Origin of the sequence: Paraburkholderia fungorum, from assembly GCF_046026025.1 — a bacterium.
Lineage (GTDB): Bacteria > Pseudomonadota > Gammaproteobacteria > Burkholderiales > Burkholderiaceae > Paraburkholderia > Paraburkholderia fungorum_E.
Map to the genome: position 1 here is coordinate 56,255 of NZ_JAQQFL010000035.1, position 44,891 is coordinate 101,145.

Annotated in this window: 34 protein-coding genes and 3 pseudogenes (1 of these 37 cut by a window edge); 23 read left to right on the top strand and 14 right to left on the bottom strand. The window is 61.2% G+C overall.

Annotated elements, in window-relative coordinates:
* The 4 genes in view from nirD to PQR67_RS30385 are tightly spaced (at most 16 nt apart) and all read left to right on the top strand, a layout consistent with a single transcriptional unit that may run on beyond the window.
* A protein-coding gene (nirD, locus tag PQR67_RS30370; RefSeq protein ID WP_408466487.1) for a nitrite reductase small subunit NirD crosses the window boundary here: on the top strand, nucleotides 1–167 show its final stretch. 181 nt of this gene lie to the left of the window's left edge; only the last 167 of its 348 coding nucleotides appear in the window; its start codon lies off the left edge, out of view; it ends in the stop codon at nucleotides 165–167.
* A complete protein-coding gene (locus PQR67_RS30375; RefSeq protein ID WP_408466488.1) occupies nucleotides 164–1,435 on the top strand; it encodes an NAD(P)/FAD-dependent oxidoreductase in 1,272 nt (423 codons plus the stop codon). Before nirD ends, PQR67_RS30375 begins: the two co-directional genes overlap by 4 nt.
* Nucleotides 1,436–1,448: 13 nt before the next feature.
* Nucleotides 1,449–4,271, top strand: coding sequence for a molybdopterin-dependent oxidoreductase (locus PQR67_RS30380; protein WP_408466489.1), 2,823 nt, complete (start codon nucleotides 1,449–1,451; stop codon nucleotides 4,269–4,271).
* 16 nt (nucleotides 4,272–4,287) lie between these two features.
* The gene (locus PQR67_RS30385; protein WP_408466490.1) at nucleotides 4,288–4,542 is read left to right on the top strand and encodes a hypothetical protein; all 255 of its coding nucleotides are present in this window, start codon (nucleotides 4,288–4,290) and stop codon (nucleotides 4,540–4,542) included.
* A gap of 42 nt (nucleotides 4,543–4,584) precedes the next feature.
* Here the strand turns inward: PQR67_RS30385 and PQR67_RS30390 are convergent, their stop codons facing one another.
* On the bottom strand, nucleotides 4,585–5,436 hold the full coding sequence (locus PQR67_RS30390) for a LysR substrate-binding domain-containing protein (protein ID WP_408466491.1): 852 nt from the start codon (nucleotides 5,434–5,436) through the stop codon (nucleotides 4,585–4,587).
* 89 nt (nucleotides 5,437–5,525) lie between these two features.
* Between PQR67_RS30390 and PQR67_RS30395 the strand changes: the two genes are divergently transcribed.
* The 6 genes from PQR67_RS30395 (at nucleotide 5,526) to PQR67_RS30420 (ending at nucleotide 13,544) form a co-directional block, all read left to right on the top strand.
* On the top strand, nucleotides 5,526–6,380 hold the full coding sequence (locus PQR67_RS30395) for an alpha/beta fold hydrolase (RefSeq protein ID WP_408466492.1): 855 nt from the start codon (nucleotides 5,526–5,528) through the stop codon (nucleotides 6,378–6,380).
* 54 nt (nucleotides 6,381–6,434) lie between these two features.
* Nucleotides 6,435–7,754, top strand: coding sequence for a DUF3422 family protein (locus PQR67_RS30400; RefSeq protein ID WP_408466493.1), 1,320 nt, complete (start codon nucleotides 6,435–6,437; stop codon nucleotides 7,752–7,754).
* Nucleotides 7,755–8,035: 281 nt separating this feature from the next.
* The gene (locus tag PQR67_RS30405; RefSeq protein WP_408466494.1) at nucleotides 8,036–8,443 is read left to right on the top strand and encodes a DUF3579 domain-containing protein; all 408 of its coding nucleotides are present in this window, start codon (nucleotides 8,036–8,038) and stop codon (nucleotides 8,441–8,443) included.
* Nucleotides 8,444–8,841: 398 nt separating this feature from the next.
* Nucleotides 8,842–10,197, top strand: a complete 1,356-nt coding sequence (locus PQR67_RS30410) for a 2-hydroxycarboxylate transporter family protein (RefSeq protein ID WP_408466495.1) — start codon at nucleotides 8,842–8,844, stop codon at nucleotides 10,195–10,197.
* A 118-nt stretch (nucleotides 10,198–10,315) separates the two neighbouring features.
* On the top strand, nucleotides 10,316–12,199 hold the full coding sequence (locus PQR67_RS30415; protein WP_408466496.1) for a sensor histidine kinase: 1,884 nt from the start codon (nucleotides 10,316–10,318) through the stop codon (nucleotides 12,197–12,199).
* Nucleotides 12,189–13,544 carry a sigma-54-dependent transcriptional regulator gene (locus PQR67_RS30420; RefSeq protein ID WP_408466497.1) on the top strand — a complete coding sequence of 452 codons (1,356 nt, stop codon included), beginning with the start codon at nucleotides 12,189–12,191 and terminating at the stop codon, nucleotides 13,542–13,544. Before PQR67_RS30415 ends, PQR67_RS30420 begins: the two co-directional genes overlap by 11 nt.
* A gap of 239 nt (nucleotides 13,545–13,783) precedes the next feature.
* Here the strand turns inward: PQR67_RS30420 and PQR67_RS30425 are convergent.
* The 3 genes and pseudogenes from PQR67_RS30425 to PQR67_RS30435 form a co-directional block, all read right to left on the bottom strand.
* Nucleotides 13,784–14,052, bottom strand: a pseudogene (locus tag PQR67_RS30425) (DUF1488 family protein).
* A gap of 294 nt (nucleotides 14,053–14,346) precedes the next feature.
* Nucleotides 14,347–14,979, bottom strand: a complete 633-nt coding sequence (locus PQR67_RS30430; protein WP_408466498.1) for a response regulator — start codon at nucleotides 14,977–14,979, stop codon at nucleotides 14,347–14,349.
* A 493-nt stretch (nucleotides 14,980–15,472) separates the two neighbouring features.
* Nucleotides 15,473–15,754, bottom strand: a pseudogene (locus tag PQR67_RS30435) (DUF3579 domain-containing protein); the annotation flags it as partial.
* Nucleotides 15,755–16,197: 443 nt separating this feature from the next.
* Between PQR67_RS30435 and PQR67_RS30440 the strand changes: the two are divergent.
* From PQR67_RS30440 to PQR67_RS30480, 9 genes are all read left to right on the top strand, one after another.
* Nucleotides 16,198–17,211, top strand: coding sequence for an ABC transporter substrate-binding protein (locus PQR67_RS30440; protein WP_408466499.1), 1,014 nt, complete (start codon nucleotides 16,198–16,200; stop codon nucleotides 17,209–17,211).
* Nucleotides 17,212–17,311: 100 nt separating this feature from the next.
* Complete coding sequence (locus PQR67_RS30445) at nucleotides 17,312–18,109, top strand: ABC transporter ATP-binding protein (protein WP_408466500.1); 798 nt, start codon at nucleotides 17,312–17,314, stop codon at nucleotides 18,107–18,109.
* Nucleotides 18,110–18,153: 44 nt separating this feature from the next.
* Nucleotides 18,154–18,996, top strand: coding sequence for an ABC transporter permease (locus PQR67_RS30450; RefSeq protein WP_408466524.1), 843 nt, complete (start codon nucleotides 18,154–18,156; stop codon nucleotides 18,994–18,996).
* A gap of 107 nt (nucleotides 18,997–19,103) precedes the next feature.
* Nucleotides 19,104–20,474, top strand: coding sequence for a sensor histidine kinase N-terminal domain-containing protein (locus PQR67_RS30455; RefSeq protein WP_408466501.1), 1,371 nt, complete (start codon nucleotides 19,104–19,106; stop codon nucleotides 20,472–20,474).
* 10 nt (nucleotides 20,475–20,484) lie between these two features.
* Complete coding sequence (locus tag PQR67_RS30460) at nucleotides 20,485–21,159, top strand: response regulator (RefSeq protein WP_408466502.1); 675 nt, start codon at nucleotides 20,485–20,487, stop codon at nucleotides 21,157–21,159.
* A 193-nt stretch (nucleotides 21,160–21,352) separates the two neighbouring features.
* Nucleotides 21,353–22,480, top strand: coding sequence for a porin (locus PQR67_RS30465; protein WP_494471410.1), 1,128 nt, complete (start codon nucleotides 21,353–21,355; stop codon nucleotides 22,478–22,480).
* 115 nt (nucleotides 22,481–22,595) lie between these two features.
* Entirely contained in the window at nucleotides 22,596–24,221 is a 1,626-nt protein-coding gene (locus PQR67_RS30470) for a methyl-accepting chemotaxis protein (RefSeq protein ID WP_408466504.1), read from the top strand.
* A gap of 253 nt (nucleotides 24,222–24,474) precedes the next feature.
* Complete coding sequence (locus PQR67_RS30475; protein WP_408466505.1) at nucleotides 24,475–24,771, top strand: hypothetical protein; 297 nt, start codon at nucleotides 24,475–24,477, stop codon at nucleotides 24,769–24,771.
* 1,076 nt (nucleotides 24,772–25,847) lie between these two features.
* Complete coding sequence (locus PQR67_RS30480; RefSeq protein ID WP_408466506.1) at nucleotides 25,848–27,434, top strand: methyl-accepting chemotaxis protein; 1,587 nt, start codon at nucleotides 25,848–25,850, stop codon at nucleotides 27,432–27,434.
* A 110-nt stretch (nucleotides 27,435–27,544) separates the two neighbouring features.
* Here the strand turns inward: PQR67_RS30480 and PQR67_RS38265 are convergent.
* Both PQR67_RS38265 and PQR67_RS30490 read right to left on the bottom strand, forming a co-directional pair.
* Nucleotides 27,545–27,682 (bottom strand): annotated as a pseudogene (locus tag PQR67_RS38265) (IS6 family transposase); the annotation flags it as partial.
* A 611-nt stretch (nucleotides 27,683–28,293) separates the two neighbouring features.
* Nucleotides 28,294–28,527, bottom strand: a complete 234-nt coding sequence (locus PQR67_RS30490; RefSeq protein WP_408466508.1) for a hypothetical protein — start codon at nucleotides 28,525–28,527, stop codon at nucleotides 28,294–28,296.
* Between PQR67_RS30490 and PQR67_RS30495 the strand changes: the two genes are divergently transcribed.
* The 3 genes from PQR67_RS30495 (at nucleotide 28,519) to PQR67_RS30505 (ending at nucleotide 30,387) form a co-directional block, all read left to right on the top strand.
* Complete coding sequence (locus PQR67_RS30495) at nucleotides 28,519–28,890, top strand: hypothetical protein (protein ID WP_408466509.1); 372 nt, start codon at nucleotides 28,519–28,521, stop codon at nucleotides 28,888–28,890. The genes PQR67_RS30490 and PQR67_RS30495 overlap by 9 nt on opposite strands.
* 348 nt (nucleotides 28,891–29,238) lie before the next feature.
* Nucleotides 29,239–29,541 carry a hypothetical protein gene (locus PQR67_RS30500; protein ID WP_408466510.1) on the top strand — a complete coding sequence of 101 codons (303 nt, stop codon included), beginning with the start codon at nucleotides 29,239–29,241 and terminating at the stop codon, nucleotides 29,539–29,541.
* 399 nt (nucleotides 29,542–29,940) lie between these two features.
* On the top strand, nucleotides 29,941–30,387 hold the full coding sequence (locus PQR67_RS30505) for an ISAs1 family transposase (protein ID WP_408466525.1): 447 nt from the start codon (nucleotides 29,941–29,943) through the stop codon (nucleotides 30,385–30,387).
* An 87-nt stretch (nucleotides 30,388–30,474) separates the two neighbouring features.
* Here the strand turns inward: PQR67_RS30505 and PQR67_RS30510 are convergent, their stop codons facing one another.
* Both PQR67_RS30510 and PQR67_RS30515 read right to left on the bottom strand, forming a co-directional pair.
* Nucleotides 30,475–30,885: a hypothetical protein gene (locus PQR67_RS30510; protein ID WP_408466511.1), complete on the bottom strand. Its 411-nt coding sequence runs from the start codon at nucleotides 30,883–30,885 to the stop codon at nucleotides 30,475–30,477.
* A gap of 509 nt (nucleotides 30,886–31,394) precedes the next feature.
* Nucleotides 31,395–32,834: a mannose-1-phosphate guanylyltransferase/mannose-6-phosphate isomerase gene (locus tag PQR67_RS30515; protein WP_408466526.1), complete on the bottom strand. Its 1,440-nt coding sequence runs from the start codon at nucleotides 32,832–32,834 to the stop codon at nucleotides 31,395–31,397.
* Nucleotides 32,835–32,996: 162 nt separating this feature from the next.
* Between PQR67_RS30515 and PQR67_RS30520 the strand changes: the two genes are divergently transcribed.
* The gene (locus PQR67_RS30520) at nucleotides 32,997–34,025 is read left to right on the top strand and encodes a glycoside hydrolase family 113 (protein ID WP_408466512.1); all 1,029 of its coding nucleotides are present in this window, start codon (nucleotides 32,997–32,999) and stop codon (nucleotides 34,023–34,025) included.
* Here the strand turns inward: PQR67_RS30520 and PQR67_RS30525 are convergent.
* The 6 genes from PQR67_RS30525 to PQR67_RS30550 all read right to left on the bottom strand — a co-directional run bounded on the left by PQR67_RS30525 (nucleotide 34,008) and on the right by PQR67_RS30550 (nucleotide 44,817).
* Nucleotides 34,008–34,856, bottom strand: a complete 849-nt coding sequence (locus PQR67_RS30525; RefSeq protein ID WP_408466513.1) for a hypothetical protein — start codon at nucleotides 34,854–34,856, stop codon at nucleotides 34,008–34,010. The two genes, PQR67_RS30520 and PQR67_RS30525, sit on opposite strands and share 18 nt — an antisense overlap.
* Nucleotides 34,825–36,342 carry a hypothetical protein gene (locus PQR67_RS30530; RefSeq protein ID WP_408466514.1) on the bottom strand — a complete coding sequence of 506 codons (1,518 nt, stop codon included), beginning with the start codon at nucleotides 36,340–36,342 and terminating at the stop codon, nucleotides 34,825–34,827. Before PQR67_RS30530 ends, PQR67_RS30525 begins: the two co-directional genes overlap by 32 nt.
* Complete coding sequence (locus PQR67_RS30535) at nucleotides 36,339–38,249, bottom strand: glycosyltransferase family 2 protein (protein WP_408466515.1); 1,911 nt, start codon at nucleotides 38,247–38,249, stop codon at nucleotides 36,339–36,341. The genes PQR67_RS30530 and PQR67_RS30535 overlap by 4 nt, the downstream gene beginning before the upstream one ends.
* A gap of 2 nt (nucleotides 38,250–38,251) precedes the next feature.
* The gene (locus PQR67_RS30540) at nucleotides 38,252–40,036 is read right to left on the bottom strand and encodes a hypothetical protein (protein WP_408466516.1); all 1,785 of its coding nucleotides are present in this window, start codon (nucleotides 40,034–40,036) and stop codon (nucleotides 38,252–38,254) included.
* A 1,221-nt stretch (nucleotides 40,037–41,257) separates the two neighbouring features.
* The gene (locus tag PQR67_RS30545) at nucleotides 41,258–42,700 is read right to left on the bottom strand and encodes a sensor domain-containing diguanylate cyclase (protein ID WP_408466527.1); all 1,443 of its coding nucleotides are present in this window, start codon (nucleotides 42,698–42,700) and stop codon (nucleotides 41,258–41,260) included.
* A complete protein-coding gene (locus PQR67_RS30550; protein WP_408466528.1) occupies nucleotides 42,649–44,817 on the bottom strand; it encodes an EAL domain-containing protein in 2,169 nt (722 codons plus the stop codon). Before PQR67_RS30550 ends, PQR67_RS30545 begins: the two co-directional genes overlap by 52 nt.
* Nucleotides 44,818–44,891: the final 74 nt, after the last annotated feature.

Genomic DNA, 44,891 nt, shown 5'->3' on the forward strand with positions numbered 1-44,891 from the left:
TCTCTCGCGGCCTGATCGGCAACCTCGGTGAGCGCATCGTGGTGGCCTCGCCGATCTACAAGCATCATTTCGATCTGCGCACCGGCGAGTGCCTCGAGGCGCCCGAAAATTCCGTCAACGCGTACCCGGTACGCGTCGAGAGCGGTCAGGTGTGGGTCGCGGCATGAGACACGAATACGCAGCGCAGCGCTCAGGAGGCGCATCGCTCACCGCGCCTTCCCGCCCGCGTCTCGTTGTCATCGGCAACGGCATGGCCGGCATGCGGACGGTTGAGGAACTGCTGAAGCTCGCGCCGGACCTCTACGACATCACCGTATTCGGCGCCGAGCCGTACGGCAACTACAACCGCATCCTGCTGTCGCCGGTGCTCGCGGGCGAGAAGCGTGTCGACGAGATCATCCTCAATACGCGTGACTGGTATGTAGACAATGGTATCCGGCTGCATGCGGGCGACCCGGTGGTGGCAATTGACCGCAAACGCCGCATCGTGCGCTCGCAAAGCGGCATCGAGGTGAGCTACGACCGGCTGCTGATCGCAACCGGCTCCAAGCCATTCCTGATTCCGGTGCCGGGTCACCAACTGCCAGGGGTGATCGCGTTTCGCGACATCCAGGACGTCGAGACGATGCTCGCCGCAGCGCGCAGTCACCGTCACGCCGTGATCATCGGCGGCGGTCTCCTCGGACTGGAGGCGGCGAACGGTCTCATGCGCCAGGGCATGTCGGTGACTGTTGTGCACGACACCGAAAGCCTGATGGACCGCCAGCTCGACAGGAGCGCGTCGGCCCTGCTGTTGCAGACGCTGGAGAAGAGGGGTTTGCGTTTCCTGATGAAGGCACGCACCGCCGAAATCGTCGGGCCCGAGCGTGTCACCGCGGTACGGTTTGACGACGGCATGGAGATTCCCGCCGATCTGGTTGTCATGACGGCCGGGGTGCGCCCGAATATCGAACTCGCGAAGCAGGCGGGCTTGCATTGCGAGCGGGCGATCGTCGTCGATGACACCTTGCAGACCTACGATCCGCGCGTCTACGCCGTCGGCGAATGCGTGCAGCACCGCACGGCGACCTTCGGTCTCGTCGCGCCGATCTGGGATCAGGCGCGTGTCTGCGGCGCACATCTGGCCGGTGCGGGTCACCGCCGTTACGTGCAGCGCGCGACGGCGACCAAGCTGAAAGTCACCGGCGTCGACCTTTATTCAGCTGGCGATTTCGCCGGCGGCCCGGATAGTGAAGACCTCGTGTTGCGCGATCCGCGACGCGGCATCTACAAGCGCCTCGTGATCGAGGGGAGCCGGGTGATCGGCGCGGTCCTCTACGGCGACGTCAGGGACGGCGCCTGGTACTTCGAACTGATCCAGAACCGGACCGACATCGCGCCGTTGCGCAGCCGGTTGTTGTTCGGCAAAGCCCTGTGCGAGGCGCAGCCCGCGTGAACCGGAATCGAACGTGAGTTTTCCCATTGTCATTTCCAGCCCGCCCGACGCCAGTCGTGATGCGGTCCGAACCACCTGTCCGTATTGCGGCGTCGGCTGCGGCATACGCGCGACGCCACGTCCGGACGGCCAGCCTGATATCGCCGGCGACGAACATCATCCGGCAAACGCCGGCCGCCTGTGCGTGAAGGGCTCGGCGCTCGGCGAAACGGTCGGACTCGATGGACGCCTGCTGCATCCGAAGCTGCGCGGGCCGGGCAGCGGTGAGTGGCGCGACGCGTCGTGGAGCGATGCGCTCGACACGGTCGCTAACGGCTTTCGCCGGATCATCGATCAGCACGGCCCGGAGGCAGTCGCGCTCTACGTCTCGGGACAACTGCTGACGGAGGACTACTACGTCGCCAATAAGCTGATGAAGGGCTATGTCGGCAGCGCGAACATCGACACCAATTCGCGCCTGTGCATGTCGTCATCGGTCGCAGGGCACAAGCGTGCGTTCGGCGAAGACCTGGTGCCGGTGTGCTACGAAGACCTCGAACTGGCAGATCTGGTTGTGCTGGTCGGGTCGAACACCGCATGGTGTCATCCGATCCTGTTCCAGCGGATTGTCAGGATCAAGGAAGCGCGACCCGATATGAAGGTCGTCGTGATCGACCCGCGCTACACCGCGACCTGCGAGATGGCCGATCTGCATCTGCCGCTGAAGTCGGGCACCGACGTCCGGCTGTTCAACGGGCTGCTCAGTTTTCTCGCAGAACACGACACGACGGATGCACGTTTCGTCGATGCGCACACGACCGGTTACGCGCAGGCGCTCGCTGCCGCATCAACCGACGTGGCGAACGGTTTTGACCTCGCGCAGTGTGCGAAGGCCTGCAAGGTCGACCCACACGATCTGCTCGAGTTCTATCGGCTCTTCGCACGGACCGAGCGGGTCGTCACGGTCTATTCCCAGGGCGTGAACCAGTCGACCTCCGGCACCGACAAGGTCAACAGCATCATCAATTGCCATCTGCTGACAGGCCGCATCGGCAAGCCCGGGATGGGGCCGTTCTCGTTCACCGGACAGCCGAACGCGATGGGCGGGCGTGAAGTGGGCGGCCTCGCGAACACGCTGGCGGCACATCTGGAACTCGACAATCCGCGCCATCGCGAACTCGTGCAGACTTTCTGGGGTTCGCCCGCCATCGCGGAACGGCCGGGACTCAAGGCAGTCGAGTTGTTCGAGGCGATCGAGTCAGGCCGGATCAAGGCCGTCTGGATCATGGGCACGAACCCGGTTGTGAGCCTGCCGGACGGCGATCAGGCGAAGCGCGCGCTCGCGCGCTGCGAGCTCGTCGTCAGCTCCGACATTGTCGAAAACACAGACACGAACGCGTTTGCCCACGTGCTGCTGCCGGCGCTCGGCTGGGGCGAGAAAGACGGCACCGTTACCAACTCGGAGCGCAGGATCTCGCGCCAGCGAGCGTTTCTGCCGGCACCGGGCGAAGCGCGCGCTGACTGGCGGATTATCTGCGACGTTGCTCAGCGCATGGGGTACGCCGGCTTCGATTTTTCGGCTCCGCATGAGATCTTCGACGAACATGCGCGGCTGAGTGCTTATCGTAACGACGCTGGCAACGGTGGCGAGATCACTGGCAGCCAAGGGGAAATGAATAACGGACACATCGAAGGCAATGTGCCGCGTGTGTTCAATCTGGGTGGGCTCGTCGCGCTCGGCCGCGAGCGTTACGACGCGCTGCAGCCAATCCAGTGGCCGGTACTGGCGGCGAATGGCGCGGAGCAGCGCGGTACCGCGCGACTCTTCGGCGATCGCCGCTATGCGCACGCGGACGGCAAGGCGCGGTTCGTCGCGACCCCGCCGCGCGCGCCGGTCCACGCGCCCGACGACGAGTATCCGCTCACGCTGAATACCGGCCGGGTGCGCGACCAATGGCACACGATGACCCGCACGGGCAAGTCGGAGAAGCTCGCCGGCCACGTGACAGAAGCATTCGTCGATCTGCATCCGCAGGACGCGCTGTCGTGCGGGGTGCGTGAAGGTGAACTCGCGCGCGTGTCGAGCCGTTGGGGCACGATGGTCGCCCGTGTGCAGCATGGCGGTGGCATGTCGCGAGGCAGCGTGTTCGTGCCGATTCACTGGAACGATCAGGTGGCGTCCGACGCGCGTGTCGGCGCGGTGGTGAATCCCGAGGTCGACCCGGTCTCTGGGGAGCCCGAGTTCAAACACACGCCGGTCCGCATCGACCGGTTCGACGTCGCCTGGCACGGTTTCTCGTTGAGCCGTCACGCTCCGGTGCTGGACGGCATGACCTATTGGACGCGCGTCCATGGCACGCAGTTCGTGCGCTACGAACTTGCGGGGCGCAAGCCGCTCACCGATCACGGCAACTGGGCGCAAGCGCTGTTCGGCATCGACGATCCGCACGCCGACTGGCTGGAATACGAGGACAGGACGGCGGGAATCTATCGCGCCGTGCATCTGGTCGACGAGCGTATCGAGTGTTGCATCTTCGTATCGGCGCGCTCCGAGTTGCCGTTGCCGTCGCGTACGTGGCTCGCGGGCCTGTTCGGGAAGGACCGGCTCGACGACGAGGACCGTGCCGGCCTGCTGGTCGGACAGCCGATTGGCAAGGGTGTCGATACGGGGCCCACGGTCTGCTCGTGTTTCGGTGTGGGACGCAATACGATCTGCACGGCGATCCGTGAGCAAGGGCTCAAGACTGCGGCAGAGATCACCGCGTGCCTGAAGGCCGGTGGCAACTGCGGGTCCTGCGTGCCGGAACTGAAGAAGCTGCTGGTCGACACCGAACTGGAAAGGCTGAGCACAGCTTGAAGGAGACTGACGTTACATGATGAAGAGACTCAAAATCATGCTGGCCGTGATCAAACCGGGCGATACGGTCCTTGCTCGTCATGACGACGGCAACGTTACGCCGCCAGGTTCAGAAGGTGTCGGAGAAGGGCATCTGCGACATACGGCGAGTCCTCGCGCCTCACATCAGGGCGAACGAGGGCGGCATGACCGTGCACGGCGCCGCACCCGCAAGTCGGGCGCAGCCGCTGGGCCGGCGCACCCCGGCACGCCACGTTCGCATCGCCATTGATTGCGTTTGAAGCGAGCGGTATCGACGCGCCGCTCTGTGCGATTAACGTCGCAGTTCCGACATGATCTTTTCGGCGAGAAAGTCGCACGGCGGCCGCTTCGATTTGGTGCTCCGCGCAAGTACGACTTCCAACGCGGCGATCTCGGGCAAGCCCTGTGCATGGCCGAGCAAGGTCAGGTGAGCAGGAACCGCACATTGCGCGAGCGGCGCGACCGCGAGTCCCGCTTCAACCATGCTGAGAAGGCCCATCAGGCTCGGGCTTTCGTACGAGGTCCGGTAGGTGATCTTCGCCTGTTCAAGACTGCGGATCGCGTTTTCCCGGGCGACGCTGCCCGGCAGGAACACGGCAATGGGCAGCGGCCGCTCGCGCCAGATGTCGTGCGCGCTGGGCGCCGCGGCCCAGACCATCGGTTCGAGCCGGATGAACTCGCCCGAGAGGCCCTTGACGCGTGTTCCGCAGACCAGGTCGACCGAGCCGTCTTTCACCATGGGCGCGAGCGCCACGCTCGGCAGTCCGACGACCTGAATCTCGACCTTCGGGTAGGTCGCGGAAAATTTCTTGAGGATCGACGGCAGCAGTGACGACGCGTAATCGTCGGGCACACCGATGACGACCCGGCCGGTTACGTCGGGCCGGACCACCGCCGCCCAGGCTTCATCGCGCAGGGAGAGCATGCGCCGCGCGAACGTCAACAGGACTTCGCCATCCTGCGTCGGGATCACGCTTCTCGGCTTGCGCACGAATAGCGGCTTGCCGAGTGCGGTTTCGAGGGTCTTGATCTGCATGCTCACCGCCGATTGCGAGCGATGGACGATTTCCGCCGCGCGACTGATGTTCCCCGTGTCGGCCACGGCCACGATCATCGTCAGAACGTCCAGATCAAGTGCTTTCATTGGTATCAGATAAATAGATAGATACCATCAATATTACGCGATTTTCTTAGATCGCCGCGTCATGCATAGTGCTGGAAAGGAGCCTCTGCATGAACGCGCGAACCGACCCTTCAATACTTTCAGTCCCGGAGTTGTGCTTTGCGACCGTGCCCTCCGGCATCTGCGTGCCCTATGTGATCAGCGGTTCGGGAGAGCCACTGGTCTTCGTGCACGGATCGCTTTGCGATTACCGCTACTGGAGCAGTCAAACCGAATTTCTGTCGAAGCATTTCCTTTGTATTTCGGTCAGCCTCAGCCACTACTGGCCGGTTGAAGATGCCTGCATTCAAGGGGAATTCGGCTGGAAGACGCATGTCGCGGAACTCGCCGAGTTCATTGCGGCAATGAACCTCGGGCCGGTTCATCTGGTGGGGCACTCGCGCGGCGGTTGCGTCGCATTCCACGTGGCGCGGGAGTATCCACGCCTGGTTAAAACGCTGACGCTTGCTGATCCGGGCGGCCCGCTGCAGATCGACGGGATGCCCGAAGCCTCGCTGCCGCCTGCGACCAATGTCCTTCGCGCCAAAGTCGCGGATTTAATTGAAGGCGGTGCGATTGACACCGGACTGGAACTCTTCGTGGACTCGGTGAGCATGCCCGGCTTCTGGCGCAAGAGTCCCGCGGGTTTCCGCACCATGGCGATCGACAATGCCGCCACGCTGCCGAAGCAGTTTCGCGATCCGTTGCCGGCGTACTCACGTGACGCAGCGCGTGACGTGCAGTGCCGGACGTTGCTGATCGAGGGAGAAAAGAGCCCTCGCATGTTTCGCAACAACGTCGACAAGCTGGCGGATTGGGTCGATCACGCGGAAAAACAAACCATTGCCGGCGCATCGCATGGGATGAACGTCGCGAAGCCCGGGGCATTCAATCGGCTTGTCCACGCCTTCGCGAGTTCCTGGTAACACTGATTTCCGGGCAACGCGCGCAACCATCAGAAATCCGAAAGAAGATCAACTATGGATCATTTCCTGCGCGCCAGCCTCGCGGGCGAATTGCACGCCCGGCCGTTTCTCCGGATTGGCGGATCGGTGGCGCTTGCGCACTTTGCCATCTATGCCGACGGCGATCCTTCCGTCCACGAAGCGCTGCTTCGATCGCTGTGCAGGCTGACAGGCCTCGCGATTCCCGCCGACGGAACGACGCATTACTCGGCGCGGTGGAATGAGGAGAAGCAGTTGAAGTGGGAGCGGCACACGGAATTCTCCACCTTCACATTTGTCGCGCAACGACATGACGCGGACTACTTCTCCGATCTGCCGTCGGCACATATCCCATCCGAATGGTTTCGCGGTTTTGAAGGCAAGCGGTTCGTCGCGATCCGGATGGAACTCGTGTCGGGCGACTTAACCGGCGCGGCACGCCAGAGCGTGCGGCAGTGGATTGATGGTCCCGTTCTTGTGGGCAGCAAGGTGCTGGGAGGCGGGCAGGTTTACTGCGACTGGAGCGTCCGGCCCGACGGCTTCTCGCGGTTTCTCGTGATCGACGACGACTTTCGGGAGGAGCAGGGCGGACGTCTCCTGCAGCGCCTCTACGAGATCGAGACATACCGGATGATGGCTTTGCTGGCGCTGCCGGTTGCCCGCGAACTGGGCAGAAGTCTCGACGAACTGCAGTCGGCGCTTCAGCCGTTGATGCACAGCATGGACACGAGCCAGGGGCGCCGCAACGATGCCGAACTGTTGGTGCGCCTCACACATCTTGCTGTGCGCATCGAGTCGCTGGCGGGCTCGAGCGGGCGCTTCAGCGCCTCGCGCGCTTATGAAAAACTCGTCCTTGCCCGCATTCAGGAGCTGCGCGAAGAACGCATCGAAGGCGTGCCGACCATCGCCGAATTCATGGAGCGGCGCTTCGCCCCCGCGATGGAGACGTGCAAGACCGTCTGGGCGCGCCACGAACAATTCGCTGGACGGGTGGCGAGAGCGGTCGATCTGCTGCGCACGCGCGTCAATCTCGCGCAGGAAGAAGACACGACCCGCTTACTGGAAGGCATGAATCAGACCGCGCAAAGCCAGTTGCGATTGCAACATGCGGTCGAAGGCCTGTCGGTCGCCGCCATCTCGTACTACGTGCTTTCCTTGGCGTCGGCCGGATTCAAGGCCCTTCATACCCTGCATTTTCCTCTCGATCCGGAACTGGCCGAAGGACTCCTGATCATCCCGATCGTCTTGCTGGTCATGCTCACCATCCGGCGTAGCAAAGGAAAACACGCGGTGCGCCAACCGGAATGGCTGATATCCCGGACATCCGGAAGGCCGAATTCCGAAGTTTGCGACTGAGCCCCTTCTTCGTCGGATGATGTCGAAAAAAGCGTCGAAAAATCAGAAGAGTAGAGACGTGCATGAGCGCGTTCACCTGGCATGGCCCTTGCAAGATCGCTGCATGCCGACGGCCTTCGATCGAGACTGGGGGGCCGTACCTGGAATGACATCGACGCGACCACGACGTCGCACTCACGGAGACTATGCAATGACCTCACCTGGCATTTTAGCCGGTCAGCCTGCGCGATTGCGCGTCATGGAACACGAGCCCCGTCGTCCGGGCAACCGGCTGTAGAAGTATGACGGCACATTTCGGTACCCAACACTTTCTGATCAGGGGCATCACGCTCAGCGGCAAGACATTCCGGCCCGGCGACTGGGCTGAACGGCTGACCGGCGTCATCACGCTGTTCGTTGGCGAACGCCGGCCTGGCATTCATATCTTCTGCACACGGTTAGCCATGCCAATCGTCCAGGCTGACGTCAAGTGTCTGCTGGTTTCCAGTGATCTTCAGCTGATTTGCCCGGCCGCATTTGAATTCGTCGCGAGGTTCGCAGAGGACAACGATTTGCCGATGGATTTTCGCCGCACGCCACCGTTTGAAACACAGGACGAGCACGGTATCGACGAGGTGGCAGGGGTCGCCATGACGAGCACATCGACGCCAATGGGCTCGCTACAGCGGCGACCCCGCGCATCAGATTGAAAGGGCCGGTGCATGCCGCATCCGCGATGCCCATGCGAATCAAGGTGTCGGTGATCCGATGATCCGGTTCACGCTGCGCTTTGCGGTGGCTGAGATTTCAGCCTACCTTGGCCGCCGAATTCTGAATTTTGAGCCGGGCGTCAATCGTCGTGCGCCATACGGCAAAAAAACGTAGCGATAACAGGCACATAGCGGCGTGAAGAAATAGATGCCGGCTGGCCCGACTCTTGCGTTTATCAGCCGACAAACGCCTCCGATCGGGACTGCCTGGTCATCGTTCGGAAGCGACCTTAAAGCGGACAAGCGATCCGCTGCATGGTCGCGCGTATTAAGCAGCTCAAAAGCAGCAACGCGTTATCGCGCTGCGTTAAGAGCCCTTGAACAGTCAGGAGACAAACGTGCACAGCACATCCCCCACGTCGCAGCCCGAACCGGCACCTGTCATCGAAGCCCAAACCCGCTTCTGGCCGGAAGGCTGGTGGAAATTGATGGAAATCCGGATCGGCGTCATCCCGTTGCCAATCTATGTCGTGCTGTTCGCGTTGATCTCCGGCTTTGTGATCTCCGGCAAGGTGCCTGGCGAGATCTCGATGGCGATTGCAGTGCTCGCATTCTTCGGCTTCACGTGTGCGGAAATCGGCAAGCGCTTGCCGCTGTTCCGTAATATCGGTGCGGCCGCGATCTTTGCGACGTTCATTCCGTCCGCGCTAGCCTACTACCACTTTCTGCCGAAGCCGATCCTCAAGCTGACGATGGATTTCACGAAGTCGACCAACTTCCTGTACCTGTTCATCGCATCGATCATTGTTGGCAGCATTCTCAGCATGGACCGCCGCGTGCTGATCCAGGGCTTCCTGAAGATTTTTGTTCCGCTTGCGGTCGGTTCTGTCGCCGCCGCGATCGTTGGAACCGCCGTCGGAACCGCGCTCGGACTCGGCGCGCATCATACTTTCTTCTTCATCGTCGCACCGATCATGGCGGGCGGTGTCGGTGAAGGTGCGATTCCCCTGTCGATTGGCTACTCAGAAATTCTTCATCTGCCACAGGGCGAGTTGTTTGCGCAGGTGCTGCCGCCGGTGATGCTGGGCAGCCTCACGGCGATTGTCCTGTCCGGTGCGCTCGACATGCTCGGGAAACGCTTGCCGCATCTCACCGGGCAAGGGCGCCTCCAGGTTGGGGAGCAGGAGGAGATGGCTCCGATGCATGATGAAATCACCGGACACGTCGACGTCACCCATATCGCGGCGGCCGGCATCACGGCCATTACGCTCTATCTGCTGGGGCTGATGTGCCGCGACCTGTTCGGACTGCCGGCGCCCGTCGCGATGCTGTTCATCGCGGTGCTGGTCAAACTCGCGCGGGCGGTATCGCCGCAAGTGCAGGAGGGGGCGTTTGTCGTCTACAAGTTCTTCTCGACGGCGGTGACCTACCCATTGCTGTTCGCGATCGGCGTTGCGATGACGCCGTGGGACAAACTGGTCGCGGCGTTCACTCTGGCCAATATCGTCACGATTGTGGCAACCGTTGTGACGCTGATGGGCAGCGGCTTTGCGGTGGCGTTCTGGCTGAAGATGCACCCCATCGACACGGCGATCGTGAACGCGTGCCATAGCGGTCAGGGCGGCACCGGCGACGTCGCGATCCTGACGGCGGCGAACCGGATGCAACTGATGCCGTTCGCGCAGATCGCCACGCGCATTGGCGGCGCAATCGTTGTCACCGGGACACTGATCGTGCTTGCGCATTTGGGATGACACGCCGGTGCGGCCGGGGTGTTGAACCACCGCAGCCGTGAATGGGGTGTATGCGGGGCTGTACGCCGGATGGGCGATTTGCGAGAATTGGCCGGCGTCAGTCGCCTGTGAGGTTTTGATGAGGTCGTTCGTGCACGTGAGAGTGTGTGGTGTTCCGCTGTGGGGGTGGTTGGCCGCAGCGGTGCTATACGCCGGCGTGGCTGGCGTAGCGATTGAGCTTGCTTGGCAGCGGTCAATTAGCGCGATCGCGACGGTCGGCAGTTACCGCCTCGATCTCTACGCCGCGAGCCTGAAAAGCGAACTGGGCCGCTACGAAATGGTGCCTGGCATCGTTGCGCGGCAGGACAGCGTGCATGCGCTGTTGCGCGCGCGAACCGATGCGCAGCCGGCGTTTCTGCACGCTGTCGATACCTATCTGGCCGCGGTCAACCGCGAGGCGGGAAGCCTCGCGGTGTACCTGATCGAGCCGCATGGCACGGTGATCGCCGCGAGCAACTGGGATCAACCGCTGAGCTTTGTTGGCACTAACGTTTCGTATCGCCCGTATTTCAAGGACGCGCTCGCGCATGGCTCGGGGCGCTTTTTTGGCATCGGCACCAACACGGGCGTGCCGGGTCTTTATTATGCGAGCGCGGTGCGCGAGGCCGATGGGTCGATCGGGGCGGCGGCGGTCAAAATCAGCGTCGATGCGCTTGAATCCGCATGGAGAGTGCCGGCCGAAGCGGCGATGGTCGTCGACGCGAATGGCGTGATTGTTATCTCCACGGTTCCGGCGTGGAAATTCACGGCGTTGAGACCCATCACGCCGGAGCGGCAGACGCAGATTCAGGCGTCGCGACAATACGCGGGGCGAGCGGTCGAGCCGCTGCTGTATCGGCGGCTTGGCGACTGGGGCACGGCGGGCTGGTTTGCACAGTTTCCGGACTGGACCCACCCAGACCGCTACCGGCGCTTTCTTGCCATGTCAAAACCGGCGCCACAAGCGGGCGATTCGATCGTCGTGCTACTCGACGTCGCACCGGCACGGCACCAGCAATATCTCGCATTCGCGTTCGTCACCGGGCTGTTCCTGATTGCCGGTCTCTATGGCCTGTACGCAACCCAGCATCGTCGCGCGATTGCCGAGAAGCTGAAGGCCCAGGATGCCCTGCGCCGCGCTAACGAGCGTCTGGAAGTCACCGTGCAGCAGCGCACCGCTGAACTGACCCGTGCCAACGCGAGGATGCAACAGGAGATCGCCGAACGCATCAGTGCAGAGCAGTCACTGCGTGATTCGCAGCAGGAACTGGTGCATGCGGGCAAGCTCGCGGTGTTGGGACAGATGGCAGCGGGGTTGACGCATGAACTGAACCAGCCGCTCGTCGCGATCAGGACACTGTCCGACAACGCCCGCACGTTTTTCGAGCGCAATCAGCCCGCATCGGCGATCGCCAATCTCGAACGTATTTCGCGCCTGGTCGACGGCATGGCGCTACTCACCGGCGAGCTGAAGACTTTCGCCCGCAGGCCGGGCATCGAACGGGTTCCCGTGTCGCTGAATGAAGCGGTGGCGCATGCCGTCCTGATTTACGAGTCGCGAATTCGCGACGAACAGGTGCAACTCGACATGCACGTTGCTGTGGGTACCACCGTGTATGCGGAGCCGAGCCAATTGCAGCAGGTGATCGTCAACCTGCTTGGCAACGCACTTGATGCGGTCGCGCCTGCGGGGCGGCGTACGATTGCCATTGATGCGCACGACGCGGATGAGCACGGCCGGGTGATGTTCACGATCTCCGATAGTGGCGCGGGCATCGCCCCCGAGGTGCTGGCTCATCTGTTCGAGCCGTTTGTCACGACAAAGCCGCGGGGGCGGGGCCTCGGGCTGGGTCTGGCGATTACATCGCGGCTTGTCGAGGGCTTCGGCGCCCGTATTTCGGCGGAGAACGTTCCCGGCGGTGGCGCGCGGTTCAGGATCGATTTTGTGGCGGCAACGGCGCAGGGGACACCCAATGGGCGATGAGATTCGTGTTGTAGTGGTCGAAGACGACGAGAACGTCCGGCTCGGTGTCGAGCAGGCCGTTGCGCTGGCTGGCTATCCAGTTCAGGCCTATGAATCGGCGGACTCGGCGTTGGCCGAGGTCGCGCCAGGCGCACCGGTGGTCATCGTGTCCGATGTCCGGATGCCGGGCGTCGACGGACTGCAATTACTCGAACGTGTGCTCGCGGTCGATGCGCAGATTCCGGTGGTGCTGATCAGCGGTCATGCGGACATCTCGACAGCCGTCGGCGCGATGCGTCGCGGCGCCTATGACTTCATTGAAAAACCGTTTTCGTCGGAACACATCGTGAGCCGGGTCGCACGCGCCGTTGAGAAACGGCGTCTTACGCTCGAAGTAGAGGGGCTGCGCGACGCGCTGCGTAGCTGGCGCGGCATCGAGGCCATGGTGCTGGGCAAGTCGCCTGCGATTGCCGAAGTCCGCAAGAAAATCCTGCGGCTCGCGGATACCTCTGTTTCGGTACTCATCACAGGCGAGACGGGGACCGGCAAGGAACTGATCGCGCGTGGGTTGCACGACTTCGGCCAGCGGCGCGACCGTCATTTTGTTGCGCTCAACTGCGGCGGGTTGCCCGAGCAGCTCTTTGAAAGCGAACTCTTCGGTCATGAGGCCGGGGCGTTTACCGGCGCGCTCAAGAGCCGGGTCGGCAAGATCGAATGGGCGCACGGCGGCACGCTGTTTCTCGATGAAATCGAAACCATGCCGGTTGCCCTGCAGATCAAACTGCTGCGCGTCCTGCAGGAGCGCCGCATCGAACGGTTGGGCGCCAATGAGTCAATTGCCGTCGACTGCCGGATCGTCGCGGCGTCCAAGGCGGATCTGTCGGAACTGGCGAAAGAAGGCCGCTTCCGGGCGGATTTCCTTTATCGGCTGAACGTCGCGCAGATCGACCTGCCGCCGTTGCGTGAGCGCCGCGAAGATATTCCATTGCTATTCGAGCACTTTGTGCTTGCAGCGGCCCGGCGCTTTGGGCAAGCCGCGCCGATCGTCTCCGCATCGCAGGTGTCGGAACTGATGGCACATCAATGGCCGGGCAATGTGCGCGAACTGCAGAACGTCTCGGACCGCTTCGTGCTGGGTCTGGTGGGCGACACACTCATCTCCGATGCCAATCCGGCGGGGATATCCGGCACACTTGCCGAACAGACAGCCCGGTTTGAACGCGTATTGATCGAAGAAATGCTGCAGCGCCATCACGGCAATGTCGGCGCGGCCAGTGCAGCGCTCGGCATGCCGCGCAAGACGCTTTATCACAAGATTCGCCAGTTCAGGATCTCGACCCGGGAACCGCAGGTGGAATCGGAGTGACACTGTTGCGGTCGGCGCCGTTGGTCTACGCGCCGCTTCCCAACGTGAAGGTCGCGCGGGCCGATTCGCACAATGCTAACCCCGCCTGGCCGGCGCACGTGTTTATTCGGACGATGCAATTCATCCACACACGCATAACGCGTCGAAGCAAAAACTTTCGCTTCGGTTGTCGGTCGTTTGACCCAGCAGCGGACGTCGAGGGGAACGGTCTGGTCCCGTTGTCGCCAGCCTGCCTGCGGTCAGGGTCGCGCAAAATCGTCCGGCGTCAGTGCGAGACGCGCTGACGGATGGGCGACCAGCTTCCGCTCAGCAATCGCCCGGACGCGGCTATACCCATCCAGGAAGGTCTTCATGGTCCGGGCCTCACTGGCTCCTGGTTCAAGCCAGAAATGCGTCTCCAGTGTCGCGATCGTAATCACGCATTCGACCGTGTGTTTGGGCCTACGAGGCCAAATGCCACGCCGCGGCGGTTGGCGAGCACTTGTGGTGTAAATTCAACGTTTTCCATGGGCGGTCAGAGGGCAATGCTATCGGACGCGTCGACAGGATTTTTGCACAGGCGATGCAGTTTGAGTATTGGGCTTGTCCGCGCCGACCGAATTTTGAGCCGGGGTGGAGGCCGGTCTAAAGTAGCACCGGTTGTGGATAAGTGTATGGGTTTCCGGGTTGGTTGTCCTCCTTCGGATGAGGATGCGTTGCGCAGAGGAAGCTGCGAATCGGGGGCCAGCCGAAAGTCTGCGACCGCGGCAACCGTTATCCGTCAACCGGTGCAGCATTTCCTGTTTGATCGCAATCGGTGTGGTCAGGCAGCCAGCACACCATGCCGGATCGAATAACGGATCAATTCTGAATGGTTTGTTATGCAGAGCTTTTGCATCAGTCGCATATTGTGCGTGCTGACCGTCTTTGCGCTCAGTGCAAAGGTTTCGGCGATTTCGTTGATACGCTTACCATCCGCCAGCATCTGGAGCACCTGAAATTCCCGACCGGATAACAGTTCACGGGCCGGTGCGTCACTGGGTTTCGGGTCGAAGACGAGCGCGTCGACAAGGCGCGGATCGACAAACCGGCCTCCGCTTGCGAGCTTCCGGATTGCACTGAGCAGGATCTCCGGATCGGCGTCCTTGGTGACATAGCCCGTCGCGCCCGCGCGCAGCGCCCGGGCAGCGACGGCTGCTTCCTTGCCCTCGCCAAGCAGCAGAATGGGCAGCGTTCGCGATTCGATCCGTATCTGATGGATCAGGTCAACGCCGGTGATATCGGGCATCGACATGTCGAGGAGCAGCAGATCGAATTCGCGCATACGCAATAGATCGAGTACCGCCGTGCCTTGCGCTGCCTCCGCAGATACCACGATCCCCGCCGTTGTCGCGATGAGGTGCCTGAGGCCGGCCCGCACAACAGGATGGTCATCGGCAATCAGAACATGAACCATGGCGATCTACCTTAAATCCGGCGAGTGTCTGTTGCGGGCGGCAGTCCGCACAGGCCGTATAACCTGCAACCTGACCGCGCCCTCGCGTCATCCACGCGACTCGACCTGTTCGTGGCTCCCCTTCGGGCCGAGCTACCACGGCCTTTCACGGCCCGCGAGCAGCCCGCCGATGCCTGCCGCCGGGTCCGCTCTTTCGGCAACCCTCAGCCACACCTGGCCGTCGCATCGTGCGCAGATGGCCAGCTCCCGCGCGTGCGAGGCATCCGGCCGTAACACCGTCGCACGGTGTCCACACGCAGTGCACGCATAGGTGTAACGCACTTCAGTGAGTGTCTCCATCAACGGTCTCCTCATCGCGTCCTGTACGTAACCCTGAAGCGCCGGTAGAGACAGTTGAGATCGACGACGCACTCACACCATTGTTTGCTTTCTTTACAGAAGCCTGCGGCCCACTCTTCGGAACGCGCCCGGTTCGTTCATTGACAACACGGCAGATGTCAACTGCCAGGTCGTTGTCCCCGGCGAACCGCATCACAAACTCAAATGCGTCCGGGCAGACGCGTTGCAACTCGCGCGCGACGCGCAGGCATTTAAGGTCCTGCTCCATAACCGGCATCGCAAGGCGCGTGCAGGTCAAATGAATGCCGGTGCCTCGTTCCCCAACGAACAGCGTGATGACCCCGGTCAAGCGTTCGGCCCAATCGCCAGGCCTGAACAGCTTGCGTTGCGACGTCACGCCGCGGATCAGGTAATGGTCAATGCCATCGTCAGTCATGTTGGCGGAATCACTGGCGCATGCGCCATCAGGTAGGGGGTGGGATGTTTTTGTTCGGGCAGTTTGTCCGATGCCGCGTTCGACGTGAGAATGCCGGCCTCGAAAGTCATTCTTCCGATTGCACGGTCACCTGTGAATGCAGAAGGGGGCTTCCCTATCGATGATCCGATTCTACGAACCTGATTCCTTCTGACGGCTTTCACCAGTGGTGATTTTCAGTGGGGGTTTTCCACGATGGCATCATGCACTCTAGGATCAGGCGAAAAGAGATCGACGCAAACCATAACCTGGCCGGGCTTTCGCGCCTGCGACGGCTCGTCTCATGGAAATCCCCTAATAAAAAGGCTTTGCCGTGAAAGCCGAGAGAAGGATTCGCTCTTCCATAATCCCGCCATCGATGCAGACGGGCAGCAATTCGCCGCCGACAATAACGGAGACTATCGATGCAACCGAAATTCATGGCGTTTCGTCATATCGCTGTCGCTTCCAGCCTGCTGTTTGGTCTTGCCTCGCAGCACGCGATGGCTGCCGATAGCGGGAAGATCACGATCATGGTCGGGGGGATCACGAAGCTGATCTATCTGCCGGCGCGCCTGACGGAGCAACTCGGCTATTTCAAGGACGAAGGGCTCGATGTCGAACTGCTGTCGCAGCCTGCCGGTGTGGACGCAGAGAACGAACTGCTGGCCGGCGCGGTCCAGGCTGTCGTGGGGTTCTACGACCACACGATCGATCTGCAAACCAAAGGTAAGGATGTCAAAGCGATTGTCGTGTTCGGCCAGGTGCCGGGTGAGGTCGAGATGGTCTCGACCAAAGCGGCCGATACGGTCAAATCGATGGCCGACGTCAAGGGCAAGACGCTCGGCGTGACGGGCCTGGGTTCGTCGACCAGCTTCCTTACGCAATACCTCGCCGGACAGCACGGCATCCAGTCGGCCGAATACACGATGCTACCGGTGGGCGCTGATGCCAGCTTCATCGCAGCGATCAAACAGAACCGTATCGACGCTGGCATGACCACGGAGCCCACGGTGTCGGCATTGCTGAAATCCGGCGAGGCGAAAGTGCTCGTGGACATGCGCTCGGTCGAGGGCACGAAGGCGGCGCTCGGTGGCACCTACCCCGCATCGAGTCTCTACGTGCAGGCCGCGTGGGCCGATTCGCACAAGGCTGAAGCCGCCAAGCTCGCGCATGCCTTCGTTCGCACGATGCAATTCATCCACACGCATAGCGCCGAGGAAATCGCGGCGAAGATGCCCGATGACTATCAGAAAGACAAGTCGCTCTACGTGAGCGCGCTGAAGGCGTCGCTGCCGATGTACACCGTCGACGGCAAGATGCCAGCTGATGGTCCGGCGACCGTACTCAAGGTGTTGGCGGCGTTCAACCCGTCGGTCAAGGGCAAGCATATTGAATTGGGCAAAACCTACACTAACGAGTTTGTCAGCTCAAAATAGGTCGCTGGCGCCCAGAGCGTTTGTGCAACGGGCGTCGTCCGACTCCGTTGCGCTCGCGGTGCCGCCGTCGTGGCACCACTTATTTCCATGGATGTACTGAATGAACCACGCTGTTACCAAGGATGCCCCCGTCATCGAGTTTCGCTCGGTGTCATGTCGTTTTATCAGCCCCGATGGCAAGGCGACAGTCGCGTTGCGCAACTTCAGCATGGCCGTCGCCAAAGGCGAGTTCGTCGCGGTGGTGGGACCGACCGGTTGTGGCAAATCGACCACGCTCAGCATGATCACCGGGCTGCTCAAGCCGACTACCGGGGAAGTGCGGGTGATGGGCGCACCGGTTGATGGCATCGATCCGCGCATCGGCTTCGTGTTTCAGGCCGACGCGGTGTTCCCGTGGCGCTCGGTACTCGATAACGTCGCGGCTGGCCCGCTGTATCGCGGCCGCTCGAAGTCCGCCGCGCACGACGAGGCGAATGAATGGCTGCGCCGCGTCGGGCTGGAGAAGTTTGGCAAGCACTATCCGCATCAACTGTCGGGCGGCATGCGCAAGCGCGTCGCGCTCGCGCAGACTTTCATCAACAAGCCGGAAATCCTGCTGATGGATGAGCCGTTCTCCGCGCTCGACATGCAGACGCGCACGCTGATGCAGGACGAATTGTTGCAGTTGTGGTCGGCCAATGCAGGCTCGGTGGTGTTCGTCACCCACGACCTCGAAGAAGCCATTGCGCTGGCCGACCGGGTGTTCGTGCTGAGCGCGCGGCCCGCGACGCTGAAAAAGGTCTATGAGATCGATCTGCCGAGGCCGCGCGTGACGTCGGAGGTTCGCTACGATCCGCGCTTTATCGAGATTTCGCGCGATATCTGGCGCGATCTGCGTGAAGAAGTACAGATCGCATGACACAAACCCAGGTTAGAAATACACTCATGGCAACTTCTGAATACATGGCCGAAGCCGGCATCGATGCTACCTCGTTGGCCGCAGTTGAGCGAATTGCACAGCGACGGTTGCGCCAACGACACGCGCTGATCATCGGCCTGCGTGTCCTGGTACTGGTGGTTGTGCTCGGCGGATGGGAGATCGGTGGGCGGACCAAATGGATCGATCCATTCTTCTTCTCGATGCCGTCGCTGATCTTCCAGCAGATCGTGGACTGGTTCGTCAACGGCACGTCACAGGGCCCGCTGCTTGTGCAGGTCTGGGTCACGCTTGAGGAAACATTCCTTGGGTTTCTGATCGGGTCGGTTGGCGGCATTGTCTGCGGCGTTGTACTCGGCCGCAACAAACTGCTCTCCGACGTGTTCAGCCTCTACATCCAGATCGCGAATTCAATTCCCCGCGTTGTCCTCGGCTCAGTGTTTGTCATTGCGCTTGGCCTCGGCATGGCGTCGAAGGTGGCACTGGCCGTCGTGATGGTCTTTTTCGTCGTCTTCGGCAACGCCTTCCAGGGCGTACGGGAAGCTGACCGCTACATGATCGCGAATGCGCAGATCCTGGGCGCATCGAAGCGTCAACTGACCACCTCAGTCGTGATTCCTTCCGCACTGTCGTGGATTCTCGCCAGCCTGCACGTGAGCTTCGGCTTCGCCCTGGTTGGCGCGGTGGTGGGCGAGTTTCTCGGCTCCAAACAGGGCATTGGCCTGCTGATCTCGACCGCGCAGGGCGCATTTAACGCCAGTGGCGTGTTTGCAGCGATGATCGTGCTCGCAGTGGTTGCGCTTACGGCGGACTATCTGCTTACCACGCTGGAAAAGCGCCTGCTGAAATGGAGACCTGCTGCGTTCTGAGCGTCAGCAGGCGGAAGGCTGCGCTTGCGATGAGTCAGGAGAAGGAAAGGAAACGGCCAGTGCCGATCGCAGTTACGGCACGCGCGTAACGCGTCCGGGAGTCAACGATGATGCATAGCCTGCGTGCACGCCTGCTCGGTTGGCTGCTGGTTCCGGTCGCCGTGTTTGTACTCGTCACCGGCCAGATGTCCTATGACGCGGCGCGCGAGACTGCGGGCCTTCTGCAGGACAACGCATTGCTCGCCTCTGCGCGCATCATCGGCGAGGAAGTGGATTGGGAAAATGGCGTGCTGGTTGCCAGGGTTCCCCCTGCGGCGCTCGAGATGTTCGAGTCGCCTGACCAGGATCAGGTGTTCTACAGGGTCGTAAAGGGTCGCGCAGGCCTGCTGGGAGGCAATCCCGGACTGACTCTGCCCACGCATGCAACGCCGCGCCCCGTGTTTTACGAGACGACGCTTGATGGTCGGCCCATTCGGGCGGTCGCCTATGAGCGGGAGCTATACGACTCGGGCGCAACTGAGCCGGTCACGGTTATTGTTGGCAAGACGCAGGCATCTTATCGGGCCATGCTGGAAAACCTGTGGCGTCCCCAGTTAGTCCGGCAGGGACTGATGCTGGCGCTGGTGGTAGCACTTGTCCTGCTCGGGCTGACCTTTGAATTACGACCGCTCATCAGACTGAAAGACGACGTCGCCGATCGCGACGCGTGGCAACTGGAGCCTGTCCGGATCGAGCGCCTGCCTTCCGAGTTGCGCCCTGTCGTCGACGCGATCAATCAGTGCATCGCGCGCCTGAAACTGCATGCGACGACACAGCGCAAATTCATTGCGGACGCCGCGCACCAGTTGCGTACCCCCCTCGCGCTGCTGGGGGCACAGATCGAGTGCGCCCGGCCGTGCGGCCATTGCGGACCGCTGCTCACCGAAGCGCTGGCGGGAATACGTCGCAGCAGTGGGAAGATGACCGAAATGACCAACCAGCTGCTGCTACTGGCCCAGGCCGAATCGTCACCGCCTGGCCGCATACCGGTCAGGGTCGACCTGGCCGCTGTCGTGTCGTGCGTACTGGAAGAACTCGTGGTGGCCGCACAGCGACGCCAGATCGATCTTGGCGCGGAGCTCACCGGGACGGTATCCGTCACAGGTAGCGAAACCCTGTTGACGGCGCTCGTGACGAATCTGGTCGATAACGCGATCCGTTACACGCAGGAGGGCGGAAGGGTTACCGCTACGTGCCGGGAGGAAGGCGACGAAGTTGTACTTCAGGTTATCGATAACGGTCCCGGCATTCCGGCCGAGGCGCGTGCCCATGTGTTCGAACGTTTTTATCGCGGAGGGACTGACGTCGAGGGAACGGGTCTGGGCCTGTCGATCGTGCGCGAAATCGCGCATTCGCACGGTGGAACGGTTGCATTCAGGCCGCACGCGGAGCAGGTGGGCCTCGTCGTCACGGTCCGCTTGCCGATATGGCGTGATTGAGAAAAATGCGATGAAGCTGCTACTGGTGGAAGACAATATCGAGCTTGCGCACTGGATTATCAATCTGTTGCGCCAGGAGAACTTCGCGGTCGACTGTGCACCTGACGGTGAACGCGCGGACGGAATGCTGACGACGCAGCGCTATGACGTGGTGCTGCTTGACCTCCGGTTGCCACGAATGGACGGCAAGGAGGTACTGGCCCGACTGCGCCGCCGTGGCGACACGGTGCCGGTGTTGATGCTGACGGCACATGGTTCAACCGAGGACAAGGTTGATTGTTTCAGTGCGGGTGCCGACGACTATGTTGTCAAACCGTTCGACGCACGGGAGCTGGTCGCGCGTATCAAGGCGCTGATCCGCCGGCAATCGGGTGGTATGTCTTCGCGTCTCACGTGTGGCGATCTGCACTACCTATCCGATACGCGAGAGTTCAGTCACCGGGACGCACCGCTGACGTTGCGGCGTCGCGAGCACACCGTCCTCGAAACGCTGATGTTGCGACAGGGCAAGACGGTCTCGAAGGCCATGCTGATGGAAAGCGTGTTCGCTCTGGACGACGAACCGAGTGCGGACGCCATCGATATCTATATCCACCGCTTGCGCAAACATCTCGTGCACTCCAGCGCACAGATCATGACGCTGCGGGGCCTGGGCTACATCTTGCGGCAGAGGGATCCCGGATAATGGGTAAAGGTGTTGTTACGTATATCAGTGAATGCACTTAGTTGTACAAAGGATACGGGAAAGGAGCGTGAAGGATTGAGGTAACTAGGATTGCGCTCATTGACTGATCGGGACCGTCATCCCGATGTCCGGATCGCAGTATGCAGCGGGCAACCAGAAAAATATTTCAACGCAGTAATCAGAGGAGATGACCTTGAAGCAAAAATACCTAACCCTGGCCGTCGCGGCAGGCGCCCTGGCGTCGAGCGGCGCACACGCCCAATCGAGTGTTCAGCTTTATGGCCTGATGGATCTGAGCGTGCCGACCTATCAGTCGCACGCGAATGCGAACGGTGATCATGTGATCGGTATGGGAATTGGCGGCGAACCGTGGTTCAGCGGCAGCCGTTGGGGCCTGAAGGGCGCCGAAGATATTGGCGCGGGTTCGAAGATCATTTTCCGGCTTGAGAGCGAATACGTTGTCGCCAACGGCCAGATGGAAGATCCGGGCCAGATCTTCGATCGCGACGCATGGGTCGGCATCGAGAACGACACGTTCGGCAAGATCACGGCAGGGTTTCAGAACACGATCGCGCGCGACGCATCGACGATCTATGGCGACCCGTACGGCTCCGCGCACCTGACGACGGAAGAGGGTGGCTGGACCAATTCGAATAACTTCAAACAGATGATTTTCTACGCGGCCAGCGCGACCGGCACACGCTATAACAATGGCGTTGCGTGGAAGAAACTGTTCAGCAATGGCCTCTTTGCCAGCGCTGGTTACGCATTCGGGAACTCAACGAGTTTCGGCTCCAACTCCAATTACCAGGCAGCGCTCGGGTACAACGGTGGCCCGTTCAACGTGTCGGGCTTCTATAGCCACGCGAATCGTGTCGGCTTCACGAACCAGTCATTCTCCGTGGGCGGCAACTACACGTTCGGCATTCTGCGCGCCAATGCGGGTTACTTCCGTTACCTGGGCAACCAGGGCGCGCTCGGTCAGCGGCAGGACAACGCGTGGACGGTGTCGCTCAAGCTGTCGCCCAAGGGGCCGTTCGACTACGAACTCGGCTATCAGCAGATGCGGGTGCACAACGCGGCATACAACGCCGACGGCGATATCCCGAACGCGAACATCGGTGCTTTCGATCCGACGTCGGGTCTCCACAACGGTTACAAGGAAACGCTGTACTGGTCGGCGTTCTATCACCTGTCCAAGCGGACTGAAGTGTATCTGGCCGGCGACTACATGAAGCTGCATGGCGGCTACACAGTCGGAAGCACGTTCGGCGCAACCAACCAGCTCGAACTGACCACGGGCGTGCGCACCCGCTTCTGATTCTGGTATCAGCTCCTCGCAGTAGTTCTTTTTGATCGGTTTCCTCCAATTTGCGGCGGCGGATGTATCCGCCTGCCGCTTTTTTTTGCTCAGCGGGCCGGGGAAGAAGACAACCATGTTCAGAGATACCACTATCCGAACAGCTTTGACAATCACCATTGCCGGTTATACAGCTGCGCTGATGCTTGTGATCGCAACCTCGATTGCGGGCCTGGCAACGGCCAACACGGCACTCGACAGGATGTACCGCGACGAGACGGCTGCACTGCGACACCTTTCAGCCAGCAGCGAAGCGCTTCTGCAGGTGCGGGTCGATCTCGGTGCGTACGAAACGCTCGTCGCGCAGGGCAGACCGACCGACGCAGTGCTCGCCCGGGTGCATGCCGGACAGACCAGCAGCGATCGCGAGCTGGCTGCCTATGCGGCGCACCCGCCTTCGAATGAGGTCGAGAGGAAGCTGGCCGATGTACTGCGCGCGAAGCGCGAGCAATTGATGAAGCAGGCACTTGCGCCTGAAACTACGGCGCTCGACCAGAACGATTTCATGTCGTTTCGCACGACGCAGCGGCAGGCGCCTGACACGCTTTTCAGTGACTACCGCAGCGCCGAGCTCGCGCTGGAGGATTTTCAGGCGGAGCAGCAAAAGGCGCGTTTTGCGTCAGCGCAACAGCATTTTCATATGCTGCTCTGGCTCTTCAGTGCGATCGGATCCGCTGCGATCGTGCTGGGTGTGTTCGCACGTTTCGCGTTGACGGCGTCGATCGTACGACCCATTGACGCCGCAATTCATCACTTCGAGCGTATCGCGGCTGGCGATCTGACAAGCGCGATCGATAAGCTGCGCGCCAACGAGATGGGCCGGTTGATGGGTGCGCTTGCGCGAATGCAGGCGGGGCTTGCTGCCGCCGTGGGGCAGGTGCGGCACGGGACGGCGGCGATCACACACGGCGCGCGCGAAATCGCGAGTGGCAATGGCGATCTGTCGACACGTACCGAGCAGCAGGCGGCGACTTTGGAGGAGACCGCATCGAGCATGGAAGAGTTGACTGCGACCGTCCGGCAAAACGCCGACAACGCGCGGCAGGCCAGCGCGCTCGCTGAAAACGCGTCGGAAGTCGCGGCACGCGGGGGCGACGTCGTCGGTCAGGTTGTCGATGTGATCGCGGACATGTCATCGAGTTCAAACCGGATTGTCGACATCATCGGCGCGATCGAGGGTATCGCGTTCCAGACCAACATCCTCGCGCTGAATGCAGCCGTTGAAGCTGCGCGTGCCGGCGAGGAGGGGCGTGGATTCGCGGTGGTCGCGGGCGAGGTCCGCGCGCTCGCGCAACGTTCGGCCGCTGCAGCGAAGGAAATCAGGGAGCTGATCGGAGATTCGGTTGCGAAAGTGAAGAACGGTGCCGACCTGGCGGCTCGCGCTGGCGACACAATGACCGAAATCGTCACAGCTGCCCGCAGCGTTACCGCGATCGTCAGCGAAATAAGTGTGGCCTCGGAAGAACAGTCGCGCGGCATCGATCAGATCAATCGCGCCGTGACGCAGATGGATAACGCGACCCAGCAGAACGCCGCACTGGTCGAGCAGGCCGCAGCGGCAGCTGCGTCGCTCGAAGAACAGGCGCGCGCACTTGACGATGCGGTGGCCGTGTTCCGGCTGGCTGAAACAGACATGTCGTCCCCCGTGGAACCCGGCAGGCAGAACTGGATGGCGTCCGGGCCACCGACCGTAGACGCATGACGGAAGCCCTCACAAGCGAACACTATCTGATCAGTGGCCTCACGCACCACCGGACAGGTTTCCGGTCGGGCGACGTGGGCATACCGCTGTGCCACGCGCGCCCACAGGGTTTCGGGATTCTCACTACCCGTCACACGAAACGGATCAAATCAAAACAATTCGTCAATCGCTCAACGCCACGAGCAGCTCCGGTACGACCGCCTTGGTGGACGCGAGTAGCGCCGACTGTGAAACGTTTTGAGGAGCGATGGTTTTGAATAGCCCTGATGCCATTCTGAAATCGCTGAAGACCCTTGTCACGTCGAACGGCAACGCCGTTTCCCGTTTCGGCGCACAGGTTGTGGTCATGAGCAAATTCATTGACGCCACGTTCCCACAGCTCACAGCGGCGCAATGCGCGGAGATCACAAAGTTATTCCGGCACGGCATTGAAGACACCATGTCCCTCATGGACGACATGCCGCTGCCCGCCGAATATCATTCAACGCTGCTGGAACAGACCAATAACCTGCTGAACGCGCTGCACAGGAAGAGCCGGGCCCACAGGTAGTCCTGCCCGGCCCATATCCCGCTGCTCCAGCATCAGCACCGGAGTCTCGAATCGATCACCGGTTCTGGCATAACGCCCCGTAGCCAGGACCATTTGGCGTGGTGTTCGCACCACGCCTCTTTTTCCAGCAACTAAAATTGGCCCGCTGATCAGGATACCGCCTGACGCCGCCGCGCTTTGATGTCCAGAATTAATTAAATATATAGGTATGCGAATCGATCTTGCAAACCGCGCGAACTGGCATTTTCACCAATGAGAAACACCGGTTCATGAAAGCAGAGAGAAGGGTTGGCTCAGATACGATGATCTCATACGAGCGGAAGCTGGGCCGGTACGAACTGTGGTCGCATCGTGTCCAACCAGGGCGACGAACAATGACGTTGTTCAGCAATATTTTGTCCGGATGGGTGCGAGTCCGACGTGGTTCAAAAACGGCTGTTTTGACGTTACAAGGACGAGAAGAATCAGTCCGCGTTTTGCCGGCGGAAACGGGCTTCCGGGAGAGCGGCGTTGCGCGGCGAACGCTGCGCAACGCTCAGGCCCGCAGAGGCTGAAGTGGACCGAATCCACGCAACGTCAGCCGGTGTTCGTGAGGCTGACCTCTCATCAACTCCCTTGGAGTCCTGCCGACTCGTTCAGCACGTCGATTGCGGATGAAGGGACGATGGCTGAAGACGAACTGCAGCAGCCCGAGCCAGGCCCGTCAGCCGTTGAGATGGCGACGGTTCGTCAGTCAGACGCGGACTCGCGAGTTGAGATTCTCGAGCATCGAGCTGCTGCGTGGCGTGTGCTTCATGGCGTCAAACACAGCGGTATAGACGCCGTGAAACTTGTCGCCCATGCGGGCAAACAGCTGGTTCCAGCCTCGCCAGAACGCGCCTGACGTTTCAGGCTTGCGATGATCATGCGCTCTTCAGGCTGAAGCTGTTGATACGTTCTTCTTTTTTGCATGTGCGCACCTTACAGGAGGAAGGTGTTGCACTTCAGTTTTGATTGCGCCCCTTCATTTAATCCACTACATGCCGATAACTTTCTCATCCCGTCGGCTGCAGCCCCAAACGGCCAGCGTGACGCTAATGAAAACACTGCAGGGAGTAGAGATATTGAAAAATCTGTCGATCAGATTACGTTTGCGCATGGCGGTCACCTTTCTTGCGGCGCTCGTAGTGACCTTGGGCGTCGTGGCGCTGGTCGGCATGCACGGGGCAGTGCTTAGTCTTCGCTCAGTGTACAGTGACGCGCTGGTCGGTGTCCGCCTGCTTGGCGACACCGAGATCCAGATCGGTCGCGCGCGTGCGGTAGTGCTGCGCGCACCGCTTGCCCCGACGCCCGACCTGGTTGTCGAGGACCTTACAAAGGGCCGCCGGTACTGGGCGGCCTCGGATGAGGCATGGCGCACGTATCTGGCGAGGCCGTCCGATGACGAGGCAACGCATCTCGCTGCGACCGTGTCAGACAGACGCAAGATTCTCGAGGAAGCGTTTACGACGTTTTCGAACATCGTCCACGACACCCGATCCACGGAGTATTACGCCGAAGCGACCCGCGTCGGGAAAGCATATACCGCCTTCGTTAACGCGAACGACGCGCTGAAGGCGCTGCTGAATGCGCGGGGCAGGCAGGCTTACGAAGACGCAGAAACTGGGTATGCAAGGCTCACTACAGTTGCGTATACGTTGATCATATTTGCACTCGCGTCGTCCTTTCTCACGGCATTGGCGTTGACCCGTGCGATCAACCACCCACTCGATGCGGTGCTGAAACATTTCACCGAAATGGCCGAAGGGGATCTTCGCCGCGAGGTGCTGGTCTCTTCGAACGACGAAATGGGGCGGTTGCTGCATGCGCTTGCGGACATGAAGTCGCGCCTCTCCGAGACAGTAGCGACTGTTCGATCGGGTGGTGAGACAATTACCGTTGCCGTCAGCGAGATCGCATCGGGCAACATGGATCTCTCTGCACGCACCGAGGAGCAGGCTGCGTCGCTTGAAGAGACAGCCGCGAGCATGACCGAGTTGACCGAGACGGTAAAGCAGAACGCTGACAATGCCCGGCAGGCGAATGTACTGGCGACAAAGGCCACGGACATGGCCGATACCGGTAACGACGCAGTTCAGGCCATGGTCGGGACAATTGGAAAGATCAGCAGTAGTTCAAGCAAGATTTCCGAAATCACCGGCGTCATTGAAGGCATTGCTTTCCAGACGAACATTCTGGCACTGAATGCTGCTGTTGAAGCTGCTCGTGCTGGTGAACAGGGACGCGGCTTCGCAGTGGTTGCCAGCGAGGTTCGCAGCCTGGCCCAGCGGTCCGCTACCGCCGCAAAGGAAATCAAGGACCTGATCGGCTCATCCGTAGCCGTGATTCAGGAAGGCTCGAAACAGGCGACAGAAGTTGAGGCCAACATGGGGCAGGTCAAACAGGCCATCAGGCAGGTTTCCGATATTGTCGGGGAAATCGCCGCCGCTTCTGAAGAACAAAGCCGCGGTATTGAGCAGGTAAGTCAGGCTGTTGGCCAGATGGACGAAGTAACGCAACAGAACGCTGCGCTCGTTGAGCAGGCAGCGGCAGCGGCTCAATCACTTGAAGGCCAGGCAGCGCATCTCAAGAATGCAGTTGCGGTGTTCAAGGTTGCCGATAGGGGGAATCTACGTCACGCATAGCAATGCCGTAACGCAAACATCTCGCGTCTGCCCCCACGATGCTCGCCACGCACCGGCGTTGTCACGTTAAATTGTTCGCGACATAGAATTGCGGGGGGGCGACCTCTTCGTTAGAGGCCGGGCGAATTCTGGGTGAGATCAGTGAAGCGATGGCAAGCGACGAGGCGTGCGCCGAGTTGTTTGCAATAGAGCGAAGCGCGCAATAAATGTCGCGTTAGCGCAAAGTGCTGCCGGATCGGACCGAAACTCGGGTGAGGTTCAAAAACGGCTGTTCTGGCATTACACTGATGAGCGGAATCAGTCCGCGTTTTGACGGCGGCAACGGGTATCGGGAAGAGGGTGTGGTTCAACCCGACGTTGCACATGGAGCACGGGTAGATAATGAGGCCCCGGGGTTTTACCGTGCCCGATTCATGACGCATTCTACCCGTGCTGCAACGACCTGACTGAGCGCCGATCAACGCAAAGCCATCGCGATTCAGGGGCTGGCGAAAGCGCTCCCGATCAGCACTCTGGCGGTCCACCGCAGCGTGAGCCGCCCACTCGCCTACCGGCAGCTTCGTCAGGCTAGCGCCGCACTCGCTGACGTCTTCTCGCCGGCCTGGACCGATGACGCCGGCGAGGTTCTCTTCATGCTGCCGGTCACCCAGCGATGGCTCGATCAGGTCATCCTTGCGCTCACGATGGTCGGTCACGTTGCGTTTCGCGGCACCATCGAACTCATGCGCGATCTGTTCGGTGTACCGACCAGCCTGGGCACCAATCACACGGTTCTCCAGCAGGCCGCCCAACGGGCCATCGCGGTCAACGCCGGCATCGATCGCTCACCCATCGACACCGGCCTGCATGATGAACTCTTTCAGGGACCGCAGCCCGTGCTCGCCGGCGTGGATGTCCTCTCGACTTCGTCGTCGCCGAACTGCTGCAACGTGAAGCGCAGGCCCCGCCCCGCATTGGCATACTGTGGCGTGCGCTGTAGAACCAGCGCTACGATCTTCTCGCGTTCGCCCGCGTGCTGGACGACCGTCTCGACGCCATTGCGCGCGCTGACGACGTGGCACTCGAACTTGTATGCGCGACCTGTGTGCTGCATCGCAAGCCCGGAACGTCGGCCGCATTCTGGCAAGGCCGGAGCGCTCTGTTTGCCCGCACGGGCCGCAAGTTTCATGGCGTCAGTGCCGCCGGCTCCGACGCCATGAAGCGCACGCCACACAGTAGCTCGATGGTGGAGAACCTGAACTCGCGGGTTCGTATCTGCGTGACCAATCGCCGGCATCTCAACGGCGGCCAGGTCTGGCTCGGGTTGTTGCAGTTTGTCCTCAACCATCGTCGCTTCGTACGCAGCCGGTACGCCGAACGCACCGGCAGGAGTCCGAGGGAATTGATGAGTGGTCAGTCTCACGAACACTGGCTGGCGCTCCTCCGGCTCGCGCCACTCCAGCCACTACAGGCCTGATCGTTGCGTGGCATTCGCCGCACGACGCCGCTCTTCCCGATACCCGTTTCCGCCGTCGCTCGCGGACTGATTCCGCTCGTCCGAGTAATGCCAGAACAGCCGTTTTTGAACCTCACCCACGAACGCAGAGCGCGGCGAAACAGGAACGCGGTTTACGGTCGGTCTACGTCATGCCACTTGACGCGTGGCTGACGGCGGCACGCGTCGCATCATGCAAGGGACGGATACCCTGGATCAGCGCTCGATACAACAAAGCGCATTTCCGGAAAAAGAGAGTTTCAGGAAATGCCGTATCTCAAAAGCGTCGGCCGCTGTTAAATGACGAGGACGAGTAACAAGGAACCCATCATGATGATTCGACACTTCACCTGCGCACTGCTCGGCGTCGTCACTTTCTGGTCGGCCGACGGCATGGCTGCGCAACCCGATTACGCCTATCAAACGGTGGTGCAGCTCGCCGACGGCAAGATGCTGACATGCGGAGTCAACGAACCTCTGCCGAACGGCGATGCGCCCGCTGCTTTCACCCGCCGCGAGCAAACGCAAGCCGAGGTCCTCGCGACCCAGCGCCTGCGCGTCCTCAGCGGCCCCGATTCCGGCTATCCGTCGCCCTACACCGCGCCGACCGTCATTTGCTCGAGCGCAGGCTAAGGTTGGCCGCTTCGCACCGTCCCGTGCCCGAGGCGACTACCAGGTGCGATGCGGGATATCGCCCGGAAAGGATACGGGGTCAAGCCAAGATACGGGGCGCGCCGGCCCACTCGAGGTTGACGGCCCGCTCAACGCGTCGCATCTCGCTATGTTCAGAACGCCGAGGCACAATGACCGGCTTTGTCCGGATGAGGGTATTGCAAGGGGGAGGCGGCGTCTGTAAAAGAGCCGCACCATTACACCAGCCCGAATAATGCCATACAAAGCCAGACTCAAAACGGGTGACCCGCGCAAAAGTAACAAACCGGGGTACCGGGTGACGAACGCACGAGCGTATAACCAGAGCCTGAGAAAGGGCAGCTGGAGTGGCTGCGCCGGTACTAGCCGCTGCACAACGGTATTGCCTCGCGTGACACGTTCGGGTGCGTATTCGCGGCGCTTGATGCGCGGCAGTTCGAGGCGTGCTTTGTGCGATGGGTAAGCGGCATTTGTCCTGCAGTCGTAGGCCAGATGGTGGCAATTGACGGCAAGACGGTATGGCACTCGCACAGCATGGGGCGTAGCGCGATCCATCTGGTATCGGCCTATCGCGGCGCGTTGGGGGCGATCTTGGGTCAGGTCAGGACTGCCGAAAAGAGCAACGAGATCAGCGCGATCCCGGCATTGCTGGATGCCTTGCTGCTCAAGGGTGCGATCGTGACGATCGACGCGATGGGTTGCCAGCGGGAGATCGCGGCGAAGATCGTGGCTGGAGGTGCCGACTATGTGCTTGCGGTCAAAGGCAATCAGCCTGCCCTGCATGAAGCAATCGTGCAGCTGTCGAGAATTTTTCGCAGTAAGGCGTAGGAAACGCGCCAGTGCCCATCGGTTTCGTTGACGGCAATCGAGGCGGTCTTCCGAGTTGGGGGGATGCAGATCGGTGAACGCTCCGCGTCATGGTCTGCACAATACGTTATGCAGATCAATGCGGTATTGCGTCACCGTCTTGTCGCGCCGCTGTTCAAGCACAATCTCCCCGTGACAGGCGTCGCCAGGCACAGCGGGAACACGCGCTTCTTTCAGCCGGACTCTTTGGGATAGAGGAAACGGGACAACGCCCTTGTAAGTTACCGGCGAGCCCGTCCAGTCGGCGTACTGATTTGCGCTCCATGTCACATAGACAATAGATCCGCCTTCGTGCGGTTTCACCGTCAACCTGTAGTGCGGATGAATGGCAAACACGGACTCCACGTTGTGCTGACATGCCGGATTACATCCGTGATCCGTCGAGGCCTCGTCCGCGTAGACCCATGTCGCCGGCACGCAGCCGATTACACCAATCAGGTTTCCTATCAAATATTGCATTCGCATGCTTAACCTCACTCATTCTTCATTCGCTGGACGGCACCTGGCCACACAACGCTTGCGTGTTGCTGCACACGACAGGATGCGCTTCTTTGCACTGGCCCCCTGCTATGGTGGAAACGGTAGCTTCTGTAGCCGGCCTCCACAGTGTGGCAGTGGCGCTTGCCGTCGTTCCCATGCCTACTGCCGTGGCGCCATTGCCGCTTGGCATCGCAGTCGAACCGGGGGCCTCCGGCGGATGCCGTTGCCTGGGCGCCGATCGCCGTTGCGTTGGCGCCGGTGACTGAAGATGATCCGCCAGTGGCTGTCGCGTTCGCCGTGTCTCCGAGCGAAACCGCTTCGCCCCCAAGGCTCTGCGGTTCAGTGGCCTTCGCGCGATCCGCGATTGAGGAAGCCATCGATCCAAATGGGTTTTTTGAGTCAAAGCGCCGGATTCCTGCTCGAATAGGAGGATTACCCCAGGAACAGCCTCGGCGTCTACGGAGTAGAAGTCCAAGCCAAATCAACTTTCACTCAGCCGCGACCGCAGCAACCCGGCCATAGCTGTCCTCAAACCGCACGATATCGTCTTCCCCAAGGTAGGCACCGGACTGCACCTCGATCAGTTCGAGTGGAATCTTGCCCGGGTTCATGAGACGGTGGGTCACACCAACCGGGATGTAGGTCGACTGGTTTTCCGTGAGCAGGATTTCCTGATCGCCATTCGTCACAAGCGCCGTGCCTTTCACGACGACCCAGTGCTCCGCACGGTGGTGGTGCATTTGCAGGCTAAGTCGCGCGTGAGGATTGACCACAATCCGTTTCACCTGGAAGCGCTCCCCCTGATCGATGCCTTCGTATGAGCCCCAGGGGCGCACCACGCGCCGATGTGTCAACGTTTCGCGGCGGCCTGATGCGTTCAGCCGCTCGACGATCTTCCTGACGTCCTGCACCTTGTCGCGGTTTGCCACCAGAACCGCGTCGGCTGTTTCGACAATCACCACATTGTCGAGCCCGATTGCGGCGACCATGCGGTGTTCGGCGCGAATGTAAGTATTCGCGACCGCTTCCGTGAGAACGTCACCGAGAATCGCATTGCCCTGCGCGTCTGAATCGGCGAGACCTGCGAGAGCGTCCCACGACCCGATGTCGCTCCAGCCCAGGTCCGCCGTGGCGATCACGGCTGCCCGGTGAGTACGCTCCATGACGGCGTAGTCGACCGACACATTCGGACTGGCCGCGAACGCTTCGGCCTCCAGCCGGATGAAATCGTCGTCGCGCTTTGCTCCCGTGACCGCGAGTTCAGCCTGACGCGCGATCACTGGCTCGTAACGGCGCAATTCCTCCATATATGCCGACGCCTTCAGCATGAACATGCCGCTGTTCCAGTAATAGCCGCCATCCTGCAGGAAGCGTTGCGCGGTGGCCGCGTCCGGTTTTTCGACGAATGCATCCACTGCATACGCCGCACTTCCTTGCGACAACGGTGCGCCACTGCGAATGTAGCCGTAGCCGGTATGCGGCCCGGCCGGGGCTATGCCGAACGTGACGAGGTAGTCGTTCTCTGCCGCCGTTGCTGCGGCCTGCACGGCCTGAACAAAGGCCGCCTCGTTGAGGACGACGTGATCGGACGGCAGCACCAGCAGGAGTGCGTCCGGCGACGCCTGCGCGGCAAGGCGCGCTGCGACCGCGATTGCTGGCGCAGTGTTGCGGCTGACGGGCTCCAGCACCACCCACGACGGTCGCACGCCGACTTGCCGCAGTTGCTCCGCGACAAGAAAACGTTGTTCACTGCTGGTGACGACGATCGGCGCCTCGACGTCCGCGATACCACGCAAACGCACGGCGGTTTGCTGAACCAGTGTTTTGTCGCCGATGAGCTTCAGGAACTGCTTCGGATGTCCGCCGCGCGACATCGGCCACAGGCGGGTGCCGCTGCCGCCGCACAGCACTACCGGATAGAGTTTCATGTTTGTCATTCTGGCTTCGAAAATAATGGTTTCAGTTTCATTCAGCGTCAACGCCGTTAAAATGCGACGTCAAATCTCGTCTCATATCGAATGCATCTCGCGCCCACCCGACGATTCAATCGCTGCCTGTCACGAACACTGGTGTGTTGCGCCGCGCTCCTCATGGGAGTGAGCGCAGCGGCACAGGGCGACGGAGCAACAGGCCGCGATGTGGCGCCGATGCACGGATTCAACCTGATTCAGGACCGGCAGGCGCCTTTTGGTTCGGCACAAGCGTTCGCGAGCATGAGCCGGATGTGTCGCACGGGCGCAAACACGGTGGCGCTCGTACCATTCCTGTGGCAGCGGCGCGCCAACGCGCCTGACATTGCCCGTGGCGACGACATGAGCGACGAACAGCTTGCCCAAGGCATTCGTGCCGCACACCGTCTCGGACTGGCCGTCATCGTCAAGCCGCAGGTATGGATTCCCGGTACCTGGGCTGGCGAGGCTCGCATGGACACCGAGGCGGACTGGAACACGTGGTTCGCCCGATACGAGAACGCCCTCATGGGCCTCGCTGCCGTTGCGGCGCGCGAACACGCGGAAGGCTTCGTCATTGGAACCGAGCTGGACCAGACTGCCGCGCATCCCGAGTGGCTCGCGTTGATCGCACACGTGCATGCAATTTTTCATGGCAAGGTCTCATATGTCGCGCACAACGTCGATGGGGCGGAACAGATACCGTTCTGGGCCCAGCTCGACGCCATCGGCGTGACGCTGTATCCGTCGCTGGTCGCGGACGACAAGCAGGAGGAATGGGCGCGCGTCATGCATGAGACGTACACACGTCTGCAGACCCTTTCCAGCCGTGCCGGCCGTCCGGTGTTCGTCGCGGAAATCGGCGTGCGCTCCGCCGCTGGCGCTGCGGCGAAGCCGTGGGAAAGCGCCGAGGAGCGCGTGGCCGACGTCGACGAAAAGCTGCAATCCGATGTCTTGCACACGTGGCTCGACGTGCTGAAGGCACCGCCCGTGCAAACTGTGCTCGTCTGGCGCTGGATCAGCGCGCCGGACGCGGGGGGCCACGCGGATACGGATTTCACCGTACAGGGCAAGTTGTCTGAGAGCATGCTTTCGTCACTGTGGCGGAATTGCCGGATAGAAGGTCATCGAACCGATTCCCGGGTGGCTCATTCAGAAGCGGCGCCATAGCCCTGCAACCACGCCCTGCTCGCGCCAGGAATTCCGACCCGCGACGGTGGTGACTGCTCCCAACTGCGCCGACCACTTCGATGTGAAATCCCACACCACGCTCGGCTGGATCTTGTAATAGCGGTAAGGAACATCGAATGCGCCGCGACCCACGCCTTCGGAAATCACGCTGAATGATTGCAGCAACACGAGCCAGTGCGGGGCAGGACGCGCACCCAACGTGAGATCGATCCGGTATTCGTTGGGCGGCGCGCCGTTACGGATGTGCCAGGCCAGCTCCGCATCGGCAAAGGCCTGCCAGTTTCCAAGCTGAAAGCTGCGGGCATAAAGCGCACGCAGGTCGTATTCCATCCCTGTGTAGCCGACTTCCGCCGGATTGCCGCTGTTCGACGCGCCGGGCACACGGGCCGTCGCCTCGACCGAAAACACGTTAGCGCCATCGCTATAGAGACGCTTGCGCAAACCGAAATCCGTATAGCCCAGACCGAAGTAGCTATTGCCCGCGCTCCCGCCCACGGACGTGTGCAACAGCGACGGACCGACGAAGCCTGTTAAAGAATCGGTGATGCCATATTCGACGCGCAGCTGGGTTTCGACTTTGCGGTACGCCTGGTTGGTGAACGAACTGCCGTCGTCGTTGAAATATCGGTTATTCGACGTAGCCGTCGTGCTCAGGTACGCCTCGCCGGTGCCTGCGGGCGGCGTCCATGCGCCGGCAAACGCGCTCGGGCCGGCCAGCATCAGCAGGAAGCCGAGCCACCAACCGCGTGCGGACGCAGCGTTGCGCCTGCGCGTGAACTCAAACGGGATTGCGCGCGTCGTTGCGCTCATACACTCTCCAGCCATTAGTGTCGTAAATCAGGTGATATCCGCGCATGCCCTGCTCATACATCTTCGCGAACGTCCGGGTGAGCAGGTCGTCGTTGAGCATCTCGGGAAAATCGGGATCGGGAACCGCAATGAAGTGGGTATGAATCTGACGCGTGAGCGTCGCCAGCATGAAGGCGTCGTCGGTAGGCACGACGAGGCCGTATGCGCTGCCGCGGGCGGCGAGGACCTCGGGGTGAGCCGACGCATCGATCAGGATGTCGGTACGCGTGGCGAGGTAGCGCCCGAGCGTCGCCGCCCCAGTGTTTTGCCCGACGTCGACGGATACGCCCATTGCCGCGTCGCGCCAAAGCGCCGGCTCGCCGGAGCGCCACAGGAACGACACGCCCCAGCTGAGCACCACGCCGGCCAGCAGCAGCGCTGCGACCGCGCCGCGGCACCGCGGGCTTGAGGGCCAGTGACGCACGGCAACGGCCGCGAGCGCGACGAACGGAGCGGCCATCTTGAGCAGTGCTGATGGATTCGCAGTCCCGCCATTTGTGACGGCCTCGATTCCAACGCTCGCAACGGCTACTGATGCGAGCGCGAACAAAGCAGGGATCGGACGCGCCAGGCCACGTCCTTGCGGCCGGCGCAAGACCGGCACAAGAGCGATCGGCACGGCGGCGGCCAACGTCAAGACGGCAACGCCGATGACAATGCACCAGGCGAGTGGGTCGGAGTGGGGGACTGCAAACCCATGGCCTGCGCGCACGACGGCCGGGACGTGGCCGAAGAGGTTGCGCAGGAATGCGGTCGCGCTGTCCTCGAACAGCGCGTTTTCATACGCGAAGCTGCCGAGCGCGAACAGCAGGGGGAACAGCAGTACCAGCATCGAGTTCAACGCGGAACGCGCGATCAAGGCAGGCGGCAGCGCGAGCGCAAGAAACGGCAGCGCCACGACGCAGATAAGCGCGCCCAGCGGATGAACGAACGCGGTGAAGGCAAGCGCGAGCGCAAGGTTCATCAAATCGGTGACACGCCCTTTGATGCGGCTTGCGCAGTACGCGGCTGCGAACCAGTAGACGGCGATCAGCAACAGGATTGCGTCTACTCCTGTCGTCGCAATATACAGAAAGAACGGATGCAGACAGATGAGGACTGTGAGCACGACGGAGCACCACCGACCATAGCCCTCCGCGCGCAAGGCCGAAGTCCACGTCGCAGCAAGCAACGCGGCCAGCAGCGCAGCGGTGACGACAGGCGGGGGCAGAGACGAGATCTGGCGGATGGGCACACCAGCCAGGACGCCTAGCGCGAACGCGATGGGCGGATACGTCGTCGTGAACTCGCGATATGAGCCTTTGCCATCGCCGTAAAGCACGACTTCCCCCCAGTCGTGCATGACCGATGCGGCTATAAATCCATGCTGGTGCAACCAGCTATTGACGGCGAGCAGGGCGGCAAACGCAGCGAGCGCGATAGCAGCGAACCGTAGGGCGCGAATCACGATGGCCCTCCGGGCGCAGCGGCCCTGGCTTTTGCAAGCTCGATGGCCGTGTGGGACGACAGTCCGTGCTGCGTTTTCTCCCAGTAAAACGGCTTGTAGACGAGCTGCCAGAGTGCCTTGTAGGCGGCCACCGACATCAGTGCCCAGTACGCGAACACCGTGAGGCTATAGGGCACAAGATCGATCCATTTGCGCCGTAGCGGCGCGAGCATGGTCAGGTAGATGAAAGCGCCATTGCCCGCGAGCAGGTTGAAGAGGCTCAGATAACGAAGGAACGGCGGAAAAAGATCGTCGAAGCCGGTCGTATGCGAGTAGGACCAGGCGAGCAGCATGGCCCAGTAGAGCGGATTGAGCAGCGCCGACAGCACGGTTCCGCCTACGAAGAACGCAAACCCCAGGGCGCCTCCAAGGCCGGTGGACCGGGCCAGATGGACCGGTCGGCGCGTGTGCACGAGGAACGTCATCATGTAGCCCTTGATCCAGCGCGAACGCTGCCGGATCCAGTTGCCGATCGCGACGTTGGCTTCCTCGAACGTGGTCGATTCGATAACGCCGACCCGGTAGCCTTTTTGTGTCATCCGGATGCCGAGGTCCGCGTCCTCAGTGACATTGAATGGATCCCAGCCGTTCAATTCGCGCAGTACGTCGAGTCGGAAATGATTCGAGGTGCCGCCAAGCGGAATAGGTACCTTCAGGCGATCGAGACCCGGCAGAAGCAGGTCGAACATCAGCGAGTAGTCGAGCGTGAACATGCGCGTAAGCCAGTTTTCGCGCGCGTTGTAGTAGTTCAGCCGGCACTGGATGCAAGCCGTGTTCGCCGGTGCGCGCTGGAACGCAGCCACCACCCTGCGCAACTGGTCGGACTCCGGTTTGTCTTCCGCGTCATAGATGACCACGTAATCGCCGCGCGCGTAACGCAAGGCGTAATTGCAGGCCTTGGGCTTGGTCTGAGGGTGCGATGGGGGCACCCGAATGATCTCGAAGATCCCCTCGAGCCCCAGCGCCTTCGCTGCTTCGATCGTCGGTGCGTCGTTCGCCTCCAGCACGAGCTTGATGTCGAGCTTGGCGCGTGGATAGTGCAGGTTGCGCAGCGCATGCGCGAGAATGGGCAGCACTTCCGGCTCGCGAAACATCGGCACGAGCACCGTGAAGACGGGCAGGTCCTCGTCGCACAGCGCGCGGACGGCCTCGTCCAGATCGCGGTCGTCGCCAGAAGGCAACGATTCGCTGTACCACACCAGGAGGCCCCTGAAGATGAAGTTACCCAGATACCACAAGCCGATCAACGTATTCGCGGCGATCAGCGTCGCGGCGGGCGCGAGGGCGAGCCCGAGCATGACAGCGGTGACGAGCGCGTAGATGAAGATCAACTGGGGCGCGGTGACGATGCGTTTTGCCGACATGACCGGATCGCGCTCGTCGAGACTGTGGACCGCCTCGTGCGAGAGGTAGGCTTCGAACACGCGTTGCGTAGTCCAGATGATGTCGAATTTGGACGTGACGACGAACTCAATCCCGTTGCCCCATTTTTCGCGCGCAAATTCGACCGTTCCGGCGCCGGGGTCAGCCGTGGCCACGATCAGCCGGCCATTCTCCTGCCGCCGCCACGGCATTGTCAGACGCCCCGCGTAGAGCGCGGCGTCCGCGGGATCGAGCAGCGTGGCGTCCGGCGGCTGCGCCGACAGGTCCACGAACGGCACGCCGACGTGTGCCGCGAGAGTCCGGTACAGGTCGAGCGATTTGATCCATCCCATCGCCACTACCACTTCACCGAAGCGCACGTTCCAGCGCCGGGCAAGCTGGAGTGCCTCTTCGCGCTGAGCGGGTGTTATCAGCGTCTTCTCGACCAGCAGCGCGCCAATGCGTGGCGTCGTGACGCTGGCACTTTCGTCCAGGGAGACGTTCATTGTCACGGCTCCTTGCGCGCGCGTTCGCGGCGGCTATACATACGCTGCAGCGCCATGAGCATCGCGACGGTGATCACAAGCCACAGGGCCAGCAGTACCCACGTGCCGTACCGGCGGAAGAGAACCTGCCAGGAGGGGGCATCGGGGTAGGTCACTTCGATGAGCCGGTCGCGCTCGGTCGACAGCGCGAGGGTAACGCCCGAGGAGCCGATGAACGCGACATTGCCGCGGTCCAGCGCGACGGTCTGCGGTGCCGGTACTGCGCCATCGGCACCCGTGCCGCGCAGCCACAGCCCCGATGGCGAGCCGGGCAGCGTGACGAGCTGGGCGATCAGCGTGTTGCGCGTGTCATTCAAATTGAATAGCGGTGCGCCAGAACGTGTGCGCACGAGCACGTTGCCTCGGTCGAATCGCACCGGCACAGCACTGTCGTCAAAGCGAAAGTCGCCCCACGCGATGAACGCCGAGCCTGGAGCGGAAAAGCTGTCGCTCAGGACGCGCTTGACGACGACGGGCGTATCGGAAGGCGCGATGTCGGCCGCCACGGTTGCCAGGACTTGCAACGCGGTGCGTTGCCCGGCGACGCTCAGGCTGTCGCGGACATAGACCGTCAGATGGTTGTGCGCCTGCGACGCCAGTGCAAAGAAATCGCGGGCCGGCGCTTCCGCCTCGCCCAGCTCGATCGCGCTCGACCCCAGGAGCTGCGATGGAAAGCTCGCAGGCAGATAGGTGCAATCGCCGGCGCGCGGCTGACGCTGCACGACGACACGCACCTGGTTGTCGAGGCTCACGAGGCCGTGCGGAATGACGGCGTGCAGGTGCGTGATACCGTCTTTCGACGCCGTGCTTCCCTCGAGGAAACGGCCGTTGAGAAAAACGTTGGCGACGGCTGGCACGTCGCTGCCATCCGTGCCGATGCCGATGTCGAGATCGAGAGCAGTGGGCCAGCGTCCAGCGGGAAGATCGGTTGCGCGGAAGCCGGCGGTCCAGACTACCTCGCCCGGGGTATCGGAGACCGGTGTCGTAATGCCAAGCTGGTCGAATGTCAAGCGGTCGCCTGTCCGGTCGCGAGGTTGAATCGCACCGACCCGGATCATGCTGCCTGTGCCGGCATCACGCCAGTCAGAACCCAGAAAGTTCACCGCTGGTTGCGGATCGCTGCCGCTCAGAAGCAAACCGGGGCCGTCGGCGAGACCCATGACACTGGCCTTCGCTGTCGAGTCGCCTGTCGAAGGGATCGTCGTGCCGTCCACCGCTGACATGGCGCCGAGATCCGCACGCGAGGCGATGATCACGTCCCCGCGTTGCCACGTTGAATCGACGACGCGGGGCCGCATCAGTAGCTGGGCAAGCGGAACCACTTCGACCTGGTGGCCGCGGGTTTTGAAGAGCCTCACCGCAGAAATCGCCGCGGCCATCTCCTGTTCCGTCAGCTTGCGCTCGGGAAGGCCGACCGCGACTTTCGGCGGCATCAGCATGACAGCGGTGGAAACCTCGTTGAGTCGGTCGGCCAGGACGTTCAGCGCAAGCGTGGTTTCCGGCAGGACGCTGAAGCGGTCGTTCGCCAGTCTGAGATCGACGCAGCGGTCGTTCGTCACCACCCCCGAATACCGGACCGTGACCTTGACGAAGTCGCCGGCGAAGTCCTCGGGAAGCAACGGCACGTCGACGACCTGGCGGTCATGCCCGACAGGCAGCGCGTGCGAGATGACCGTGCGCTCGCCCACTGTCACCAGCACGCTGCGACGGCCGTCGAAGGGTGCCGCTTCGTCATACGCGAACGACAAGGTGCCGCTTGTCGCATGTGCCGCGCGGGGCACCGGAAAGAAGAACGTCTGATTACCCCCGAGCGATCCGAATTGAGCGCCTTCGGCAAACCCGAGTTCGGCAACGGTGATGTTGCGCCTGATGACCGGGTTGGGCTGGGAGAGTAGAGCGCCGCCTCGGGCTTGCGCATAGCTGGACGTGGGAAACAAGGCTGCCAGAAACAGGACGGCCGCAGCAAGGCGGCTAATGGTCTTCATCGAATGCCCCGTGACATCTGAATTTATTGGAATTGTCAAAAAAATGAGTCCGGCCAGATCGAACTACGAATTTTTGAGGCCGGAAATTAGTGAGTTGTCTGGCAGCATTCTTTTCGGCTTAGGCTTTCTGCCGCTTTTTGAATGTGCCGATACCCGCATTTCGATTCATACGATCGAGCGGCAGCATATCCGTTGCGAGTGCTTTAAATTATTAAAAATGGTTAAATCCGATAGGATCTGGTGATGATTTAGCAATCCGGATCAATTAGTTTTCGCGCACTGACACAACGCCAGTTACGTTAAGTGATTGATTGTGTCTCGCGATTCGGGGAGGTGCTCCAATGGTAACGGGACATTCTGTGAAGACAACTATGCTATCGGACCAGACGCAGGCTAACTGAAGCGTGATTAGTGTAGGAATTGTCTGAAATTAGAGTAAGGAAATCCTTCCTGATAAGATTTGTTTGTCAGCCTCGCGATTCAGTTCAACGGCTGGTTTCCCGGGCATCGTCGCGCTCTGCGGCCGATACAACTTTCATACGTCGGTATTTGGTGGCGCCAGAGGCGCGGCACCTGGAGTAATCCAACCATAGTCACATCAAACTGGGCGTGAGAGGGACTTCGCAATGGCTCTGACAGTAACGCAGGCAAAAAAGACTGCCGTGCCGGCACGGGCGTCCAAAAGCTCCCGGCGTGGGAAGCGCCAGGGGTCGAGACAATAGAACGCATTCTGGAAACTGAGAACTGAGAGAGATCATTGCATGGGGCTTTTCCTTTCCAGCTCGGTTAGCCGGACATTGGGCTGGTCAAGCAAAGTTATGTGATATCCACTCGGCACCGTTACATCGTCGGTCTGAGACATGACAACTTCGGGGCATTGCTGGCGGCGTGGCACTGCAAATACGTGCGCAAGTCCGGCGCGAACCCCATGCACGTAAGTGAGAGGCGGGCGGGCTCCTATCTATCTGGTGGGCCAGCGGGCGCTTAGATGTTGTGCCGACTATCGGTCGGCAGAGCGACGGCGTGTAAGCGCACGCAGTTGCGCCCAGCCCGTTTTGCGGCATATAACGCCTGGTCAGCGGCCTCCAGCAGAGCGGCCGGATCGACCGGCTCCGATGAAGCAGGTAGACACGCAACGCCAATACTAACCGTCAGCGGTGCTGCCGCGTTGTCGTCGGTTCCGACGAAATTCTGTTCGATCGCCAACCGCAGCGATTCGGCGATCGCGCCCACTCGTCCCGGCTCGACCCCAGGCAACACAGCCGCGAATTCCTCGCCGCCGTACCGCGCGACGAACTGGCCGGGACGGGAAATCCGGGTACTCATCGTCTGGGCAAGTTGGACCAGGAGCCTGTCGCCCGCCTGGTGTCCGTAGCGGTCGTTGCAGGCCTTGAAGTGATCAGCGTCGACCAGCATCAAACAAACCGGCTGAGCCGTCACGGCCACGTCCTCCAGGACGCGGGGGAGAGTCTGATCGAAGTATCGCCGCGAAAACACTCCCGTCAGACCGTCGCGAAACGCCTGCCGCTGCAGATCCGCATTGAGCGTCATCAGGGTCCGGTATAACTCGCGTACTTCCCACAGCAGGGTGCACAAGAGGATGGCAGGCGACAGCGTCGCAACACTCACGGCGCCGAACCAGCCGACCGTGTAGCGGGTGCGCGATGCCGTACTCAAGATATCGTCGGCCAGAAAAACGAGCAACGTCACGCACACCCACATGTCCAGCCGATCCCGCAGACCGGCGCCGAAGACCAGCGCCAGGATGCACAGCGTCCCGACGCACAGACCGAGAAGTATCGTATCGAAGAAGGTCGTGCGCGCGTCGCCGATCAACAGAATCGGAAGACTGTCCGAATAGCAAGCAAGGACCACCACGAGCCCAACCGCGAACAACAGCGGTACAGCAATCGCGCCAGCCGTACGACTAACGACACCTACCGGACGATCCTCGCCGGGTACGAGTCGCGCAAGCTCGACCAGCAACGGAAATCCACCGTGGTAGCAGATCCACAGCCAGGGCAGCGGCTGTGTTCTGGTGATCCCGACCAGCCGGGCGAAACCGAGCATGGTGAGCAATTGCAGCAGGGACACCACGGAGAGGAAGACGTACGCGCTGCTTAGCAGCACAATGGCATCCTTGCGAACTGCGCTGAACTGTAGCGACAGCAGGAACGCTGTCAGCGTGCTGCAACCGAAAACCGTCGTGTACGCGATCGGGAAGACAAGAGGCCGCGCAGATAGGGGGGGCGCGCGAATGCCAATCCTGCCAGACAGGCTGCGACCACCAAGGACGCAAGGCAGCCGGCGAATACCGCATGAGTGCGCAGAATCGGTTGTGAGGGCAGGGATGGCATATTTGCGAATCGCTCGTACTACGCCGCAAACCGGTGTTCCCGATTGGCGTCGATGACAAAGTCCCGGCAGACGTCTGCAGCGACAGGACGGCTAAAGAAGTAACCCTGGAATCGATCGCAGCCAAGGGCCGAAAGACGCCTGATCTGCCACTCGTTCTCGACGCCCTCCACCATCAGCGAAAGATTGAGCTTCCGGCTGAGATCGGCAATGCTTTTTACGATGTGTTCGTTGACACTGCCGGGACTGACATCTGCCAGAGAGCGATCGATTTTCACCGTGTCTAGCGGCAGCTCGCGCAGATAGTGGAGCGACGTATGACCCATTCCGAAATCGTCCAGCGCAACCTTGACACCGATTTCCCGAAGCCGTTTCAGGTTGTCGATCGCATTGATGTTCGGAAGCAGCATCGTAGACTCCGTGATCTCGAGTTCAAGAACAGAAGGCGGCAGACGCTCCCGATCGAGGATGTCGATCACCTTGAGATGAAACTCCTGATTCTGCAACTGCCGGGGAGAAAGATTGACGGCGATCACGAAGTCATCCGGCAGTTCATCGCGCCAGGCTGCTCTTTGAGAACATGCGAGCGACAAGATCTGCAGGCCGAGGCGATCGATTTGATCGACATCGTCGGCAATGGTCACGATAATCGGCGGCGCCACGCGCCCAAGAGAAGGATGCTGCCAGCGCACCAGCGCTTCGGCACCAAAGACACGCCCAGTCAGGAAGTCCACCTGAGGCTGGAACTCGAGGAAAATCTGTCCCTCCGTCCTGATTGCCTTTTCGAGATCGCTGGCCAGTGCCACGGCCATTCTGCCCTCATCCCCCGGAATGTCGAGACAACGTTTTGCCTTCAGGCTCGTTTCCGGCGACTCGGTGATGTGGAGAAGAGATGCAAGCACTTCCTGGTTTTTTTTCGCTGCCAGATACTCGGCCACCCGGACGAACGGGACGTAGACTATGACCCCCGCCGCCAGTGAGAGCAATTGGACCAGCGTTCCTGAAAGCGAACCTGTGACCGCGTAGCCGCTGTAGAGAGCAGGCGTTGTCCACACGACACTATAGGCTGTCTTCGGCATCAGGTGAGCGACGATGGCCGCATAGGCGATAAGAATCTGTACGGCCGGGGCCAATACGAATGGAATGGCATAAATCGGATTGAGGACCAGAGGCAGTCCAAACAGCAAGGGCTCATTCACGTTGAACAATGCCGGCAGCATCCCGAAAAGCGCCAGTTTCCGCCCGCGGGCCGTGCGACTGACCAGCAGCAGCGCGAGGATAAGACTCAGCGTGCCACCGGACCCTCCCATACGGGCAAACGCGGGGAAGAAGTCTTCGGTGAAGATGAACTGCGGATAGCCGCCGCTCGCTATCGCAGCCACGTTGGCATGCGACGCCGGTATCAGCACGTTCTGCTGGATCGCGTACAGCGCGTTCGGCCCATGGATGCCAAAGAGCCATAGCACCTGAGCGGCTGTCTCGTAGCCGATGCTGAAAAGCAGGCTGTTGGACGACGCCGAAAACGGTGCGGAGAGCAGCGTGCTCAATGTCCCACCGATGTCGGACCAGCCGGCCGATACAAGGACTGCCTTGACGAGAGCGAACGACAGGATCGTCAGCATCCCAGCTGGCATCACTGTGAACACGTCGCCGACAAGGGGATCATTGCTGAGATGATTCAGCGGGATACAAAGAAAGCGAATACTACAGAGCTTCAGGAAGACGCAGCCTGCAATGGACGCGACCAGCAGCGCTCCGAGCATCCCCTGGCCGAGAGAGAGTGATGCCATCAACGTCTTTTCGCTATCCCGTGCGATCAGCGTAAAGAAGCACGACACCACGACAATCGCGGCGACCGTCGGATTGACATGACGATGGCCGAGTCGCTGATTATGAAGGTTCGTCAGGACGTCGGCAAAACCAAACAGCGCCACGAGCGAGCCGATGCCGAAGGTCCCGGCCAGCAGACTGTCGGCGAAGGAGTTCAGGCGTGAGTCGAAGTGCGCCGCAAGGATTCGGTGCAGATCGACTGACGGCGGATAGCGCAGAAGCAGAGCCAGTGCTCCGATCATGATGAGCGGAAGCGGAAGCGCAAGGCCGCGGCGGATGGCGATGAAATACGGTCTACGGTCAATTCGCTCGACGATGGTTAAGACACTGGACCAACGCGCAGGCGCTTTTGTCATCATTGGGATCGCCTCAATGGAGGTTACATCGGGTGAGTACGGGATCTTTAATATCAGCTTTCCCGCGTTACGACATA

Coding starts and splice junctions, on each gene's coding strand:
- PQR67_RS30375 (WP_408466488.1), top strand. CDS start 164: ATGAGACACGAATACGCAGCGCAGCGCTCAGGAGGCGCATCGCTCACC.
- PQR67_RS30385 (WP_408466490.1), top strand. CDS start 4,288: ATGATGAAGAGACTCAAAATCATGCTGGCCGTGATCAAACCGGGCGAT.
- PQR67_RS30390 (WP_408466491.1), bottom strand. CDS start 5,436: ATGAAAGCACTTGATCTGGACGTTCTGACGATGATCGTGGCCGTGGCC.
- PQR67_RS30395 (WP_408466492.1), top strand. CDS start 5,526: ATGAACGCGCGAACCGACCCTTCAATACTTTCAGTCCCGGAGTTGTGC.
- PQR67_RS30400 (WP_408466493.1), top strand. CDS start 6,435: ATGGATCATTTCCTGCGCGCCAGCCTCGCGGGCGAATTGCACGCCCGG.
- PQR67_RS30405 (WP_408466494.1), top strand. CDS start 8,036: ATGACGGCACATTTCGGTACCCAACACTTTCTGATCAGGGGCATCACG.
- PQR67_RS30415 (WP_408466496.1), top strand. CDS start 10,316: ATGAGGTCGTTCGTGCACGTGAGAGTGTGTGGTGTTCCGCTGTGGGGG.
- PQR67_RS30420 (WP_408466497.1), top strand. CDS start 12,189: ATGGGCGATGAGATTCGTGTTGTAGTGGTCGAAGACGACGAGAACGTC.
- PQR67_RS30430 (WP_408466498.1), bottom strand. CDS start 14,979: ATGGTTCATGTTCTGATTGCCGATGACCATCCTGTTGTGCGGGCCGGC.
- PQR67_RS30440 (WP_408466499.1), top strand. CDS start 16,198: ATGCAACCGAAATTCATGGCGTTTCGTCATATCGCTGTCGCTTCCAGC.
- PQR67_RS30445 (WP_408466500.1), top strand. CDS start 17,312: ATGAACCACGCTGTTACCAAGGATGCCCCCGTCATCGAGTTTCGCTCG.
- PQR67_RS30450 (WP_408466524.1), top strand. CDS start 18,154: ATGGCCGAAGCCGGCATCGATGCTACCTCGTTGGCCGCAGTTGAGCGA.
- PQR67_RS30455 (WP_408466501.1), top strand. CDS start 19,104: ATGATGCATAGCCTGCGTGCACGCCTGCTCGGTTGGCTGCTGGTTCCG.
- PQR67_RS30460 (WP_408466502.1), top strand. CDS start 20,485: ATGAAGCTGCTACTGGTGGAAGACAATATCGAGCTTGCGCACTGGATT.
- PQR67_RS30470 (WP_408466504.1), top strand. CDS start 22,596: ATGTTCAGAGATACCACTATCCGAACAGCTTTGACAATCACCATTGCC.
- PQR67_RS30480 (WP_408466506.1), top strand. CDS start 25,848: ATGAAAACACTGCAGGGAGTAGAGATATTGAAAAATCTGTCGATCAGA.
- PQR67_RS30490 (WP_408466508.1), bottom strand. CDS start 28,527: ATGCAGCACACAGGTCGCGCATACAAGTTCGAGTGCCACGTCGTCAGC.
- PQR67_RS30500 (WP_408466510.1), top strand. CDS start 29,239: ATGATGATTCGACACTTCACCTGCGCACTGCTCGGCGTCGTCACTTTC.
- PQR67_RS30510 (WP_408466511.1), bottom strand. CDS start 30,885: ATGCAATATTTGATAGGAAACCTGATTGGTGTAATCGGCTGCGTGCCG.
- PQR67_RS30515 (WP_408466526.1), bottom strand. CDS start 32,834: ATGAAACTCTATCCGGTAGTGCTGTGCGGCGGCAGCGGCACCCGCCTG.
- PQR67_RS30520 (WP_408466512.1), top strand. CDS start 32,997: ATGGGAGTGAGCGCAGCGGCACAGGGCGACGGAGCAACAGGCCGCGAT.
- PQR67_RS30525 (WP_408466513.1), bottom strand. CDS start 34,856: ATGAGCGCAACGACGCGCGCAATCCCGTTTGAGTTCACGCGCAGGCGC.
- PQR67_RS30535 (WP_408466515.1), bottom strand. CDS start 38,249: ATGAACGTCTCCCTGGACGAAAGTGCCAGCGTCACGACGCCACGCATT.
- PQR67_RS30550 (WP_408466528.1), bottom strand. CDS start 44,817: ATGATGACAAAAGCGCCTGCGCGTTGGTCCAGTGTCTTAACCATCGTC.